Genomic DNA, 57,671 nt, shown 5'->3' with positions numbered 1-57,671 from the left:
GTGGGCCTGCCCGTTGATGCGGGTATAATAAGTCAGTTCGCGGAAGGGGACCAGTTCGTGGTCATACCGGTTGAGGATCAGGGTATCCTTAAAGTCTTCGGTGGGTAAAGCGTGTTTAACGGGCACCACCGCAATTTTATTCTCCACAAAGTAGCCCCCCTGCCAGCTGTTATGGGCCTGAATGTAAGCTTCAAAATCCCGTTTCTCGACCAGCAACCGGCTCTCGACTTCGTCGTAAATGACCAGCTTGATGATGGCATAGAACGCCAGCGCCGTCAGCAGGTAAATGCCCGTCGAAAAAGAGAGGTAAACGCGGTTGGTTTTGGTCAGCAGCTTCACGAAAGTCCGAATTTATACCCGATGCCGTAGATGGATCTGACGTAGTCGGCAGCTCCTTTCTCAATGAGCTTCCGGCGCAGGTTTTTAATATGCGAATACACCATGTCGAGCGAGTCGGCCGAGTCGATGTCGTCGCCCCAAAGGTGCTCAGCGATCGAAACTTTGGTCAGGGCTACGTCAATGTTCGACAGGAAATAGAGCAGCAGGTCGTATTCCTTGCGCGACAACGGGGTTTCGCGGTCATGAATATACACCTTCCTTGAATTAGGTAAGACCTGAATTTCCTGAAAGCGGATTTCATTGTGCCCGCCGAAATTCCGGCGACGGATCAGCGATTTGACCCGCGCATTCAGCTCCGACAGGTGGAAAGGCTTGGTCAGGTAGTCGTCGGACCCGATTTCGAGGCCTTTGATTTTGTCTTCGAGCGCGTCGCGGGCCGAAATGATAATAATGCCGGTGGTTGCCGAAAGGGACTTCAGGCTCTTGATCAGTGAAAAGCCATCGCCGCCCGGCAAGGTCAGATCCACCACTACGCAGTCGTAGCGGTAGAGGAAAATTTTCTCATCAGCCTCGGCGTAGGTCGACGCAATTTCGCAGATAAACCCTTCTTTTGTTAAATAAGCGGAAACGCTTTCGGCCAGCCCCCGTTCATCTTCAACAACCAGCATTTTCATAACATTGTAACGGCGAATTTGGGAGGAGACGCAAGATATTGCGTCTCTACGGGATAACGAAAGTAGGCATCAATTCTGGAAACAATCTGGAATATTCCCCAAATTCCCCGCCCCGCCCCCGTACGGGCGACCCCACGTGGTCGCCCTTTTAATAGCCACGTGGTCGCCCTTTCCGATTAATAGCCACGCGGTCGCCCTTTTAATAGCCACGTGGTCGCCCTTTTCCTGAATCTTCTGCCAGCATTACGGGATTGACGGGATTTCCGGAACTTTATAGGGAAAAGGCAATAAATACGGTCTGATTTACCGATTCAGGCTCCGGATTCCCAAATGTTTCCAGAATTGAGCTATTTTTTTGCGGCTACAACCTGAATGTACTTGTTGCCTGTTATGCTCTGTTTTGAAAAACTATTGATGAATACGCATGCCGGCGGCTGCCGGCTACGGCCCTGGATTGGCTGGCTGGCTGCGGTCTACATGGCACCGCTACTGCCCGTGGCGGGTCAATCGCTCTCCTTATCCCAGGTACTTGATCAGGCCACGCAGCAATATCCGTTTCTGAAAGCCAAACAGGCCGAAGTCAGCAGTGCCAAAGGCCGGTTGCAGGCCAGCAAAACGGACCTGCTGCCGGTGGTCATTGTGCAGGACCAGTACACCTATTCTACCAACAATAGCCTGACCGGCTCGTTTTTTCCGAATGAAGGGACGAACATTTCGACCTCGGGGGGCATACGACCGGAGAACATCCACCAGGGCGTTTTCGGCAGCTTTACCTCCGCCGTTATTGAGTGGCGCGCTGTCACGTTTGGCCGGGTAAAAGCCAGTATCAATGCTGCGCAGGCCGATGTGAACCGCTCGCAGGCCGATCTGGACAATGAACTCTTTCAGCATCAGATCCGTACGGTCGATGCGTATCTGGTCCTGTTGATTCAGCAAAAACTCGTAGACATTCAGCGGGCCAACCTCGAACGGGCGCGCACGTTCAAACGGACGGTTGATGCGGGTGTACGCTCCGGGATGCGGGCGGGTGTCGACAGTGCGCTGGCTACTGCCGAACTGGCCCGTGCTCAACTGCTGCTGCTCGACAGCCGCCAGCGCGCCCGCGTGCAGCGTCTGCGCCTGTCGGAGCTGACGGGCAGGGTTCAGGACAGCGTGCAGGTCGACAGCATGCGGTTTTATACGGCGCTGCCGGTGCTCCCGGCCAACGCAGCCAATGCCTTTCTGAAAAATCCGTCGCTCCGCTTTTTCCAGTCGCAGGTGGATGCCGCCCGGGCCCGTAGCCTGGCCGTGCAGCGGTCGGGGATGCCGGTGATTTCGCTGGTCGGGGCGGGCTGGGCACGCGGGTCGGGCGTAGCCAATAACGGTGATGCTTACCGGACCGATCTGGTCAGCGGAATTTCGTATCAGGTATCCAACTACCTGCTGGGCGTAGTGGCCCGCTGGAACCTGACGGGCATGTTACGGGCTAGGCAGGATTTTAAAAGCGAACAGTTTCAGGTCGAACGTTTCCGGCAGCTCTACCATGACCAGCAACTGCGGCTGAACCGCCAGAGCCGTGAGGCCGACACGCAGTATGAGGTGGCCCTCGAACAAGCCCGGCTGGCACCCGTCCAGCTGGTGGCCGCCCGTAAGGCCTACGAACAGGCCCGCGCCCGCTACGGAAACGGACTGACCGACCTGCCCACCCTGGTGCAGAGTTTCGTAACGCTGAACCGTGCAGAAGTAGACTGGTATGTGGCCAACAGCAACGTCTGGCGTGCTCTGTTGCTCAAAGCGGCCGCTGAAGGCGATCTGCCGCTATTCATGAATCAGGTAAACTAAGGCCGGTCCGGCCCAAAACCAACATCACGCAAGACTATGTATCAACTCATTCGCTCGGCGCTCCGAAAGCCGATTTCGGTGCTGGTGGCTGTTATCGGTATCCTGTTTTTCTCCGTTATGTCGCTCCGGACCATTCCGGTCGATATTTTTCCGGCACTGAACCTGCCCACCATTTATGTGGTGCAGCCTTACGGCGGCATGGCTCCCGACCAGATGGACGGCTTCATTGCGACGCGATATCAGGACCACTTTCTTTACGTGTCGGGTATCCGCGATGTAGAGGTGAAAACCATTCAGGGCCTGTCGCTGATCCGGCTTCAGTTTTATCCGGGTACCGACATGGCCCAGGCAGCGGCCGAGGTAGCCAACAATGTATCGCGGGCCAAGGCGTATATGCCCGAAGGCACGGTGCCGCCGCAGGTAGTCCGGTTCGATGCCAGTTCGGTACCGGTCGGACAGCTGGTGTTTGAAAGCCAGACCCGTTCGCTCAATGAAATTCAGGACTTTGCGTCGTCGCGGGTGCGGCCGATGTTCTCACGCATTGAAGGCGTATCCAGCCCGCCGCCGTTCGGAGGTAATCAGCGTACGGTCGTGATCAAGGTCGATCCGCAACTGGTCCGGAGCTATAAACTGACGCCCGAAGAGGTTATTAAGGCCATTGTGTCTAACAACCAGCCCTCGCCGGCCGGCAATATCCGGATTGGTGACCGGGCGCTGATGACGCCGGTGAACTCGCTCGTGCGGCGTCCCGAAGATTTTCTGAACATTCCGATCCGGACCGGAACGGGCCCGACCGTGTTTGTCCGCGACATTGGTACGGTCGAAGACGGAGCCGATATCACGGTAAGCTACGCGCTCGTCAACGGGCGCCGGGCGGTGTACATTCCGGTGGTGAAAAAGGCTGATGCCTCGACGCTGGATGTGGTCAACAACATCCGTAAGGCCATGCCGGCGTTACAGAATGCCGTCCCCGAAGATGTGAAAATCGCCTATGAATTCGACCAGTCGGTTTATGTGACCAACGCGCTGAAAAGTCTCGTGACGGAGGGTATTCTCGGGGCTGTGCTGACGGGGCTGATGGTGCTGCTGTTTCTGCGCGACTGGCGGAGTGTGATCATTGTGGTGCTGACCATTCCGGTTTCGGTGCTGTCGGCAGTGCTGCTGCTCAACCTCTTCGGGCAGACCATCAACATCATGACCCTGTCGGGGCTGGCACTGGCCATCGGTATTCTGGTCGATGAATCGACGGTAACGATTGAAAACATTCACCAGCACATGAGTATGCAACGGGGCGCGTTAGCCAAACCTAAGGCGGTGGCTATCTGGGATGCCTGTAAGGAAATTGCGTTTCCGAAGGTGCTGATTCTGTTGTGTATTCTGGCCGTGTTTGCCCCGGCGATGGTCATGACGGGCGTGCCGCGATCCATGTTTCTGCCGCTGTCGCTATCGGTTGGTTTTGCCATGATCGCGTCGTTCCTGCTGTCGCAGACTATTGTTCCGGTATTGTCGAACTGGCTGCTGAAAACCCATCACAACCATGAGCCGGCCACGCTGGCACTCGATCTGGAGGAGGAAGCAATGATGATTGACGACGACCTGCATCCGTCCCGAAACGCCACAGGATTCGAACGATTTAAGCAACGGTATACCACGACCCTGCGCCGCCTGCTGAAACACCGCACGCTGGCCGTGACAGGCTATTTTGTGATCAGCCTGGTGGTGATTGTCGTGTGTTTTCAGTTGATCGGAACCGATATTCTGCCGCATGCCAACAGCCATCAGTTTCAGATGCGGTTACGGGTGCCGGACGGAACGCGGGTAGAACGAACCGAAAAGGCCACGCTGAAAGTCCTCGACATCATCAAGGCAGAAGCCGGGGCGGATAATGTAGACATTTCATCGGCCTTTGTCGGGAATGTACCGTCGAGTTATGGCACATCGAACATTTTCGTCTTCAACAGCGGCCCGCACGAAGCGGTTTTGCAGGTGTCGCTCAACGAAGACCATGCCGTAAACATGGATGCGTTCAAAGAAGCGCTGCGGACACGAATCGCTAAAGACATGCCGGATACACGGGTGTCGTTTGAGCCGATTGAACTGGTGGATAAGATCATGAGCCAGGGCGCGTCGACACCGATTGAAATCACCGTGGCGTCGAAAGACCTGAAGGAAGCCGGCCGGTTTGCGCGTCAGATTGAGGCGCGGATGAAGGCAATTACTTTTTTGCGGGATGTGCAGATTGCCCAGCCGTTGTCGTACCCCGTGTTGCGGATCAATATGGACCGTGAACGGGCCGGTCAGCTGGGCGTAACTTCGACCCAGGTGGCCCGGTCGATGGTAGCGGCTACCTCATCGAGCCGGTTTACCGACAAAAACCTGTGGCTCGACGATGCAAAAGGATTGGCCTATCAGGTGCAGGTGCAGATTCCGGAGTACGAAATGACGTCGGTTGACGACATCGGCAACATTCCGCTGCGGTCGGGTACCATGCGGCCGGTCTTGTCAGATGTGGCGACCTTCTCGGAAGAAACCACGCCGGGGCAATACGACCGCTCAGGCCCGAACCGGCTGGTAACGATTACGGCCAACCTCCACGACATTGATCTGGGTACGGCTACCAAAGCGGTGCAGCAGGTAATCCGCGAGGCCGGCGATCCGCCGCGAGGTGTGCTTGTCGAGATGCGGGGGCAGACCAAACTCCTGACCGATACGCTGAGCAGCCTGCAAATGGGCCTGCTGGTCGCTATTGTGATCATCTTCCTGTTGCTCAGTGCCAATTACCAGTCGTTTAAGCTGGCGCTGGTCATTCTGTCGGCCATTCCGGCGGTAGTGGCCGGGGCGTTGCTGATGTTGCTGGCCTGCGGAGCCTCGCTGAACCTGCAATCGTACATGGGGCTGATTATGTCGGTCGGGGTGTCGGTGGCCAACGCCATTCTGATGGTCACCAACGCCGAAAACCTGCGGGTTACCCTGGGCGACGGCCGGCGGGCGGTGCTGATGGCGGCCAACAGCCGGATCCGGCCGATTCTGATGACGAGTATCGCTATGATTGCCGGTATGCTGCCGATGGCGTCGGGCCTCGGCGAAGGCGGCGACCAGATTGCCCCGCTCGGGCAGGCCGTGATTGGCGGGCTTGTGGCATCGACGATTGCCGCGCTGCTGATTTTGCCCTGTGTATTCACGCAGTTCCAGTCCAGCGCATCGGTGCAGTCGGTCTCCCTTGATCCGGAAGACCCTGACAGTAAATACTATGACGAACAAACCGTCTTAACGGCATAATCATGACCCGCTTAACAACTTATCAATCGACAAAGGCCCGTAGCGGCCGTATCTGTTCCGGTATGAAACGATTCAGTGGCTTATTGGGAATTATGCCGGTAATGGCCGGTGTCGTCTCCTGTACATCAGCCGTCAGTGAGAAAAAAGAAGCGGCCAGAGAGCCGGTAATACAGGCGGTTGAGGTCGCCGAAGTTCGTGAACTACAGCCGCGTAAGCAGGTAGTGTTGCCCGGCGAACTGAAGCCCTGGAACCGTGTAAACCTTTATGCCAAAGTAAAAGGCTATGTCAGCGTCATCCGCGTTGACCGGGGCACGTGGGTACGCAAAGGTCAGGTACTGGCGCGGCTGGAAGCGCCCGAAGTGCTGGCCGAAATCAGTCAGGCAAAGGCCGAAATCGAGGCAAGGGAGGCGTCACTGGTGGAGCAGCTGTCGCGGTACCGGGCCAGCAAGGCTACGTATCACCGGCTTCAGCTGACGAGCAAAACAGAAGGGGCCGTGTCGCTCAACGAACTGGATCAGGCAGAAGCCCGGATGCAGGCCGACAGTGCGATGGTGGTAGCCGTCCGTGGAAACATCCAGTCGGCGCGCTCCAACTGGCAGGCTAAATCGCAGCTGGCCGGTTACCTGACCATCATGGCGCCGTTCGACGGGGTGATCATTGAACGGAACATCAGCCCCGGTGCACTGGTCGGTGCGGGCGAAGCCGGAAAGCCGTTGTTTATTCTCGAAGACAGCCGGACGCTGCGGCTGACCGTGGCCATTCCCGAGTCGTATGCCAATCAGTTGCCGGCCAACAGCACCGTGTCGTTTGGCGTCAATGCCATGCCGGAGCGGGTGTTTACCGCAAAACTGTCCCGCAGCGCCCGCAGTCTGGTCGAAGAAAACAGGGCGATGATGGCCGAGTTTGATGTCAGCAACCAGGCGCAGGAGCTAAAAGCCGGGATGTATGCCGAAGTACGGATGCCGGTCGAACGGTCGATGAAAACCATGTTTGTGCCGAAAACCGCCGTGGTGAGTTCGAGCGAAAAGGTATTTGTCATCCGCGTGCAGGACGACAAAGCCATCTGGGTGCCGGTCGAAAAAGGGAGTGTGGTGGATAGCCTGGTGGAGGTATTCGGTGATCTGCATACGGGTGAACCCATTGTGAAGGTGGCCTCGGAAGAGCTGCGCGACGGGCAGGCCATAACCCGTAAGAAAAAGTGAAACAACAAAACCAATGGACGCTGGCGGTGCTGGTGTGGGCGGCGGGACTCCTGATGGGTCAGGGGTGTCGCCCCGCTGCCCCGGCGCTGACCATCATCACCCGCCACAAAACCGGTGTCGTCAGCGAGGGCGGTCCGGTGCGGTCGGTAGTGTATCGGGAGCGTACCGGCCTTGTCCGTGTTGTGGATACAAGCGGGCGGTCGGCCTTGGTTTCACCCTTGCAGGTCTGGGGGTACCGCCATGCGGGCGGGAAAACGTACCGGCTGTATCAGGGATCATTTTATGAAGTACTGGAACAGGCTGATGTCTGCGTGTACACCATGCAGGAGTTCGGCGAGGCAGCGAAGGATTACTACTTTTTCAGCCGTACGCCCCACGGCGATATCCTGACTTTGACCCGCAAAAACCTGCTGGCCGCCTTTCACGACGAGCCGTGTATGCTGGCCTTTATCGCCCGTTCCCGCCCGTCGGAGTGGTTGGCGGTGCAGGGAGCGAAGGGCAGCGGGCAGCGTGCGGGGAGCGAAGGGCCGGGGGCAGCGGGAAAGGGGCATCTGGGGATTGTGACTGCCATGATGGGTTGTACGGTCGCGCAGACAAATCTGTAAAACGGAATGCTATTCCGTTCAGTACGGAAAAGGAGCGTGCAAAACAGAGCGGGCCGCTGGTCCGCTTTTTTTATGGGTTCATACCAATTGGTTTGTGGATTGGACCGCTTGTCTGCATCTTATCTGCTCAACCATTAAACACACTAATGATGAGCTTCCTGTCCAAACCACTTCTCCTGCTTCTTTGCTTTAGTCCCTTATTCAGCTGCGAACAGAAACCCAAAACAATCTCGGTAAAAGGGAAAATACCCGGATTGCCGGACGGAAAAGTGCTGCTGCATGAGCCGTTCAAAAATAACATTTATGACTCTACCACTTCCCGCAACGGTGAGTTTGCCTTTCTGCTGTCCGCCGAAACGTATCCGGAACCCATTCCCGTTTCGCTTCGCCATGTTGCTGCCGATGGCAATATCAGGGATTTTACTTATAACGTTAAAATGAATAATGGCAGTGCCAACTGGGTATACGGTGATTTTATGCTCGAAGACGGGACCGTATTCAGTAAAAAACCAGTCAGCGAAATGAAAGTCCCCGACGGCAGAATCCTGTACATGTTTGATTCTACAACACAGTTTGGCCGCCAGACTCAATTGATGCATAAAGACCAGCAAACGTTTTATAAAACCGGCAGCATTGCGCGACTAAAGCAAAAAATTGAGGCAGATCCGTATGCGTTTCACTACCTGTACACCCTGAAAGAACGGATATGGGGCTTTTCCGACGCGCAGTTCAAGACGCTCTTTGCGGCCTTCGACAAGGAGGTGCAGGACAGCAAAACCGGTAAGGAACTGCTGAGTTTTGTGGAGACCCGTTCGTCAAAAAAGCTCAATCATACCACCGAACTGTTCGGGCTGGACGGCAGGAAAACACCGGTGCTCGAAAAAGATGCCAAATACACGATGGTGATTCTCTGGGCTTACTGGTGCGGGCCATGCCGCGCCGAGATACCGACGCTCAAAACCATTTATACGCGCTTTGCCGGAAAACCACAGGTCGATATGGTGTCGGTCACGGTTGATGCCGATGAGGCGAAGTGGAAACAGGCGCTCGCTGCTGAAAAGATGCCCTGGAAGCAGCTCCGCATAACGCCTGATGCCGAACTGTATATGCATGAGCTCTTTAGTTATACCAATGCCATCCCGGTCGTGATTCTGGTGGATCAGCAGGGTAAACTACTGAAGCGGATCGAGGGCTCCGACAAGAAGGCACTGCTCGATATGGCGGATTATATTGCGCAGCAGGATGTGTAGCCTGCCTGAACGCAACGCATAAAAAAGCGGCTGCACCCGGATCGGGGCAGCCGCTTTTGCTGTCTGACGGAATTACTCAATAATGGCTTTAATCACCACCGGCTGGTGGTCGGATGGATAGCGCTGTTCGTTGGCGTCGGTCAGGACACCGTATTTCAGAACCTTTACATTTTTGCTTACAAAAACATAGTCGATGCGGTTTTTCATCGGCGCGTCGAACTTAAAGCTGTTGAAGGTACCCTCCGGTCCGTATGGCGGCATTACCGACACCAGTTTGGAGTCGCTCAGCAGTGTCTGGATCGTTTTGATCTGCTCGGTTTCCGGGGTCGAGTTAAAGTCGCCGGCCAGAATCGTAGTGGCGTTTCCGGCGATTTCTTTCATCTTTTTCACCATCAGATGGCCCGACTGGCGGCGCGCTTCCACGCCCTGGTGGTCGAAATGCACGCTGAAAAAGAAGAACTCTTTTTTCGTGATCAGGTCCTGAAACTTACCCCACGAGCAAATCCGGTTACAGCAGGTCGCATCCCAGCCTTTGCCTGGTTTGTCGGGTGTTTCGCTCAGCCAGAAGTTGCCTGATTTCAGGAGTTTAAACCGGTCTTTGCGGTAGAAAATGGCCGAGTGTTCACCAGCCTCTTTCCCGTCGTCGCGGCCGGCCCCGAAAAAGGTGTATTCCGGCATTTCGGCCAGATCATTCAGCTGCCCGCGCAGGCCCTCCTGCGTGCCGAAAATATCCCATTCGTGGTACCGGACCAGTGCCTTAACGTTTTCCTTCCGGTTCGGCCAGGCATTCGGTCCGTCGTTCGGTGTATTATACCGCAGGTTATAGCTGGCGATATTGATCGGGGTATTTTTCTGCGCAAATGCCACCTGAGTCAGCATGAGGCAAAGCGCTAAAAAGAATTTTTTCATAGAGTACTGAAAAACAAAAGGAAAGGTAAAGCGCCACGTCGGACATGGCGCCGGTTTACCAGGAAAAGACAAAACAACCCTAAATCAACTCATTTGAATTAATGGATAATGAAAAATGTAAAATGATCTTTCAATCTTTTTTTTAATTATCCATTATCCATTATCCATTATCCATTATCCATTATCCATTAATCACTCCCATCCCGGATTCTGGCCGAGTTTCGGGTTCATGAGGCGGTCGGTTTCGGGGATCGGGTAGAGGTAGTGTTTTTCCTCCCATTTCCGCGGAATGTTGGTCAGCCACGTCAGTTCGCCGTAGGTATCGTTTTTGAGGCGCTGCGGGTTGGGTACTCCGTTGATCGTTTCGGCGACGTTGACGTACGTCACACCAGCCAGCTGGGTGGCGGGTTTTACCTTGTAGAACACCACGTCATTCTTGCCGTCTTCGTTCAGGTCGAGCGGTTTGTCGAGGGCAGGTACATAGAAACCGTTCCAGGTCTGTTCCATCAGCTGGCCACGGTTCCAGCGAACGATGTCGTAGAACCGGAAGCCTTCCAGTACCAGCTCAATGCCCCGTTCGCGCCGGATTTCCATCAGCGACGCATCGCTGATCTCCGGGAAATAGTTGGCTTTCATGTACGGATCAACCACGGTTGGCTTTGCCGTCAGCCCCGATGTAATGCCCGCCCGCTTCCGCAGCGCCCCGACCGTTTTGGCCCAGTCGTCGTTGGTCAGCGTCCCCAGTTCGGCTTTGGCTTCGGCGTAGTTCAGCAGGATTTCGGCGTAGCGCATCATGGCAATCGAGTTGTCGTTCCGCGAGCCACCGTCGTAGTACGTATCGTCGAGGGACCACTTGATCGGCATGTAGCCGGTATAAGTGTAGGAAAACACCGGCGGTCCCGGTTCGGTGGCGCCCCCGTTGATCCGGGTATAGTTGCCCATCCGGATCGTCTGCTGCAGGCGCTTGTCGCGGTTCTTCACTTCGTCCATGAATGTCATGGTTTCGTAACCCTGCCGGTTCGTAAACGGCGTGCCGTCGATGTTCAGGTAGGTGTTAATGAAGGTACGGATAAAGCTGACACGGGCCCCGTAGGTTGCGCTGGTCCACCACCAGTTGGCATCGTTGTAGACGCTCAGCGCCGGATCTACCACCGCCGACAGCATGACCTCGTTGGTCACCGGCGTTTTGTTGATAAACAGCTGCCGGTACGACTTATCGGTACCGCCCGTTTCGTTCAGGCTGAAACCGCCTTCGGTCATGACGGTCGTGGCCGACGAAACCGCTTCGTTCAGCCATTTTTCGGCCGTACTGCCCAGATTATAGCTTTTGTGGTAGCGGCGGAAGGTACCTTCGAACAGACAAACCCGCGATTTAAAGCCCAGCGCTACATATTTCGTAATCAGACTGCGGCTGTTGTCGGTCGTTGTCCGGATGTTCTGCGAGGCATAGTTCAGGTCGGCCAGCACCGAGTCCATCACCACCGTGCGCGGGTCGCGGCCGTTGAAGAGCGCGGGATCCGTTACGTCCATCGGGGTGTTGATCCAGGGCACATCGCCGAAGCGTTTTACCTTATCGACGTAAAAATAGGCCCGGAAAAAGCGCGCCAATCCGTTGTAATGGCGGCGGATCTCAACCGGCACGGCCGGATTGGTATTGTTGGCGATAAAGTAGTTGATGTTCCGCAGGGCCGTCCATGACCAGCCCGAGCTCTGACGCGGGCCGAATGCGCCTTCCCGCAGGAAATCAGGCACCTGGGTTCGGGCGGCATAATCGGCCATGGCGTCGCTCTGGTGAATGTCGCTGGCTCCCGGCAGGTTATCGTAAAATGAGTTGGCGTATAACTCTAAGCCCTTCTCGCTGCCGAAGACCGCGTCGCGGGAGGCCGTCGCTTCAGGCACCTGGTTTAAGTCGTTACACCCTGCCAGCAACAGGCCGGCAAATGATAGGGCGAAAGCGTATTTTTTCATGAGTAATGACAAGTTGAGTACTGGTTAAAAGGTGGCTGACAGACCCATCGTGAAGCTCTTCAGGATCGGGTAGTTGTGGCCGTTGCCGCTGGTGCCCGAGGTCAGGACCGCATCCGAACCGCCGAGGTTTTCAACGTCGAGGTCGCGGGTGAGGCGATACAGCGGTGACCATGACCACAGGTTTTCGCCCGACACAAACACCCGTGCATTGCTCATCCCGATCCGGCCGACCACCGCGCGGGGCAGGTTATAACCGATCTGGATGTTTTTCAGCCGGATGTAAGCCGCGTTCTGCAGGTATTTAGTCTGCGTCTGCGTCAGCTCACCGGAACCGTTCTGGGCTGTGTAGCCGCGCAGACGGGGCAGGTAGGCATCCGGATTGCTTTCTGACCACATGTTGTCCAGCTGCCAGGTAGGGACGCGGTTATACGGGCGGTTATACGGTCCCCAGAACGTACCGGCTTCGGCACCCGGCCACCAATCCTGCTTGCCGACTCCCTGGAAAAAGGCCGAGAAGAAGAAATTGTTCCAGTCGGCACCGGCCATGATGCCGTAGGTGTAGCGCGGCGTAGCGTTCCCGATGATCTTACGGTCGCCCGGATTACCGACGGTATTATCGCCGTTGTTGATCACGCCATCGCCGTTCAGGTCGCGGAACTTAATATCGCCGGGTAGCAACTGACCGGTGTTCGAGGCTTTGTACAGCGTCTGTTTCGGGGAATTTTTGATATCATCGGCCGAGGTAAAGAAACCGGCTGTTTCGAAGCCCCAGATTTCGCCTACTTTCTGCCCTACGTAGTAATCGCTGAGCTTTTTATCGGGGTTGTTGTAGCGGTCGATGGTTGCCTGGTAGTCGGCCATCGTCAGGCGCAGTTCATAGTTCAGCGGCTTCGACGATACCGTGAACTTGTCGCGCCAGCTCAGAACCGCTTCCCAGCCCTTGGTCGTCATGTCGGCGTAGTTTCCTTTCGGTACGCCAGTGCCAAATACGGCCGGCAGCGTCATCCCCACCGTAAACATATCCGTAGTTTTGCGGATGTAGGCGTCGGCGGTCAGCTGGAGGCGGTTGTTAAACATGCCCAGGTCGATGCCCAGGTCCTGCGTCGTTGAGGTTTCCCACGTCAGCCCATCCGGCAAAACGCTTGGCTGACTGGTTCGCTGAGGCCGGACACCATTCAGGATACGGCCCGATTGGCTAATGGAGAACTGTTCCTGGAACGCATACGAGCCGATGCTGCCGTTGCCCAGGGAGCCGTAAGACGCCCGCAGTTTCAGATCGGTGATCAAACCCGGCGAGACTTTCCAGAACGGCTCGTTCGAAACGCGCCAGCCGGCCGATACCGACGGGAAGAACGCATACCGCTCACCCGACGGGAATTTCGATGATCCGTCGTAGCGGCCGTTCAGTTCGAGCAGGTAACGGTCTCTGAAGCCATAGTTTAACCGGTAGAACCCACCGACAACCGCCCATTTTTCCCAGCCGCCACTGGTCGTAATCGACTGACCGAGGGCAAGGTTAATGTCCTGTGCACCTTCGTAAATCAACCCGTTCCGGACCGCTTCCAGCCGCTTGTAGGTCGACTGCTCATAGTTATAACCCGCCAGTACTTTCAGGTAGTGATTCGGGTGGATGGTTGGCTCATACTCCGCGTAGAGGTTTGAGGCTGTATACAGCGTTTCGCGGTAAATGTTCTGGAGGTCGTTGGTGTTGGTACCAACGTACTCAATGACCCCCGGTTTGCGGCTGTACGGCACCGGCACCCGTGTCCGGAACTCGTTATCATCTGTGTTCTGAAACGTAAAGTTGCCTTTTACCCGGAACTTGTCGTTGAAAAACTGCGAGGCAAAATCGACGGTATTCCGGAAAACACGCTTGTCCATGTCGATCCCGTTTTTGCCGTACCAGAAATCGCCCACGGTATAAGCGGCCGAGTAGGAAAGTGTACCGTCGGGGTTGAACATCGGCGACATGTTGTGGCCTTCGTCCGAGATGTTCCGCCAGATACTGCCACCCTCACCGACGTTCAGCGGGTTGTGGTATTTCATTGAGGAGAAGTCGGCGTTGTTGGTGATTTTCAGCCACGGATACAGCTGGATCGAGCCTTTTGCCCGCACGCTCAGAATCCGGTAATCGTCTGAATTATAGCGGAACAGTCCTTCCTGACCATAATAGCGGCCCGTCACGTAGAAGTCTGACTTGCCGCTGCTGCCCGAGAACGACAGGTTATGTTCTGTGGCGCTCAGGTTCTTTTTGTACAGTTCTTTATACCAGTCCGTGCTGGCATAATAAACGTATTCGCCGTTGGCACCCACTTCGACCTGCGGCAAGCTTGGGTCTTTTGACCGGCGCTCTAATTCAGCCAGATAGGCAGGGGAGAAGCGTACTGTTTTGTTGACGTTCTGCGGCGTCTGCGAATAGTCGTTCCAGGCTGTCCAGGCTTCGTTGAAGACCTTGGCGAAGGTGTAGCCGTCAGTCACGAAATCGGGTACGGTTGTCGGGCTTTTAATCGAACGGTTGAGCGAATACGTTACGCTGGTACGGTCTTTGGCCGGGCTTTTAGTCGTAATCAGAACTACGCCGAATGCCCCCCGCGCTCCGTAGATCGCGGCTGAAGCAGCGTCTTTCAGGACCGAAATCGAAGCAATGTCGTTCGGGTTCAACCGGCTCGGATCACCTTCTACACCGTCAATCAGCACAAGCGCATTGCCGCCCTGACCGATTGAGGTATTACCGCGGATGTTATACCGCGGCGACTGCGTGGGCTTGCCGTCGCCCATTGTCAGGTTGAGGTTGGGAATCACCCCTTGCAGGCCCTGCGAGAGGTTGGGCAAAGACCGGTTTTCGAGGACTTCGCTCGTGACCTGATCGACTGCGCCGGTCAGATTCACCTTTTTCTGGGTGCCATAGCCGACAACCACGACCTCATTCAGTGCCTTGGCATCGGTTTTCAGGCTGATGGTGAGGCTGGTCTGATTGCCTACCGTCACCTCGCGGGATTCATACCCCACAAAGCTGAAAACTAAAACCGCATTAGCCCCCGGAACCACGAGTTTGAAATTACCGTCGGCATCGGTGGTGGTGCCTTTGGTGGTACCTTTCAGGACAACACTGACACCGGGAAGCCCGCTGTTCTTTTCGCCGTCGGTGACTTTGCCCTGGACAGTGATATCGGCTGTCGCTGTCACGCCCGAAGCTGTCACGCGCCGGGATGGTTTTGCTTTTTCGTAAGCCAGCTGAAGCTGCTGACCCGATGCCCTGGATGCTGGAGAATACGCCAGCATCCAGGCTACTCCGCTAAGCAAGAGTATTGTTTTTTTCATAAGCGATGATGAATTACAAGGTAAGATTAATAGCCACCGGCAGAACTATTACATATTGACTTATTTATGTGTTTTTTGGAATTAGTGCAATAAAAACACAGTATAGTTATATGTAAAGTGTGCTGATAAGTTGAATAAGTTAAATTGTTGTTTATTTTACTTGAATTTTAGATACATATATGGACGGATGCTGTATCCGTAACGGCCCGTTTAGCTTTCGGGAAATCATAGGATACCCGGGGTAGGCGCCTGACAGTACCGGTTACAAGTCCGGAAGTACAGCCAGCGGGTTAACGTGGGTTCAGGAATAGCCGAAACCGCTACGTGTACGGTTTCCGGCTGCAAAACTCGGTGAAACGGCCCGATTTCGTTTCTGATTATTGGTTATTAAAATGTGAAATTAAGCTACTAAAAAGTAAATAAAATGTAATAATTTGGTAAACTTAATGGGGCGCTCAGGTACAGGAATACCATAGGTCTGGCCCAAAGCTTGTCGCACATGTTTACTACAGAGAGAGCCCTGTTTTGAGTCTATCCCGCTCATGCCGTATGATAAATTATCGGCGAAAAAAATAAATCAGCAGTAAGAAGATATGCCTGATAGTAAGCTGATAAGTAATAAAAATGGAAAATAATTTAATTTATAGTTAACGGAATAACTCTGACGAAAGTAATAGGTCTACAAAATATTTACTTTGAATATAAATAAAAATAACCGCTAATGCTGTGCTGATTTTTTTATGGGTAGTGCTACGGAATTATTTGGAAATATTACTGTTAGATACAAAAAATGAACGGTCTCTGTTTTAAGGCCGGATTGATAAAGCAAAGAGCTGATAAAAAACGATGGAAAAGAAAACAGCACGGATTGAAGCGTTTAGTGATGGAATTTTTGGTGTAGCAATTACACTGCTGGCAATTGAAATTGGCATCGATGAATACCAGCAGCCAACTAACCTTTCTTTGTGGAATAAAATAGTTGAAAAATGGGCCGAATATTTTACCTATTTTAATTCATTTGCTACTGTTCTGCTCATTTGGATGGGGCATCATAAAATTCTGAATAAAATATGGCGGGCAAATCATTGGGTGATATTATTGAATGGCCTGGTATTATTGTTTGTTGTTCTCTTCCCGTATCCGACAAAACTGGTTGGTAATTTTATTGATACAGAGGCTATAAATACTGCCGTTGGTTTTTATACAGGCTTCACCGGACTTATTGTATTAACTATGCTTTTGCTGAACCTGGGCATAATAGGGGACCGCGGGAAAATTATTAATCCTGAAAAAAACCTGGAATGGTTTTTTAGTCAGATTAAGCAGCAGATGGTAGCTGTTCTGGTGTATGGCATAGCAACGATAATCGCTTTTTACGCCCCGTATATAGCGCTATCAATTACGTTTATGATGTGGATTTTCTGGGCTATTGTAACAAAAGATACTGACGATGAAGAATAATATATACTGTCTTTTTTTATTGATAATTAGTGTAGGTACGGTGTCCGGACAGAATTTAAAAAATGAATCAGTTCTTAAGCACTACATGCCGTTATACCTGGACATCCCTGCGGAAATGAATGTCAGAAAGGGATACAAAGAGATAAACGTGGCAGGAGGCTACGCCAGCTTCAGGGATTTTAAAGGGCAACGGGCGCTGGTGGAATATGATTTTGCCCCGACTAACCGGCTCGGTTTTGAAATTGAAATGCCGTTTGTTTTTGTACAGGAAAAACACATGATTACCGAAAAAGGTCTCGACGATGTGATTGTACCGGAAGAGGGCGGTACTCCCGAAAGTGCCAACGCACTACGGTTAGGGGTTAATTATGCGCTGTATTCGTCGCCGGAATATAAGACAAGTGTCAGCGTCGGGTTCTTTAATGAACTGGAGTTTACCCCGTTTAAGCATTTCGGACATCCGCTTTTTGAAGGGAATGTATATAATCCGTTTGTCGCGGTGGCCAAAGTTTTCGGTACCCGCCTGCATACGATGATCTATACCGGCACGGCAACGAAACATTCATTTGAGCACCAAAAGCTGGCAACCGCTGTCCGGTTTAATACCATACTTGCCTATCGGTACGGAAAAGGAACGAGGGAAAGTTTTTTAGGTATTGAGTCGAATCAGACCTGGTCCGGGCATGAAGCCGGGCAGATGGTTTTGCGACCTCAGATTCAGGCATGGATAACGGAAAAATGGAAGCTGGGTTTTGTGTATAGTGTTCCGGTAGCAACCGCAAATCAGTTACAGGCAAGCGGGTTCTGCCGGGTTATTTACTCGGTAAACTAACCGCGCGTGCTGACCGGCGGATCGTTAACCCAATGGTTCCGGGCTAACGATCCGTCAGTGAGTGTGCTGGTAATCACGCGGTCAACGCTGTCAGGATCCGAAACGTCGCAAACGATGGGCAGGTCACCGGCTGCCTTAAGCAGTCCGGCTTCGTCACGGTCGATCATGGCAACCTGCCGGCAGTCCGGCTTCGTCACGGTCGATCATGGCAACCTGCCGGCAGTCCGGCTTCGTCACGGTCGATCATGGCAACCTGCCGGCAGTCCGGCTTCGTCACGGTCGATCATGGCAACCTGCCGGCAGTCCGGCTTCGTCACGGTCGATCATGGCAACCTGCCGGCAGTCCGGCTTCGTCACGGTCGATCATGGCAACCTGCCGGCAGTCCGGCTTCGTCACGGTCGATCATGGCAACCTGCCGGCAGTCCGGCTTCGTCACGGTCGATCATGGCAACCTGCCGGCAGTCCGGCTTCGTCACGGTCGATCATGGCAACCTGCCGGCAGTCCGGCTTCGTCACGGTCGATCATGGCAACCTGCCGGCAGTCCGGCTTCGTCACGGTCGATCATGGCAACCTGCCGGCAGTCCGGCTTCGTCACGGTCGATCATGGCAACCTGCCGGCAGTTCGGAATCTGCCGGCAGGTTGGGCGCCTTGAGGCGGGTAATGTCAGAACGTAATGGTATTCACCGTAGCCGACGACGAGGTAGTCGGGCTTGATTTCAGGGTTGCGCCGGTACTTGAGTAGGTTCCGCCGGTATACAGACCCCAGCCGGATGAGTTGCCCGTGAAGCTGCCGCCTGAATAGGTGCCGCCGTAGTAAATTTTGTACTGGGCGTTTTTTACCAGATCAGGGGTTGAGCAATGGAAATAATAAACCGCATTTTTAGGTTTAAACGTAACCAGATCCTTACCACTTGCATCTTCGATATGCAGCACTGATGTGGCCGCCAGCTGTGCACTCGAAGTAATGTAAAAACCTACCTGCGAAGACCCCGTGCTCATTGCTTTTGTCATGCGGGAATTTGAGCCGCCTGCAATCAGCACTCCGCCGTTTACCAGGAAATTACCGTTGAAATCCAGCCCTTCTTCCGGTTGGCTGGTCGGCCCGCAGATGATGGCAGTGCCGCCTTTCATGGTGATGTTTCCGTTACTGTCAATGGCATCGCTGCCGGCAACAATCAGGATACCACCGTTAATATTGATACTGCTGCCATCATTCGATTCTGTGCCACCGGTAACCGTACCCATAGACGCATTAATGCCATCATTAGAGGCTGTGACATTCACTATCCCGCCATTAAACGTAATGATCTTTGACTCAATACCTTCCGTTGCCTTTGTGATATTGACGGTTCCGTCGTTGATGGTAATGGACGTTTCTGATTTAATGCCGTCGTCGGTTGCCGAGATAGTCAGCTCGCCGGTTGTCATCGTAAAGGCGCCATCACTTTTAAAGCCTTTGGCTTCGCTGGTAAGGGCGCTGCTGTAGGTATATTTTGCGCCCGACGCCGTAATGGTGGTTTTGCCTCCGCTAATGGTTGCTGTTCCGTCGACGTTGATACCTTTACCACCCGCTCCACTGCTGACGATGGTTAACGTACCACCTTTAACAGACAGGTTTTTATCACAGTTAATGCCTGCCGGTGAAGCGATATCGGCGTCAGCCGTGACGTAGTAGGCGGCCCCTGAGGTGGTAATGTTCACGGTCCCTGCGGTCAGGGTGAAATCCCCTGCGGTTTTAATCCCCTTGGCCCCTTTACCGCTGACTGACAGGGTAACCGGGTCGGCGGTATTGATGGTTGTATAGCCCTCGCTCTTCAGGGCATTTCCCTTGTCGCCGGTGGTGGTTACCTTAATGACACCGCCTTTGATGGCAATATAGGGCGTAATGGCCGTGTCGGTACCGTCGTAAGGAGCGGTGATTCCATCATCCACGCTGTTTACGGTAACGTTGCCGCCGTTGATGGTTACGTATCCTTCTTCGGCCACGATGCCGTCACCCGAAGCCGTTACAGTAACCGAACCGTTATCCATCGAGAAGTAATCATTGGCATGGATGCCGTCTTTTACCGCCGACTTCACCACAATCGTCGCCTGGCTGACCGAAATATAATCGTCGGCCACAATAGCGTGTTTGTTGTTGCCGGTCACATTCAGCGTACCCGTACCAACAAAACTCAGCTGGCCTTCACTGAAGAACGTTCCTTTCTGATCTTCACTGCTGCTGGCATATGTTGCTCCGTCGACAAGGGTGTTGGTGGTACCGGCCACTACGTTGATGGTTGCTTTCTTACCCGACTGGCTGTTGATGGCCGGACCGTTACTGTTGGTCAGACTGACACCTTTCAGGGCAATAGTGTATTTGTACTCGCTGTAAATCTTGAAGCTGCCTTTCGAGGCTGTACCCGATAACAGATATACGATTTCCTTCGCCGTGTTGGTCAACGTGACCGTTACATCGGCGCCGCTTACCGCCACTTTAACTCCGTCGCTCTGATAGGGATTGCTGACCGAGGCTGTTGTACCGGCGTAGGCAATAACCACCGTATCTTTGGCCGTGGTGATGGCCGTATTTTCGGCAATCGTAATGGTGATGGTGCAGCTCTGGCCGCCAATGCTCAGCACAAACGAGGCCGTTCCGGCAGATGCCGGTGTACCTGAAATTTTATAAACGAGCGTTCCGGAGCCGTTAGCCAGTGTACCCGCGACGAGGGTTGCGGTCAGGCCCTCGACACCCGTTGAGGCTGCCATCGACACATCATACGAGCCGCCGTTGCCGCCGGTATAGGCCATTGTTGCAGAACCGGAATAGGCAAGGCCGTTTGTTCCTGCCGTCGGGGCGGCAATGCAGGTCAGCGATGAAATACTGGCTTTTGAGGCAACAACCGGCAATGATAAGGTGCAGGTCTGGCCACCTAGTGCAATGGCAAACGTAGCGGTGCCGGCCGCTGACGGCGTTCCCGAAATTTTAAAACCGGCGGTGCCGCTGCCGTCGGCTAATGTGCCGGCCGATAAGGTGGCTGTCAGACCCGTTACGCCGGTAGAGGCCACGCCGCTTCCTTCGGTATACGTGGCTCCGTTGCCTCCCTCATACGGCACACTGGCCGTTGCGGCAAAGGATGTTCCGCTTGTGGCCGTAGCCGAAAAGGTAGCAGAAGAACAGTTCAGGGCTGTGATGGCGGCTGTCTTAGCGGTAACGTCATCGATCTTACACGACTGAACAACAAAGACAAAAAGTAGTAACAGGCTAACTACAAGGGTGCTTCCTTTAAACATATTGGTCGTTTTAACTTTTCAAGGGGGTATTACCTCTCTTTACGACAATATGAAGAAAAGTGTGGCAGGCAGGGTGAAAAAAGGTTATCGCCCCGGGTGCTCCCGCAGCCATTTGTACCAGTCATCGCCTACTTTATCCCAGTTATACACACTGTAATCAATGCTGCCGTCGGGCCTGACCGGAAAGAAATTATGCTCGGTACCTGGGTATGACCGGAAGGTAAAGTTTCTGCGTTTCCGGCGGATTACTTCGGTGTGCAGGTAATCATTAAAGGGTGCACTGTCGTCTTTGGTACCAAAGGTGACCAGCACCGGAACAGAGAGGCTGAGCAGGTAGCCGAGCGGCGGGATAGAGAAGCTGAACGTGGCCTTGTGGGAGTCGCCTTCGGGATGAACCGTTTCGGGGTGTAACACAACCTGCTCCCAATAGCTGAACTGCTCATTGGTAAGGTGGCTGGTTGAGTCGGTTTCGTGCCGGCGACTCTGCTGGATAATCGAGTTAATGCGTCCCAGCGGATTGCCGCCGGAATAGATAAGATGCGTTACGGCCGGGCTGACCGACGCCATTTTGGCGCATATCGTACTGCCCTCTGAGTGACCGGCCAGGACCAGCGCTTTCCGGCTGACCCACGGCTGCTTTTGCAGGAAGCGGATAATGTGCAGATTGCGGTTGACGTAATAGTCCAGATTGTTCCGTTCATTGTAGGTTGTCGGTACAAGGCCTTTCGCATCGCGCCATGTGTAGTTGCGGCCCAGTGTTTTAACGTCGGCCACGACCGGAATGTACGGTTTGCTGACGATGACAAGGTGATAGGTTTTGGCCAGGCTGTCGGTCGGAAAGGTAAACACGCCATACATGCCTTTTTCGTCGTACTTAATGAGGGGTTGCGGCAAACTGCCCTGTACGTAGAAAAATAACGGCTTTGGTTGCTGCTCATCACCGTTGCGGCTTTTGATGAGTATGTCGACCGGATCGCCGTTGAAGGTGGTGGTCAGGTGGCGGAAACCGAAGGATTCAGGGGTTTTGGGTTGAGCAATCGCTCCGGTAAACAGGAATGAGAGGGCGAAAATGGCTGAAAAAAGACGCATGCGTTTGGGATAACTTACCAGTCCGGACTAAGACCGGCAAGTTATCGAAACGCCGTGGCAGTGCTGTCTGCCAGTGTGTTAATAAAGCTTAAATCACTTATCCTGCCGCTGGTAGTTTCCCCGTTGCCGCTTGTCCGATTACCTGTGCGGCGGCGCGGACGGCGATGGTAAAGCCGAAAAACGGGCCAAAGTCATTTCCGGCCGGAAAACTGCTGAAATACAGGCCCGGTACACTACTCTCGAAGACTGTATTAAGTTGCGGAAAGCCATTCGTTTGGTCGATCTGAGCCAGCAGTCCGGGCGCCAGGTAAGGCAACCGGTTGATATTGACCTGATAACCGGTCGCCAGAATTATGTCGTCAATTAAGAAGGTTTCGCCGGATGACAGGGTGATTGTCAGAGAATGATCCGGATTTTCTTTGGCGGACTGTAATTGCGTTTGCGGGTGCAGAAAAACTTTGTCAGCAGGTAACCGGCCGGCCAGCCAGGGCTCCACTTTCAGGCGTCCTTCGGCCCATAACCGGTAGCGGTGGGTTTCCTGTTCATCGGTAGCGGCATTGCGGAACCAGGCCGGTTCATCCACAATCCGGTCAACAAGGGGAGACACCCACGACCAGTCGGCTTCGGCGAAGGCCGGGGTGTGATGCCGGTAGGTCAGGTGAATGGCTTCGGCACCGGCTTCTGCCAGCAGGGCCGCCCACTCGAAGGCACTTTGCCGGCCTCCGATCAGCAGCACGCGTTTGTCCCGGTAAGCCGCCATATCGACCGCATCGACGGCATGCCGGTAACGACCGGTGGGTAGCAGGGCTTTCACCGGTTCCGGTTCATGCGGGAAGTAGCCGAAGCCGGTTGCCAGTACGACCTGATCGGCCTGTATGACTGTTCCGTTGGTTAGTAAGGCCGTAAACCGGTCTTCGTCTTTCGACAGTTGCTGCACGTACGTTTCCCTGATGTTGGGTTTAATCTGATCCATAAACCAGCAGGTGTAGCCCAGGTACCACTCCAGCGAGACCGGCATGACCGAATCCGGGGATTCGCCCCGGCTTGCGGCATAGCGTTCGATGGTAAAGACATTGTCGGGGTCAAGATGCCAGTCGGTGCCTGACCGGAGATACATACCGGCCGGCATGTGTTTCTGCCAGAACTCCATGGGCTTTCCAACGACGAGATAGCCGGCCTGCTGGTGTTGCAGGTATGCTGCCAGAGCCAACCCGAACGGACCGGCTCCAACAATAAGCAAAGGCGTATGTTGCATGATGATTAAGGGCGAACGGTCTGTTTGGGAAACCGGTAGTAAAAGCAGGTAGCGGCCGTTTTTTTACTTTAGACGCGTACCGGTTTCCGGAGGCAGATCCATTGCTCGACACAATCCGGTTCATTGTCGCACCATCAGCGCCCGGCTGCATCGATTGGCAGATACGTTGCGTCCTGTAAAGAAATGCTGATGTGGCGGGGCAGGCAGTTCCGGTAAACGGGCTGTGGGTGCCATTGGCTTTACAACGAAAATAATGCGGTTAAGATAGATAGATTACCTGCCGGTGCGGTTACTGACCTGATACCGGCAGGATGAACTGTTTTCTGTCGCTACCCCTGTCTGAATTTAAGGGGTGTCGTAGCGGTATGCTTTTTAAAAAAGTTGTTAAAATGCGTCACTTCCGTAAAGCCCAGAGAAAAGGCAATTTCGCCTATATTCCAGCTACTATGTTTAAGTAATTGCTTTGCTTCCTGCAGGATTCGCTCTGCAATGAGCTGTGAGGTAGTTTTCTGCGTTGTTTCTTTGACCGCCCGGTTAAGGTGATTGACATGCACATTCAACTTATCAGCAAATCCCGACGGCGACCGCAGCTGAATAGCAGGATGATTTTCGTCAATCGGAAACTGACGCTCCAGCAATTCCATAAATAAGGTTGAAATACGCTGGCTGGCATTTACCTGCTGCTGATGAACGAGCGTGGTCGGCTGCATTTTCATGGCAAAGTGCAGCAACTCAAAGACCAGATTCCGTAATACGTCGTACTTGTGAATGTATTCGGAGCTGATCTCGTCAAACATACGCCTGAAAACACCGCTCACATAGCCGATTTGCTCATCCGTCAGTTCAAAGACATGATTAGTTGCCGGCTGAAAAACGGTATACTGATCCGGATTGCCGAAATGATGGAAAAACTGCTGGTTAAATATGCAGAAATAGCCGGTTTTTACCGTTTCGACATGCTCCCATTGGTAGGGAATCTGCGGATTAGAGAAGATGAGCGCCGGATTCGGAATGTCAATGGTTTTGTCGGCGTAGTGGATACGCCCCTTGTCGAGCAGCAGCGTAATTTTATAGTAGTCGCGTTTGCGGTAAGGCAAGGGTTTTCCGGCTACAAATTCGTGCGTAAAGACGTTGAAATGACCGATTTCCTTTTTGATAGTTTCGGGCATCCAGTCAAACTTCCGCCTGTATAAATCTTCAATGCTTTCAACCTTATCCATACAATAATGGCATTTTAAAACGTATGCGAATGACGTCGGGCCTGGTTAAACACGGGTATAAGTTCGCTGAAACGAATAAATTAAACTAACATTCCAGACAAATGGCTTACCGGCGGTGATATCCGACCGGATTTGCTGATTTACAATTGACTGAATAGAAACCGGAAACCCTTTTTTGGTCAATGTGAATGAGGAGGTAATGAAAACGCCTGCCTCCTGATCCAGTTTCAGGTAATACAACTGAGGGCTCATGCGCAGGGAAACGGCTTTCAGGATGGTAAGCCCGGAAAGGTTGGTGCGCAGCGCCAGAAAATGCGTATTCCGGGTTACGCCCGTATCATACCCGTGCGAATAAAGGTAATAAAGACCAACACTAACGTGCTGGTTAATTGTATAGTTTGGTGAAATCTCACCGGCCAGAAACCGCTTAGCGACCAGCGGTTGCGGCTCTGTTTCATTAACCGGTTTCCCGGTTTTGAAGGCGATGGCAGGGTGGGCACCCAGGCCGATCTGCCACTTAGCCGTGCTGACCAGTCGGTAACGCCACCAGAACAGAAAAGACCACGGCTTGCCTTCAAGCGAAAAACGGAACTGTGGTTCAAAACTCAATCGCTTACCACCCATCGACAAATCAAAAATAGCCGCCGGTTTACCCAGGGCAAAGGTAGGCAACAGCGAAATGCCGTTGTTGGTCACACTGACCCCGCCTGCAACCGAGCGGACAGTGTGTAGACTATCGGGGCTTTGGGCATTTCCGGCAATGGTAAAAATCAGCATGAAAAAGATAAGATAACTTGTACGGTACATCAGCGTCGTTTATGCAGCTTGTTAAGTATGCGAAACTACTTGATGTACAGAGGTGTGGGCTAATGAAAATCAAAGAGAAAGTTACGAAAATCAAACAACGCCGGATAGGCAGGTATAAAAAAAGGGCAACCCCGAGGGATTGCCCTGTACATGATGTTGCTTAGTGCAGAGGCCGGCTCTTGACCATACCTCCTTTGGCATCGTCGATGCTGTGATTGACGATAAAGGCTTTGGCATCGATTTCGCTGATGCGCTCCCGCAGCCGGTGTAGCTCCAGCCGGGTGACCACCGCGTAGATGATGTTAATATCGTTTTCGCGGAATCCCCGTTTGCCGTACCCTTTTTCCCCCTTGAACACAGTGACGCCCCGGCCCAGGGTTTCCGTAATCATTTGCCGGATCAGTTCATGATGATCGGAAATGATAATGACCCCTGTGTATTCTTCAATCCCGTGGATCAGAAAATCGACGGTTTTGGAGGCTGAGAGGTAGGTCAGCATGGCGTATAAGGCCGTTTCTATGTTGGTCAGCCAGGCGGCCGAGCCAAACACCAGGATATTGATAACCATGATGACATCGCCTACCGACAAGGCCGAGCGGCGGCTGACATAAATCGCCAGCACTTCGGTTCCGTCGAGAACACCGCCCCCCCGGATAGCCAGCCCGATGCCGGCTCCGAGGAAAAAGCCGCCGAACACCGAAATCAACAGCTTATCGCTTGTCACAATCGGGTAGGGCACGACCACCAGGCAAACCGCCAGCATGCTGATGGCGATAATGGTGCGGATGGCAAAACCCGGCGAAACCTGCCGGTAGCCAATCCAGATAAACGGAATGTTTACCAGAATGACCAGAATCGCCAGCTCGGCACCGGTAACCATTTCCAGCAGCAGCGAGATACCCATGGCCCCGCCGTCGAGGAAATCATTCGGGAGCAGAAAACCTTTCAGGCCCATTCCTGCGCATAAAACTCCCAGCAGCAGCAGGACAACATCTTTGGCTATACCAGCCCGGTTGGTTTGAGAAATCGTTGGTGTTGTGGTACTCATTGATGAATTGGTGTTACACCCGATAGCGCTTCAGCGAAAGCAGAAGCGCCGGTAACAGCACCAGATTCGTTAAACAGGCCATCAGAACGGTTGTTGCCACTAAAATGCCAAGCGCAGCCGTGCCCCCGAAACTCGATGCGGCAAATACCACAAAACCACCCGCCAGCACCAGCGCTGTGTAAATCAGGCTGATACCGGTTTCATGAATGGCACCCGTTATGGCTGCCGGTGGTTCGAGTCCGAAAGTCAGTTGGCGGCGGTAACTGGTCAGGAAGTAGACGGTACCGTCAGAGGCCAGTCCGAATGCAATGCTGAAAATCAGGATGGTAGATGGCTTGAACGCAATATCCGTATAACCCATGATGCCGGCCGTAACGACGAGCGGAATCAGACATGGCAGTTTCGAGAGAATAATGATCGGAATCGACCGGAACAGAACCATGCCCACCAAGGCAATTAACAAAATAGCGATAACCAGACTTTCGTACAGGTTACCCAGCAGATAATCGTTGCTCTTCAGAAAAACCAGACTATGGCCGGTCAAACTCACTTTATACGGGGTACCGGCAAACAGCGAATCGATACGCGGACGCAGGCTGTTCATTGTCTTCTGTAACCGGATCGAGCCGATATCAGCCATCTGGTAGCTCACCCGGATGGTCTGCTGTGTGCTGTCCATCAGGGATTTTGCCAGCGACGACTGGTTATTGCCCGTACCCAGCGGGCTGTCTTCGGCCAGCTTTTTCAGTTCCATCGCCGGTGGCAGTACAAAATACTTCGGATCACCGCCACGATATGCCTGGTAGCCGAACCGGATCACATCGACCAGCGAACTTGGCTTCGAAAACTCCGGATAGTCGTCCATTAACCGTTCCAGTGCCCGAACCTTGTACAGCACCCGTCCGGCGTCGGCAAAGACCCCTTTAGGCTTACCGGTGTCGATCATGATTTCCAGCGGCAGCGCGCCTTTGAACTGCTGTTCGACAAACCGGAGGTCTTCGTATACCGGATCGTTTTTCGGCAGATCATCAACGACATAACCTTCTACCCGGACCATTAACAAACCCAGTGAGCTGATGATGGTAATGACGGTAATGGTCACGTAAATGAGCTTACGACGGTTATGTACCAGAAAATCAACCCGGTTGAGCAGTCCGCGCCACCGGCTTTCGCTGAGGGTATGCCCGCCTGAGTCCGACGGTACCGGCAGATAGCTCAGGATAATCGGCACCATGATCATGCAGATGACGTAAACGGCCAGCACGCAGATCGCTGCCACCACGCCAAACTCCATCAGCAGCCGGCTGTTGGTAAAGTAAAAGACACCGAACCCGATGGCAGTGGTCACATTGGCCAGTAAAGCCGACAACCCGATTTGCCGGATCATCACTTCCAGGGCCCGCTGCTTGTCTCCGTGCGCCGCCAGTTCTTCATGGTATTTGTTTACCAGAAAAATACAGTTCGGCACGCCGATGACGATCAGCAAGGGCGGCAGCATACCGGTTAAGAGCGTGATTTCATACCCGAACGCAGCCAGTGTACCGATGCAGACCGAAACGCCCATGATCACTACGGTCAGCGAAATCCAGACTATCCGGAATGACCGGAACATCAGCCACACCATCAGACCGGTGACGAGAGCTGCCAGCGCCATGAACAGTTTCATTTCGCCCGACACCTTTTTCATGACCTCCGTCCGGATCGATGGCAGGCCCGAGTAGTGAATCCGGATATTATGTTTCTCCGAAAACTCCTTACCATACTGCCGGATGGTTTCCACAATGGCAATCCGGTCGCGGGAATTCAGCTTCTTTTCGTCAAACGAAATGGCCATCAGCGTGGCATGGCTTTTCGGATTGTACAGCAACCCTTCATAAAACGGCAGCGACAATACCTGATTCTTCAGGCTATCGACTTCGGCCTGTGTGTCGGGACGTTTGCCGGTCAGTGGCCGGATGGCCCAGCTTGTGTCCTGCTTTTCGATCGTATACAGGCGGGTAATCGACATGGCTTCCTTGACACCACTCAGTTTGCGTACCTTTTCGTTCATGTCATACCAGCTCTGGTAAACCGGTAAGTCAAACCAGCGGTTATCCTGCCAGCCAACGACCATCAGGGTACCGTCGGCGCCAAAGCGTTGCTTGAAGCGTTCGTACTGGTACTGGGTTGAATCCGATAAAGGTAATACACGGGCAATCTGATACGACAACTGAATCCGTGTACCGAGATAGGCCATAACGGCCGTTAAAAGAACCATAGCGCCTACCCAGAAAAGCCGGTAGGCAAGAAGTGTACGGGTTATTTTAGACCACATGAGGTGAGTAATTAATGAACAGTAGCCTGATTAACAGATAAGATAGAAAGGCTACCCTGCCGACAGCCTGGCAGATGAAGAGAACGATTGGATGACACCCGGTTAGGGGGCGTTGATCGCAATCTGATGTTCAAAAACCGAACGTAGAAAACAAAATAAAAAGTAAGACCGATGGGGTTGTTGTATACGGCTAAACGCCGGAGTGCCAAAAAACGGCACAATAAGATGGGGCGCAAGATCGGGTGAGGACAGGGGCGGCAGACTGATCCGGACAGTTGCCAGGGCATCGGCCGGATGCTTATGGAGTGTCGGATAGTTGCCTGGTTCAGACGTGACAGGCTCCGCTTTAACATACGAGATAAACGCCTGTTTCTGAACCAGTGGTCTGGAGCCGGCAGAGCGGGTTGGCAACAGAAGACAACACAGCGCCACTGCCAGATGACTGATCAGTTTAATCCACTGTTGTATGTGACGTTGCGCGCTCTGCATAATTAATCTGCAAAATACGGCCTATTTTTTCAGAGGTGCAACCTAAATCAGGAAGCGGGGCCGGGGAAAGAACGTCGGCTTTTACCGGATTTAAGAAACTTTAGGAATTTGGTGGAATGTGCCGTTCAGGATACAAAACAGGTTGTCCGGAGCAAAAGCAGGCTCCGGAAAAAGCCGGACGGATTGAAGAGCCGCCGGCTTTTCCGGATAAGGCCTTGTTGTTGCTGCCTGCTAAACCGATTGTGACTGACTGGCCGGCATAAAATCAGACACATCAACGCCAAGACCGGCCGCTACACCTAGACCAAGCTGGATGTCGGCGCGGAAAAAATGACAGAGCTGCCGGTTGATAATCATGTCTTTTTTCGGACCTTCGATCCCTTTCATGGCACCGGCAATGTTGTTGATCAGATTTTTCCGGTCCTGCTCGTTCAGGGCCTTGCGATAAAACCAGCCCGGCTGGGTGTAGTGATCATTTTCGCCCGGCGCATTCCGGTCATACCAATCCGCCAGTGTCGATTCAAGCGACCATGCCGGTTCTTTATAGGACTGATCCACAACGATATCGTCAACGCTGTTGGGGAAGTAGTTTGGTGAACTGCCTCCGTTATCATCTACGCGCATGTGGCCGTCGCGCTGGTAATTCCGGCCCATGTACGGACAACGGTTCACCGGAATTTGTTCGTAATTGACGCCCAGCCGGTAGCGGTGCGCATCCGGGTACGATAACAGCCGGCCTTGCAGCATCTTGTCCGGCGAATAACCGATCCCGTCGACAATGTGGGCCGGGGCAAAGGCTGCCTGTTCAACCTGGGCAAAATAGTTGGCCGGTACTTCATTTAATTCCATCGTGCCGACATCAATCAGCGGATAATCGGCATGGGGCCATATTTTCGACAGATCAAACGGATTGAACGGAAACGCTTTGGCCTGTACTTCGGTCATCACCTGAATTTTCAGGTTCCAGCGAGGAAACTCGCCACGATCAATTGCCTGTACCAGATCACGCTGGGCATGATCCAGGTCCTGCGATTTCATGGTTGCCGCCTCATCGTTTGTGAAATTTTTTATGCCCTGTGCCGTCTTAAAGTGGAATTTCACCCAGACCCGTTCGTTTGCGGCATTAATCATACTGAAGGTGTGGCTGCTGTAACCGTTCATGTGCCGGTAGGAAAACGGGGTTCCCCGGTCGCTCATCAGAATCAGGACCTGATGCAGGGATTCCGGATTGAGCGACCAGAAATCCCACATCATCGTCGGCGATTTGCAGTTGGTGCGCGGATCGCGTTTCTGCGTATGGATAAAGTCTCCGAATTTTTTGGGGTCCTTCACAAAAAATACCGGTGTATTGTTGCCGACCAGATCCCAGTTGCCGTCTTCGGTATAAAACTTTACGGCAAATCCGCGCGGGTCGCGTTCGGTATCGGCCGATCCCTTTTCGCCGCCTACCGTTGAGAAGCGGGCCAGCATGCGGCACTGGTTGCCAATTTTGCTGAACAGCTTCGCCTTGGTATACTGCGAAATATCGTGAGTTACCGTAAACGTGCCGAACGCGCCTGAGCCTTTGGCATGCACGACGCGTTCCGGAATCCGTTCGCGGTTGAAATGGGCCATTTTCTCATGCAGAATATAGTCCTGTAGCAGCAGCGGGCCACGTGGACCAACACTCTGTGTATTTTCATTCTCCGCATAAGGCCGCCCTGAAGCTGTTGTTAATTTCTGATTCTGTTCGCTCATGTTCAAGAAAAGTTTTTACAACTATCGGCAAGGTAGGGGCTTTCGATGCATGATGAAAATCAACTTATCTGGTGGGCCTGTGCCATGATTATACGGTAACGGTCAATCCATTACTCCAGAGCCTGATACACCGTCGACCGGAATTTACGGACAAAGTCGCCGTAATAGGCATACGGGTGTACATTGGTGAAAATCAGCATAATCAGGTTTTCTTTCGGATCAATGGTAAATTCAGAACAGTACATACCACCCCACGTGAAAGAGCCGGGTGTGGCCTGGTCTCCGTAGTGGCTGTTTTCGGTAATCAGCTGAAAGCCAAGCCCGTATTTATCCTGCCGGTCCCAGACAGATGCTTCGCCGATCTGGTTACGAAGCATCTGTTCAACGGTCTTGCGACCCAGGATCCGTTTGCCGTTAAAGGTGCCCTGGTTGAGCATCATCTGGCAGAATTTTGCATAATCTTCGATGGTACTCACCAGCCCCGCGCCGCCCGAAAAGTAGGTTTTGGCACCGGTTACCGGATAGGTGCGGTAGGTGTTGTTTTCGTGAACGGTCAGGGGGGCGCCGGTACTTCCTTTCGTATAAAGCTCTACCAAACGGCCCGCCTTCGCCTCTGGCAGGTAAAAATAGGTGTCGTTCATGCCCAAGGGCTCCAGTACCCGTTTCCGAAGGGCTGCATCCAGCGACTCTCCTGATAAAATCTCAACCAGCCGGCCGACGATGTCGGTGTTGAGCCCATACGTAAACCCATCGCCGGGGTCTTTAATAAGCGGACGCTTCGCCAGTTTGTTGATTACATCTTCGAGTTTATCCGGATCGGTAGAATTGAAAAACGGAATCCTGAACTGCGGCAACTGATCGAGCGGGTGCTCATACGGAATCCCTGCGTTGTGGGAGAGGAGTTGCCGGATGGTAATTTCGCTTTTGGCCGGCCGGGTTTCGTAGGTGCCGGCCGCCTTGTCAAAACTGACCAGTACCCGCGGGTTTTTAAAGGCCGGTATGTATTTGGCGATTGGCTCATCCAGCATAAACCGGCCTTCCTCAAACAAGGTCATCAGCGCGGTGGTCACGAGCGCTTTGGACTGAGAGGCAATCCGGAAAATAGCATCGCGTTTAAGCGGGATTTTCTTGTCAAGGTTGCTGTAGCCAAAGGCTTTATAATGGACGATTTTGCCGTTGTGGGCCACAAACGTAACGGCGTTAGGGGCAATACCGGTATCGACCCAACCTTGCAGCAAAGTATCCAGCCGTTGCAGCCGTTCGGCCCGGAAACCGGTTTCGGCGGCGGTGCCGGCAGGCGTGAACTTCTGGGCTACAGGTTGGGCAAGGGCCACATGGCAAGCGACAAGCAGGGCAGGGAGCAGGGATCTGTGCATAAAAAGTTTCAGGTTTATATACAAAGAAAAAACGGCATGGCTCATAACCGAACCATGCCGTTAACCTATATAAAATTTACACCTAAAGCTTATGCCTGCTTAGCCATCTGGATGTTCAGAACCAGTTTAACGTCGTCAGAAACAACAACGCCGCCAGCTTCGGTTACAGCATCCCATGACAAGCCAAACTCTTTCCGTTTGATTTTGCCGCTGATTTCAAAACCAGCCTTGGTGTTGCCGTAGAAATCAACCATCTGTCCGCCGTATTCGACGTCAAGCGTAACCGGTTTGGTGGTGCCACGGATGGTCAGGTCACCGGTCAGGGTATACTCGTCATCACCTTTTTTGGTAAAGCCGGTTGAAACAAATGTCAGTTGAGGAAAGTTAGCTGCATCAAAAAAGTCGCCTGATTTCAGGTGGCCGTCGCGCTGCTCGTTGCCGGTTGAGATGCTGTCGATATCAGCTGAGAATGAGATTTGTGCGCCTTCGAGCGAATCACCTGTCGTTTCCATCGTAGCGTTGTAGCTGCCGAATGAACCGGTAACGGTTGACACCATCAGGTGTTTTACTTTGAAATGAACTTCTGAATGATACGGATCGACGGTCCAGGTTGCGGTTGAAGGAGTTTCAGTTGCCATGATTTTATGTGTTTTTGATCTTAATGTTAATACATTCAATGTATATACATGTAAATATCTGAAAAGGTTCTGAATTCTCAAAAAAATCTCAGGATATTTTTAGAAGGATAGTCAGACAAACAAACAAGGCCACCCCGAATGAGTGGCCTTGTTTGTTTGTCTGACTGTATGTCAGTCGATTATCCTTCCTCCTGCATTTCTGCGTGCATAGGCTGGCTAGCCGTCGCTTCGTTCCGGTTTTCGCAGTTTTCGCGGGTACAGCTTCCATAAAAAATCAGCGAGTGGTGCATCACGTTAAATTTTAGCATCTCACCAACCATATTCTGAATGGTTTGCACACGCGGGTCACAGAACTCCATCACTTTATGGCAGTCCGTACAGATCAGGTGATCATGTTGCTTATAGCCATAGGATTTTTCGTACTGAGCCAGGTTACGGCCAAACTGGTGTTTCGTAACGAGGTCACAGTCTACCAGCACGTCGAGCGTATTATAGACCGTAGCCCGACTGACACGGTATTTTTTATTCTTCATGGAGATATACAACTCATCGACATCAAAGTGGTCTTCACGGTTGTAGATTTCTTCCAGTATGGCGAAACGCTCCGGCGTTTTCCGGAGGCCTTTATTCTCCAGATACGCAGTAAATATCGTTTTTGCAGCTTCGAGGTTTGATGGTTTCGGCGCAGGCATAATAATGCAAAGTTAGTGAACGCGGGGAGTAACCGGAATCCTGTGGCTAATTTATCAAAGAATTCCGGTTATCCGGCGGAGTTAGTCAAAGCGGACGACCTCAAAGACACCATTCACGCGTTCGAGTTTGTGCACGAGTGTTTCAAGGTGGCCGGTATCATGTACATACAACTTAATGATTCCCTCAAAAATTCCGTCCTTCGAATCGATCGTTACCGAGCGCATATTAATGTGCAGTTCGTTACTGATGATCCGCGTGACGTCGTTGACCAGGCCAACGCGGTCGGTACCCGTAATGCGGAGACCGGCCAGAAACGCCAGGTCACGTTGTGATGTCCATTTAGCCTTAATAATCCGGTTGCCGTGATTCGACATCAGTTCGACGGCATTCGGGCAGGAAACGCGGTGGATCTTGATCCCTTCATTGATTGTCACGAAACCAAACACATCGTCTCCCGAAATCGGGTTACAGCATTTGGCCAGCGTGTAATCAATTTTATCCATGTCCTCGCCAATGAGGAGCATGTCGGCATCTGCGCGGTCTCCGTGGATTTTTTTGAGTTCTTTCTCAAACGTTTTACCGTCCTGGATCTTATCGGTATTGAGTTTGTTCTGCCGGTTTTCCTTAGCATCCTTATCAATCTTAAACCGCTTAAGTTCATTGGGTTCAATGTGTCCTTTGCCGACGCGGTAATAAAAGTCATTTACCGTTTTGGAACCGAAAAACGCCCGGAGCTGATTGAGGGTTTCGTTGTTTACCTCGACCCGCAGAATCTTCATCTTTTTAGCCACAATATCGCGGCCATCCGTGATGTAGCGTTTCTTTTCCTCCTTCAGCAGATCCTTGATTTTGGTCTTGGCCTTCGAGGTGACCACAAACCGCAGCCAGTCTTCACTGGGTTTCTGCTTATTAGACGTAATGACTTCGACCTGATCGCCGTTGTGGAGCACGTGGCTCAGCGGCACCAGAATGTTATTGACTTTGGCGGCCATGCAGCGCGCACCCACCTGCGTATGAATCTCAAAGGCAAAGTCAAGCGCAGTGGCACCGCGTTGCAGTACTTTCAGATCACCTTTCGGGGTAAAAACGAACACCTCTTCGCTGTAAAGGTTGCTCCGGAAATCGTCGAGAAACTCAATGGCTCCCGTTTTTTCACCCTGAGTCGTGGTTTCGAGCATATCCCGGACCTGACTGATCCAGACGTCGATCCCGGCGGCGGTGCCGGTTTCGCTGCCTTTGTATTTCCAGTGAGCGGCATAGCCTTTTTCGGCAATTTCGTTCATCCGCTCCGTCCGGATCTGCACTTCTACCCATTGGCCGGTCTTGCTCATTACCGTTGTATGCAACGATTCGTAACCGTTGGTGCGCGGGGTACTGATCCAGTCTTTGAGCCGGTCCGGATTTGGTTTGTAGTGATCCGTCACGATGGAATACGCCCGCCAGCAGGCCGACTTTTCCTCTTCCTGGGGAACGTCCAGCACAATCCGGACGGCAAACAGATCATAAATTTCCTCAAACGGCTTTTTCTGTTTGTTCAGCTTGTTCCAGATCGAATAAATGGATTTAGGACGGCCTTTGATGACAAACTTTATGTTTGTTGAGCGCAGGTCTTCTTCCAGTGGCTCGATAAAGCGGGCAATAAACCGGTCGCGGGCTGCTTTCGTTTCGCGGAGTTTGCGGGCAATGTCTTTATAGGCCTCCGGTTCAACGTATTTCAGATAGAGGTCTTCCAGTTCCGACTTAATGGCATACAGCCCGAGCCGGTGCGCCAGCGGAGCATATATATATATGGTCTCGGAGGCGATTTTCAGTTGCTTGTCACGCGGCATCGAATCGAGCGTCCGCATGTTATGCAGCCGGTCGGCGAGCTTGATCAGGATCACCCGAACATCATCGGAAAGCGTCAGCAGCATTTTCCGGAAGTTTTCGGCCTGCTGTGAGGTGCCATACTCGAAATAACCGGAGATTTTGGTCAGACCGTCGATGATTTTAGCGACTTTAGGGCCAAACAACCGGTCAATGTCCGGTATGGTCATATCGGTATCCTCCACCACATCATGCAGCAGGGCAGCAACGATAGATGTTGTACCAAGCCCGACTTCTTCGACGGCAATCTGGGCAACGGCAAGGGGATGGTATATGTAAGGTTCACCAGACCGGCGGCGCATGTTTTTATGCGCTTCAGCAGACGTATTAAACGCTTTTTTTATCAGTTTGGCGTCATTATCCTGCAATAGTGGCTTTGCTGCCCTCAGCAGACGGCGATACCGTTTAAGGATTTCGCGGCGTTCCTGCTCCAGATCAATATAGGGCTCTGCAGTTACGTTCATATCGGTAAGTTCGGCTCTGGAAGATGTAGATTTTAGTAACCTATCCCTTCTGTTTGGTTGTACTCTTAGTTCCAAGTTACGGACTAATCAGTATGAAGTCAATGTGAAGAAATCAAAAAAAAAAAGTTTGAGTAAAAATTTGCATTCAGAAAAAACATACCTACTTTTGCAGGCCGATTCAGTTAAACGGTTGTTGCAGGACAAGTCAAACAGTTTCTGCAATCCATTCTGAATCAACATACCGAAATGCGGGCGTGGCGAAATTGGTAGACGTACTTGACTTAGGATCAAGCGCCGTGAGGCATGGGGGTTCGAGTCCCTCCGCCCGTACCAACTCTTTGAATGAGCGATTTGTGAATTAGTGAATGAGTGAATTTTTAAATTCATTTTCTGTTCGCTCATTCACTCAATCGCTCATTCGCAATTTATAACGAGCATAAACGTGGATATAGCCTTAGACAAAGCAAGCGAAACGCAAGCCTCTCTGAAGATCACTCTGAAGCCGGAAGACTACAAGCCGGAGGTTGATAAAAAATTAAAGCAGTATGGTAAGACAGTGGCCATGAAAGGCTTCCGCCCCGGTCACGTGCCTGCGTCTTTGATTCAGAAAATGTATGGCAAAAGCATTCTGGTTGACGAGATCAACAACTTGCTGGGTCGTACGGTCAGCAATTATATCCGCGAAAACAAATTGCAGGTAGTTGGTGACCCGATTCCTGACCGGACTCAGGCTGAGTCAATCGACTGGGATAACCAGACTGAGTTTGTTTTCAGCTACACACTGGGTATGGCTTCTGAGTTCGACGTTCATTTCGATCAGATGCCGTCGGTTACGGAATATGCCATCTCAGCCGGTGAAAAGGATGTTAACGAAACGATTGACAACCTCCGCCAGCAGTTCCACAAGCATGAGCACGCTGACGAAGCCGCTGAAGGGGATACCATCTTCGGGGAACTGAAGCAGCTGACCGGCGCAACAGAAGGCGAAGCGGAGCCGTTCTCGGCCAAAACCGCCCTGCCGCTGAAGCAGGTAGCCGCCGATTACCTGCCAACCTTCATTGGCAAGAAAAAAGACGAAACCTTTACATTCGACATCGTCGCTGCGTTCCCTGATGACAAGTCACGGGCACACGCTACAGGTCTGAAGCCGGAAGAAGCCGCACAATTGAGCGGTGATTTCGAATTCACAATTGAAGACGTAACCCGCCATACCCCGGCTGATATCGATCAGGATCTGTTCGACAAAGCACTGGGCGCTGGTCAGGTTGATTCGGAAGAAGCGTTCCGCGAAAAAGTAACCGAGATTATCAACGGTAACTTCAACCGCGAAGCCAAGAGCCTGCTGCGTTACGACATCGAGCGTATCCTGTTAGAAAACATCCCGATTCTGCTGCCGGAAGAATTCCTGAAAGACTGGCTGGTTGAAAACAACGAAGGCAAAGTATCGCGGGAGCAGGTTGACGAGCAGTTTGAGGATTTCGCTAAATCGGTGAAACTCCAGCTGATCAAAAACAAAATTGCCGAGCAAACCGATATCAAGGTAGAATTCGCTGAAGTACTGGCCGCTACGGAGCAGATGGTGCGCGAGCAGTTTGGTTTTGCCAATTCGGACGACGACGAAATCAACAAAACCGTTGAGCGTATTGCCCGTAACTACCTGGCCGATGAGAAAAACAACGGTCAGAACTACACAACGCTGTATAACCGGATTTACGACGACAAAGTACTCGACTACGCGAAAACACAGCTGAACGTGGAAACGAAAGATGTTTCGTTTGACGAGTTCAAAGAGATCGCGCAGAACCGTTAATGATAGCCCGTCTGGGGGAAGGCTAGTGGACATTCCACTAGCCTTTTTTTATGGCTAAAAACCGATGCGTTCGCGGGCAGGGGCCGGCTGGGGTGTCAGCGCGTTAATCAGCTCGCGGGTTAACTGCTCCTGGGTAACGGCGCGTTCATACCGGCGTTTCCAGTTTTCAACTTCCAGCGTAAGTTTCTCAATTTCCAGCTGCTGTTTTTCGAGCAGCAGCTGAATGTGATTCATGTCGGGTGTTGGCGGAGCCTGATGCGTAACCGGCACCGCTTCAAATGCCTGCTGACTTACGGCGGGGAGCGAAGGCGGTGAGAGCAGTAAGGCACTGTCTACGCCTAAAACCTGCGCAATCTGCTCAAGCCGGCTGATGGTAATGTCGGTTTTGCCACGTTCGATATCGCCATAGGCCGTTGTCGATAAATGGAGCAGATCGGCCATATTTTCCTGCGAGTACCCCCGTTGCAGGCGTAGTAAACGGATATTTTCGTTAATTTTTGTCTTCATCTTAAGTATCAACGATAAATTCTCAACCTAAACTGGCAGTACTTTTCAATTGCATAACGCATTTTTGCAACAGAAGAATTCAAAACGGGGTTTAGGATTATGGAATCAGGGTTTACCCTTGTGGTATTAACAAGAATCTGTTCGTAATCTTTTACTGATATACCCTAAAACCACAAACTAAGTAAAGCAAAGCATGAATTTCGGACAAGAATTTCGCAAGTACGCCGTTCACCACATGGGCATGAATGGGTTGACAGTAGACGGATACATAAACCATACTGTCGAAAATATGACACGATCGGTTATTGAAGAGCGCCCGATGAACTTCCGTGAGGTCGACGTGTTTTCACGCCTGATGGCCGACCGGATTATCTTTATGGGTATGGGTGTCGACGACAACATTGCCAACATTATTGTGGCGCAGCTGTTGTTTCTGGAGTCTGCCGATCCGCGTAAAGACATCCTGATGTACATCAACAGCCCTGGCGGCTCCGTGTATGCCGGTCTGGGTATTTATGATACAATGCAGTACGTTCGTCCGGACGTAGCCACGGTTTGTACGAGCCTGGCCGCATCAATGGGTGCCGTATTGCTGGCCGGTGGTGCTGCCGGGAAGCGGTCGGCCCTGCCACATGCCCGTGTGATGATTCACCAGCCATCGGGTGGCGCACAGGGTCAGTCGGTTGATATCGAAATCACGGCGCGTGAGATTGTCAAACTGCGCGACGAATTATACAGCATTCTGGCCCTGCACAGCGGACAGACCAAAGAGCAGATTGAAATCGACTCAGACCGCGACAAGTGGTTCCGCGCCGAAGAAGCCAAAGCCTATGGCCTGATCGACGAGGTACTGCGCCGCGAAAAATAAGCCGGTTTCCGGTTAGTAAGCATCCCCGCTTCTTCGCAGGAAGGAGCGGGGATTTTTTATGCCTGAATGGTTTCGGTTTGCTGTTGCCAGAAATGGCGGTAAACCTGCCCGTGAGCCAGCAACTCGTTGTGAACACCTTCTTCCACAAGCTGTCCGTTGTCAAGGACCACGATTTTATCGGCATTACGGACGGTGCTAAGCCGATGGGCAATGATAATGATAGTCTTACCGGCTTCCCGCAGTTGTTGTATGGTTTGTTGAACAAACTGTTCGGAGCCGGAGTCCAGCGCTGACGTAGCCTCGTCAAGAATCAGGATTTCGGGTTGGCGATACAAGGCGCGGGCAATGGCAAGGCGTTGTTTCTGACCACCGGACAGCATGGCACCGTTTTCGCCCAGGTAGGTATGAAAACCGTTCGGCAGCTTTTCAATAAAGGGAAGTATGCCTAACTGACGGCATAAATCAATAATCCGCTGCATGTCCGGGAGGGGATCCCCAATCGCAATGTTGTCAACGACATTGCCGGCAAACAAATCAATTTTTTGCGGAACAACGCCTGTTATGCTGCGCAGACTGTCGGGGTTGAGGTATTTTATGTCGTAGGAACCAATCTGTATGCTGCCTTTTTGTAAGGGATATAGTCCCTGAATGAGAGAAAGGAGCGTTGACTTGCCCGAACCGCTTTCGCCCACAACCGCGGTGATTTGTCTGGCCGGAATGGTTAACGACAGGTTGTCAAAAACAGTGGTACGGGTGCCGTAACGAAAGGAGACATTCGTAAATGTGATATCGCCGGTCATTTCGGGTTTCAGCTCAATGTTGTTGTCAGACGATTCCTGGGCCAGATCCATGATCTCAAAAAGCCGGTCAGCGGCAATCAATGCTTCCTGGATATTGCGATTAGCTCCGATTAGGCCCGAAGCTGGGCCCGTAAAGTAACCGATCAGAGCATAAAAAGATAGCAGTTCGCCGGGTGTAATTTCCCGTTCCAGTACATAATATCCACCAACCCATAGCAGGATGATGGTAAACAAACGGGTGACCAGTTCGGATGTTGAACCCAGATAGATACTGCGCTTGCCCGAAGCAAAAACCGTCATTAGTAACTGTACAAACCGATCCTCTGTTTTTTCGCCGGCATGGTTCTCTAATCCGAAACGCTTGATGGTGCTGATTGCGTTGAGCGATTCAACAAGTTGGGTTTCCAGATCGGCGGCATTCTCCATTAACTGACGCTGAAAACGCCGGTTGATCCGGTTGGCGAGCCAATAAAGACCAACGTAGAACGGAACAACCAGCAGCATTACGACGGCGAGTTTCCAATAGTAGGTAAACATCAGGCCAAACGAAAACAGAACAATCAGCAGATTAACGATCAGGCCAAGAGCTGTATCATTGATGAATGCACGGATTTTGACGGCATCGTTAATGCGCGAAATGATTTCACCGGCCCGCATGGTATCAAAAAACGATTGCGGTAGCCGTAGCAGGTGTTTATAATAGCCCAGAATCAGGGCGGCATCCATCCGTTGGCCGGTTTTCAGGTTAAACAGGCTTTTAACGGCCCCGATGAACAATTGAAGCAGCAAGGCCGCAATCATGACCACACTGAGCAGATTCAGTAGGTTCTGATTCGCATCAGGAAGTACGTTATCTATGATTTTCTGGACATAAACCGATGTCGTTAAGCCAAGCAGGGTATAGACGACGGCACCGACCATGGCTTGTATCAGCACGATCTTATGCGGTTTAATGAGAAGCCAGAACCGTGTGGCAACAGACGTGGTCTGATTTATTTGCTGAAATCCGTCGTCCGGTAGCAGTAATACCAGAACACCCGTCCATTCTTTTTTAAACTCACCAACTTCTTTGCGGTGCATCCGGCCATCGCCGGGGTCCATGTAGGTGATGTGTTTGCGGGTAACCCGGTAAATGACCACGTAATGATGCAATGTTCCCCGAACGACTACATGAGCAATGGCGGGCAGGGGAATTTTGGTCAGGCTCTCCAGCGGATCAGCACTGCCGTTTGCTTTTACGCCTTTGGCCTGAAAACCCATCTGCGTAGCGGCCTCAATCAGGCCCAGCACATTGGTGCCTTTCTGATCGGTACTGGCAAGCTGACGGATGCGGGCGACGGGCATGAGCAACCGGTAATGCGCCGCAACCGACGCCAGACAGGCTGCGCCACAGTCGGTAATGTCGCGTTGTTTGATCTGAATGCGTTTCATGAACGTGCCGGGTTTAGCCAGTTATCGGCTTTATCGTAAAGCAATTGAAACAGCGACCGGCGGGTTACGGTGGAACGTGTCTGAACAGTCATGCCTTTTTTGAGATACCCGCGGTAGCCGTTTTTTAACTGTAAATAGGGTTGATCGATCCGGCAGCGCACTTTAAACGCCGGTTGCTCTTTATCGACCAGGGTGAAATCATTGGCAACCTCCATGACACGACCCACGACCATGCCCCATTGATTATAGTCGAAAGCCTCCACCTGAAAACGAGCCGTTTGGCCGGTTCTGACCAGGCCAATATCCTTCGGAGGAACATAGCATTCGACCACTAGTGTAGAGTCCGGAGACACGAGGCCGACCACTTCGCCGGCCTGAATAACACTACCGGCATACCGGCCGCTTAATTGGCTGATGGTACCGCCAACGGGAGCTTTGATGGTATAAAGAGCCTGTTCCTGCCGGAGTTGCCGCGTTTCGCCCTGTAACCGGGTGAGTTCGAGCTGATGTTGGGCAAGTGCCTGCTGCCATTCAGCCCGCTGCCGTTCGACCAGAGTTTGGTGCTGCGCTACCGCCGATTGCAGGGCAAATTCCTTGTCTTCGTGTTCGGTGCTGGCAATCACTTTGTCGGTCAATAATTTCTGGCTTGTCTCCAGCTCCCGTCTGCGTTTGGCCTGTGTCTGCAGGTTTTCGCGGTTCAGAAACCGGAACTGCTCAAACTGTTGCCGATAAAGAGGGGAATGCAGCCGTAACGCAGGAACCAAATCAGGAGTTGTTGTAAAAGACTCATTAGAAAGTGATGTTAAGAGTTGTAAATCGTGAATGAAGGTTCGTTTTTCTGCTTGTTGCAGTGCGAGCAGGTGTAGTTTAGTGTCAAGCATTTCAGTTTGCAGGCGCAGCAGCGGTTGTCCGGCCCTGACGGGTTGCCCTTCCCGGACATACAGACTGGCAACGATACCGTTTACCTGAGCCTTTACCTCAGAGCGCTCAGCGACCGGCCGTATCAGGCCACCGGCCCGCACCGACACATCGACATATACAAACGGCAAGGCCGCTGCCGTTGCCAGTACTGTAAAGAGAATCGTTGTATAGATGAGCTGTGAACGCGTCGAGACGGTGGGGAGGTAGGAAAAAGTATCCATCGTTCATTAGCTTAATTATATGACTCTTTTATTGCCTGATTTTATGAAGATAATTGCTGACATGGTTTATGATTAAAAAAGTGCCATGACATATTAGACGTTGTTATGTGATTCTAAATTAGGGACATATTGGCGTAATTAATTAACTGACATGTGGTTGTTATTGGAAAATGATAATTAAAAGATAAACTATTTTATTGTAAATTATACTTAAATTTAATTATTCTTTACATTGCAATAAGCCTATTAAGAGCTACAAAAAAGTGAGACTCTCTTACTAGTTGAAAAAATGATTTAAGATTAAAGATTTAAGATTTAAAGTGAAGTGTATGAAAATCACTGAAATGTTTGCGCCTAGTATGTTGAATTTACTACGGAATGTTAAGTACGTATAAGACAGGAAGATACCTATTGAAAAGCTAAATAATATATAATTGATACTATAAAAATGCCAAAGTCCAAAAAGAAGACTGGAACCAATGATAGAAAAAGAAATACTTTTGCTCTTACTATAAATAAACTCAATGACCAGATACTGGAAAAGTAAACTTTCAAGAACAGGTGCCCATATAAGCACTTCATACAGCTCTTCAGATATTGAATTGAAATTGTGGAAACTTTGTACAGACTTATTTGGGATAAATATGAAGAAAAATTTGGAAAATATATGATGGAGACAAATTGATATTAAAGTGTATTTGTATATTTTATTTAAAAAAAAATTATTAGAAATTAATTTATATAGCGTGAAGTATAATTGTTTAAGTATATTTTGATGTCGCATAAACTATTAAATAAAATTGCTTTATAAATTTATTTAATGGCGCACAGATTCATAAATCTGCGCGCCATTAAATATTATTTGCCAAATCCAGTTTCTCTACGGTAATCATCATAATGGCTAGCGCCATTCCCCCAACCTGTAACAATTGCTCTTACAAATTGTCCAACTAAATACCCAAACTCACAACCCTGACACTTTACATCTTGGCCACCATTAATGAATATTATATCTTCACCCAGGTCTTCAAAGCCAGCTGCTAATGATAATGAGCATATATTTTCCATAGATTTTGTGGAATTTACTGGTTGAAGAATATCTATTTTTTACAACAATCATTTGGCCGGTTAAAAAAACCGTTTATAAAGCCTCCGACAAACCCATATGTGAAGTCTTTAAGGTATTCTTCCACACCTTTTTTTATCCCTTCAAGAATAGGATTATTGGGTTGATCACCTCCTCCATTAATCTGACTTATTTCACTAAACATCATTTCGTCAAAGCCAGTCGTACTGAGCTGTAAGGTATTCATTTTTTAAATGGTTAAGTCTCCCAATCGCCCGACCTTGCGTCACCTCCCGGGCCTGTGCGCCTTGCCGTGATTGGTTGGATCAAAATTGTACTAAAGTAGAGGCGTAACCAACTCAGATTTGCATAAGCTGATGCAGATATGAATGATTTTATGCAAATATGGATTGGAAATGTTATAAAAGATAGTAAGGGAAATGATTTTTTATTGAAAACATGAAAACGTGTGACAATATTGTTTCGATTTCGTCATTATCTTACTATAACTATTACTAACACCATCGTTTGTATGCCTTTTTGCCCAACCAAACTACGCCGTCTACGTGAGTTGTTCGGCTACTCACATGCCGCGGTTGCTTACTCGCTGTCCATCGCCCAATCAACCTATTGCCGCCTCGAAACAGGCAAATCAAAACCGGACCCCGATCAGTTAGAGGCTGTTGCGCGGTTCTACGGCTTATCGGTCGGCGAGTTTCTGGAACATGACTCAAACCAGCTTGTAGAGTTAGTTGTCTCAAGGCCAATATTTGTTAAGTTACGTAAAGCGGGGGGGGGAGTTACTTTAAGTGATTTTCACGAAGCCGTACTATGATTGATTTCCCTGCCGTTGCCTAAACCCTGCCTTCCGGAATGTAGATTAGCTGTTCTGCTTCTTGACAAGTCCGGTATTTTTCCCCACGTTCGTGCTTCTATCTCAAGGTCGATCACGAAACTACCGTGCCTATGTCATACCGTTTCCATTGGATACTTATCGGTTGTCTTACTGCGGCTTCAGTGGTCGCCCAACCCCAACCGGCTGAAAATAGGGTCAACTATGCGGCAGAAGCGGGATGGTATGCGGCCGGTGATGACCTGATGCCGTTCTGGCTGCGAACCAATCAGCAGGGGACCGTACCACTAAAAGGCTCGCTGATCACGACGCGGCTAAACGTCTCGCAGGCGTACCGGCAACGTACCGACTCGTCCTCCCGCTTCGACTGGGGCTTCGGATTCAATGGTGTGGTCAATGTTCAGCTAAAGCCTGCCAACGAGCCGTTGCGTTATTATCTGCCAAACGCTTTTCTGAAAGCCCGTTATGGCAAGGTCGAGTTGTTTGCCGGTAACCGCGCCGATGTTGTCGGGATGGTCGATACCTTGCTTTCGTCGGGGAGTGTGGCGTGGTCGGGCAATACACTGCCCATTCCGAAAATACAACTGCATACACCAGACTATATCTCCCTTGGTTTTCTGAAAAACATTCTGGCATTCCGGGTAGGGTATGCCCACGGCTGGTTTATCAATTCCTACGTGAAGAGCAGTTATCTGCACCAGAAATATGCCTATTTCCGGCTTGGAAAGCCCCATTGGCGGGTGCGGGCCTATGCCGGGCTGAACCATCAGGTGCAGTGGGGCGGGCGGGCCGATTATCTGAAAGATACTCCGTTAGCCGTTAACGGACAACTGCCGGCTACCTTCCGCGACTATCTGTCGGTGGTGACGGGGCGGTATCCGGAAGCGCTCCAAACGGACCGGTTTACCGATTTTGACGGCACTAACCGGATCGGTAACCATATCGGCAGTATCGACCTGGCGCTCGAATGGCGCGGCAACCGCATGAACTGGCAACTCTATCACCAACACCTGTATGAAGACGCCTCCGGACTGGCATTGCGGAACGTGCCGGATGGGCTGACCGGCCTGCGTCTGCTGAATCAGACGAAAGAACCAACGTCCTGGCTCCAGATCAGGCGGCTGGTACTCGAATGGCTGACAACCCTGAATCAGAGCGGACCCACCTTCGATCCGGCCGCACAGTACCAGGGCGGGGATAATTATTATAACCACAGCCAGTACCGCGAAGGGTGGACCTATCAGGGACTGAGCCTTGGCACACCGTTTATTTTTCCCTATACGGACCTCAGCGCATATGCGGCCGGTTTAGGCGGACCTTATTTTCCGAATAACCGGGTGTCGGCCTGGTATATAGCGCTCGATGGCGTTGTGCTGGGCGGTCCTTCGCTGGTATTCAAAGCGTCGGTCTCCCGCAATCGGGGAACCTTCAACCGCCCGTATCCAGAACCGTTGCAACAGCTATCGGCTTTGGCGGTTATCCGGTGGCCGTTAAACCGCCGCCAAACAACGCAGTTAATCCTCTCGTTTGCCATTGACCAGGGCGATTTATTGCCGGTTACTGCCGGCAGTAACTTTGGATTACGGTACACATGGTGACCAATAAAGAGTTTCTACTATTCTATTTAGATAACAATTTTGTAGGCCTTATTTGAAAAAAGACCATTAAATCATTGGTTCTTTGTTTGAAATTCTATAAGCCGTTACTTTACTCAACTCTCCATTAGTCCACTTTAATTTTAAAAAAAAGCCTGTTCTAACCATTCTTCGTATGAAATTTAACTACTCCATGCGCCAGTCAAGCTGGCTGATTCTGTTACTTGGTGTTTTATTGGCTGGTGTTTACGGTTGCGTGCTACAGGACCACCGGATTCCTAACCCTGCTACGCTGGCGGCTGTGCCGGGACCTCCCGTAGCCTCAGGCCTCAAAGCGCCCATCGGCATTTCTGACGATAACAAAGGAAACATCTGGGTAACCGAAGCCGGTAGCGGAACCGTAAACGATGGCCGGGTAGCGGTTGTCACGCCGTCAGGGGCCGTTTTTCCGGTCATTACCGGATTTGTTTCAGCGATCAGTCCGGAAGGCTCGCCGGAAGGTCTGAATCACCTGTTGTATCGCGATGGTAAGCTGTACATCCTGCATAGCATTGACGATAAGATGTTTGTAGCCGATGTATCGAACTTTGTGCCGGGCGTCACTGCGCCGATTCCGGCAAGTTCCCTGAGCTTTGTTGACATTGGTACGTTTGTGAAAAATGCCCGTCCGAATGCGCCGGATCCGGCTGATTCAAACCCGTATAACCTTACGTTCGGGCCGAACGGAGATATTTTTATTGCAGATGCAGGGGCTAATGCCATTGTCCGCGTGGCAAAGGGCACGAATGCGCTGAGTATCTATGCCGTTTTCCCGGATGTACCTAACCCGACGTATCCGGGTGCACCGGTCGGTCCGCCAACCATTGATGCCGTGCCGACCAGCATCGTTTTCGACGGTACTAACTTTCTGGTGACGACGCTCGTGGGCTTCCCGTTCCCAACCGGTAAATCAACGATTTATCAGGTAAGCGGAAGCGGCGCGGCACCGGTTACCCCAACTGTTTACAAAACAGGTTTCTCCGGTATCACGGATATTACCTTTACGCCGGGCGGTAAAACGCTCATTACAGAATTCGGCTTTTCGACACCCGGTCGGGTAGCCAGCGGTGATAACTCCGCAACGACCTTATTTTCACCGGCCATTACACCGGTTGATATACATCTGAGTACCGTAAATGCAGATACCTATTACCTGCTTTATTATGGCCCGGGCATTATTGTTAAGCTGAATGCGACCAACTAACGGGAGTGCCGGTATCTGATGAGCGGGAGAGCATCAGGTAAACGCCGGCAGCCATCTGATTGTCATCAGTGTTCGTAATTCTGAAGGGGAAAATCCAACGATTTTCCCCTTTTTTGTATCTTTAAGTGAATAATAACGCATGACAAACAGGCATGAAGGGACGTATGTGGAAAATGATACTGTTGGGAATAACCGGCCTCTGGCTGGCAGGGTGCAGTAAGGGAAATGAACCTGTAGTGGAGGACCGCGTACGGCTTAAAAGCGTGACAGACCGGTCGGATGTGACGTTTATTCAGGTTTATACATACGATGCAAATAACAGAGTGACGCTGATTCAGAGCTATTTTGATAAATCAGGTCCGTTTCCGCCGTTCAGCCCCGATCAGGCAAACCGGATGGTGTATCAGTATGATGGGCAGGGGCGGCTTACCCAGGTTGACTATCTGGATTATCAGAGCAAGCAGAAGGTCGGGGAGTCGCGAATCCGGTATCGCTATGACGGAACCGGAAAAGTAGTAACTGCTACGTATGTGTCGATGGGCGTTGATGGTACATTGACGGATACCCGGCAGTTGGTGTATGAGCTCGATGCGCAAAACCGGCCGGTAAAAAAAACAGAATATAAGCTGCCCGTGGCCGGACAAACCGGACTGGTGACGACCTACACCTATACGGATGGCAACCTGAGTGTCATTGATGCGCCTGTGTACACAGCTTCTGACTGGGTAGAAACCGGGCGCTTTCGTACCACCTATACCTACGGAACGCAGCGGAGCCCATATTATGGCTTGCCGGCCGCAACCATCTGGGGCGATCAGATGGCATTCCGGTATAGCCAGAATACTGTGACGCAGCAAACAACGCGCAACTATGATAAGGCCGGCGTGCCGGTGACTGCGGCGGTGACGAAAACGTATGCTGTAACCGCACGTGCCGATGGCCGGGTTAGCCAGTGGACCGAAGGCACAGGCAGTAGTGCGTTCGGCCTTTTTTATGACTACGAAACTTATTAGGTAACGGTGGATGCAAACTTGTCTGTTCAGCATGCAACACGTACCTTTGCTTACCTACTACGGCCTGGGTATCCTCAGGTCGTTTTTTATGGATGATAAAAGGATGACAACAAAACGGTTTGTTGTCAGTTTTACGAACATAAACATCAAAACACTCTGATCACCAATATGCCAGCGGTTAGTTGCTCGTTCTGCGGCCGTCGAAAAAATGAAGTAATGCTCCTGTTGTCGGGCATGGACTCCCACATCTGTAACTATTGCATTGAGGAAGGCCATCGGGTGGTGCTGGAGGAGATGCGGCCCCGCCGCTCCGAACCGGCAGACATTAAACTGAACCTGATTAAACCGCAGGAGATGAAACGCCATCTTGACCAGTATGTCATTGGTCAGGACGAAGCGAAGAAAACGCTTTCGGTCGCCGTTTATAATCACTACAAGCGGCTGATGCAGCCCAAAACAGAAGATGATGTGACGATCGAAAAATCGAATATCATCATGGTGGGAGAGACCGGCACCGGTAAAACCTATCTGGCCAGAACCATTGCCCGAAAGCTGGAAGTGCCGTTTTGTATTGCCGATGCCACGGTGATCACAGAGGCCGGTTATGTCGGTGAAGACGTTGAAACCATTCTGACACGTCTGCTGCAGGCCGCCGATTATAACGTTGACGCTGCCGAGCGGGGAATTGTCTACATCGACGAAATTGACAAAATCGCCCGTAAGGCCGATAATCCGTCGATAACCCGCGACGTGTCGGGAGAGGGTGTGCAGCAGGCCTTGCTGAAACTGCTGGAAGGATCGATGGTGAATGTCCCGCCGCAAGGTGGCCGCAAACACCCTGATCAGCGGATGATTTCGATTAATACCGAAAATATTCTCTTTATCTGCGGAGGCGCATTCGACGGGATTGAGCGTCATATTGCCAAGCGCATCAACACGCGCCCGATTGGGTTTTCCGGCGACCGCCGTTTGCATGAGTCGTTTGACCGGGAACATCTGATGCGCTTTGTATCGGCGCAGGATCTTAAATCGTTCGGCTTGATTCCGGAACTGATCGGCCGCTTGCCTGTACTGACTCACCTCGAACCGCTGAACCGGCAGGCACTGCGTACAATCCTGACCGAGCCTAAAAATGCCATTACCCGGCAATACGAAAAACTGTTTGCGATGGAAGGCATAGCCATTGAGTGGGAGTCAGATGTGCTTGATTTTATCGTTGAGCAGGCGCTGCATTTCAACCTGGGGGCTCGCGGATTACGGGCTATTTGCGAATCAATCATCACCGATGCCATGTTCGAACTACCATCCCGGACTGATCTGACTACCTTTACGGTGTCGATGGACTATGTACAGGAGCAGTTTGGCAAATCCACCTGGCAGGTACTGAGGTCGGCAGCGTAATTCATACGGAATGACCCTGTTTGACAGACTATGTTATACAGATAACGTCCAGAAAGCCCGGCTTTGTACCGGGCTTTTTTATTTCCGGAAAGCGCCTCTTTTTGTTGCAGATAAGGGCATGACCGTCTTAAGATTGATTGGGACAGAACCGATAGATAGAATTTATGCCAGTTAGATGTTTATATGTTGTTATAATTTTTAATATTACGACTGTAACTTCTATGTATAACCAACAGTATAAACTTAGACAAACATGTACAAGACAACTCGCAATGGACTGTTATTTTTAGCCTCAGGGGTTATGCTGACGGCCTGTAGCCAACCATATGCCACCCTTCAGCGTACACAAGCTGAACGTTTTTATTCGGAAACGAAAACGGCATCGGCTGAAGAAACAAAAGTAAAAGAATTCGTTTTGGCAACACCCGTTGAGATACCGGCAACTGCCGAAGTTTCTGTCGCTGCTCAGGCGGAAGTAACGAAACAGGTAGTTAATCAGGTTGAAGCCTATGCTGCTAACCATAAAGAACTAGCTTCAAACAAAAAGCTGGAAAAACGCATGGTCCGTGTGAAGCAACTGCTGAACGAAGCCACAACAGCTAAGTCGCTCAACACGCTGCAGACAACGAAAAAAATGACGTTGATGGAGCGCATGATGACTAGAAAAATTGATAAACAAATCAAAAAACACATGGCTTCCGATCAGGCTCAGCAAAGCAATAAACGGGCCGTACTGATTGGCGGTATTGCTGCTGTTGCCGGACTGGTTTTATTATTACTTGGCGCAGGAGGTGTGCTAGGCGTAATCGGCATTGTCGGACTGGTTGGAGGAATTGTTTTATTAATTCTAGGGTTACTAGGCGTAATTTAAGGCCTGTTTTTTTTGAATACATGGTAAAGCCCGGCCCATAAGCCGGGCTTTACCTTTTTATCGGTTTCCGAAACAATCATATGAGTGGTTGGTTAGTCGAGTGAACACTAAATTATGTTTCACTCAACGTCCTTCTTTTATGAAGCGCATAACTACCAATGCATTCTATGCTCTGGCCATTGGAATGCTTATGACGGCGTGTAATCACCGCCCTTACGCTACCCTCCAGCGTACCCCTGCTGCTGTTGCCCATTCGCGTGCACCGCAGCCGCAACCGGTTGCGGCTGCACCGGTGACCATACAGACGGAAAGTATGTCTGTAGAAACGATGCCGGCACCGGCTGCTGAGATGACCCCTCAAACCGTAGAGGCGGCACTGGCGCGGTATGAAGCCGTTGCTTCGGCAGATAACAACCTGTCGGTTTCCGAAAAACAGAAACTCGACAAACGCATGGGCCGGATTAAGCAGTTGCTGGCAACTACATCGTTTACGGAAACATCAGCTAAGGCGTCGACGCACAAGACAACGGCGATGGAACGGATGATGGTGAAAAAGATCAACAAGAAAATCCAGCAGAAGATGTACCCCGAAAAAGCACAGAAAGCTCAGCTCAACACGGGTGTGTTGACGGGCGGCGCCGTGCTCGTAATTCTCGGGTTGTTGCTTCTGTTACTAACCAGCGGTACGGCAGCTACCTTAGGGTTGGTATCGTTAATTGTCGGGGCTGTCTTGTTACTGATCGGTCTGTTATAGGGGCCAGTGGCTCAAAAACAGCGTTTGAAACACGCATTCAATCACTTTTCTTTACACACAGGTTTTTCGTTTCCAACATTTAATTACGTTTGGGCGTTCAAACCGTAAATTCACTAAAACAACACAATTTATGAAAACGTTGACTCGCAACGCCTTTTTTGCCTTCGCTGCTGCTGCCATGATGACTGCTTGTAGCCGTCCATATGCCACTGTTCAGCGTACACAGACAGAACGCTTTTATTCGGCAGCGAAACCGGCACCGGCAGCAGAAGCCAAAGCTGTAGACGTCGCTGTAGCAACACCGGTAGAAGCACCGGCAACGACCGAAGCACCAACCGCGGCGCAGGTTGAAGCGACTAAGCAGGTAGTTGACCAGATTGAGGCATATGCCGCAAACAATAAGGAACTGGCGTCGAGCAAAAAGCTGGAAAAGCGGATGGCCCGTGTGAAGCAACTGCTGAACGAAGCCACAACGGCTAAATCGCTGAACACGCTGCAGACAACGAAGAAAGCGACGCTGATGGAGCGCATGATGACGAAAAAGATCGATAAGCAGATCAAAAAACACATGGCCCCTGACGAAGCGAAAGTAATGGACCGCGCTACGCGCGCCGGTATCATCATCGGTATCGTTGGTTTGTTATTGTCGCTGCTGTTTGGTGGTGTATTGGGTCTGTTAGGTCTGCTGATGCTGATCGGTGGTATCGTACTGATTCTGGTTGGGGTACTGCGTACGGTATAGGTACCGGTACCGGATCACGTTAACGCGCTTTGGCACGTGCGAGATAACTCCCGCGGGAGACGTCCCGCCCGTGCCATTCTTATTTTTAACCAACAATTTACTTTTACCGCAGCCTTTTGGTTGCCAGCTATATGACAGATCAACCCACACTTTGCCTGATTCACGGTCATGGCGTAGATCCCTCGATCTGGGATGCGGTGTACGACGAATTATCAGCCGACGTTCAGATCATAAAGCCCAATTTTTCAACCTCCTCAAGTCATGAAACGGTTGAGGCCTATGCCGAAGAACTGTATAGTCTGCTGCAAACGGCCGGCATACAGAAGGTTGTGCTGATCGGCCATTCGATGGGCGGCTACATAGCGCTGGCATTTGCCGCGAAGTATCCGGAGATGATGGCCGGTCTGGGGCTTTTTCATTCAACCGCCTTTCCGGATGACGAAGCGCGTAAGCCAAAGCGTGAACAGGCGATTGCCCGGTTAACCAGCGAAGGGACATCCGCCTTTATCGATTCGGCGGTTCCGAACATGTTTTCGGATGAGCATAAAACATCTATGCCGGCACTGGTTGACGCAGTGGTTACGAAAGGAAAACAACTTCCGGCGGAAGCGTTGATTGCCGGGATAAAAGCCATTCAGGCACGCCCTGACCGGACTCTTGTGCTCAAAAATGCAGCTTATCCTGTGTTGATTATCGCCGGAAAAGACGATAAACTGGTGCCGTTTGAGAAAAGTAAGGAGCTGTTTGATATGCCCTCAAACGTACAGACAACGGTACTCGAACATTCCGGACATCTGGGCATGCTGGAAGAACCGGCTGAATCGGTCAATGCGATCCGGCGTTTTCTGATCAAAGTGTTGGCGGTTTAATGGCCGGGCAGCCCGAATGAGCATGGTGAATACCGAATTGGAAGGGGCTCAGGCCCCTTTTTTCGTTTTTTTCAATGATTTAGGGTACATAATTTGTAAACTTGCAATCTTTTCTAATTATCCTGTTGAATTATTCATTCAGGGCTACTATTTGTTCAGACAATGTCACAACTCTTTAATGTTTATCCGCTGTATGATATCGAGCCTGTGCGGGCACAGGGGAGTTATCTGTGGGATTCAAAAGGCGAACGGTACCTCGACCTGTATGGGGGCCACGCTGTCATCTCTGTAGGGCATACCCACCCACGATATGTCAGGGCAATTACTGAACAATTAAACCGGATTTCGTTCTACTCAAACTCTGTCAGGATACCGTTACAGGAAGAACTGGCCGAAAAACTGGGCGCGTTGTCGGGTTACCCTGAATATGCGTTATTTCTCTGTAATTCAGGTGCTGAAGCCAATGAAAATGCCCTTAAACTGGCGTCTTTTCATAACAAGCGCACGAAGGTAGCAGCGTTCCGGAAGTCATTCCACGGCCGGACCGCCGGTGCGGTTGCGGCTACCGACAACCCGTCGATTGTGGCTCCGGTAAACTACAGCGAGCACGTAACATTTTTGCCTTATAATGATGTAGAGGCAGCCGTTGCCGGAATTACCGATGAGGTAACAGCGGTTATAATCGAAGGCATTCAGGGCGTAGGCGGTATCCATGTGGCAACGGATGAGTTTCTGCAAACGCTGCGCCGCCGGTGTGATGAAACCGGCGCGGTCCTGATCCTGGATGGTGTGCAGTGTGGATATGGCCGTTCCGGAAAGTTCTTCTCGCACCAGTTCAGCGGCATCGAGCCGGACATTATTTCGATGGCCAAAGGCATGGGCAATGGCTTTCCGATTGGTGGTATCCTGATTTCGCCGAAGTTCAAGGCAAGCTATGGTTTGCTGGGCACTACCTTTGGCGGCAACCATCTGGCCTGTACGGCCGCGATTGCCGTACTCGACATCATGAAAGACGAAAACCTGATGGATAACGCGGCGAAAATGGGTGATTATCTGATGGATGGTCTGCGGCAGGTTGGCGGCTACAAAGAGCTGCGCGGCCGGGGCCTGATGATCGGAATTGAGTACGATTTCCCGGTCGAGACGCTGCGGAATACCCTGCTTTTCGAGCACCATATGTTTACCGGAGTTGCCGGTAAAAATACCATCCGGTTGCTGCCGTCGCTGGCGTTGGGAACCGACGAAATCGATCAGTTTCTGGACGCTTTAGCGAAAGAGGTTAAAGCAACGGTTTGATTAGCAAAAAATGACCAATTTCATTTCCATTCACGACGTAACAGACCTTCAGGCACTGATCAAATCAGGCCTGGAGGCTAAAGAAAATCCCTTTGCCGACCAGCATCTGGGAAAAAATAAAACCATCGGCCTGATTTTCTTCAACTCCAGCCTGCGGACCCGCCTCAGTACTCAGAAGGCCGCGCAGAATCTGGGGATGAATGTAATGGTGCTGAACGTAGGACAGGATAGCTGGGGCCTTGAACTGGAAGACAGCGAGCTGGGTAACCCCGTGATTATGAACGGCGATAAGGCCGAGCACGTTAAGGAGGCCGCTGCGGTTATGGGCCGTTATTGCGATATCATTGCCGTACGGGCTTTTGCCGGACTCCAGGACCGCGATAAGGATTACCGTGAGCAAGTCATGACGCAGTTTGTGAAGTATGCCGGTGTTCCGATTGTAAATCTTGAATCTGCAACGCGCCATCCGCTGCAATCGCTGGCAGACTGCATCACGATTGAAGAGTTTAAGACGAAAGCCCGCCCGAAAGTGGTGCTGACGTGGTTGCCTCATTTCAAGCCGTTGCCACAGGCGGTTGCCAATTCATTCGCCGAATGGATGAATCACAACGATGTCGAACTGGTGATAACGCACCCGGAAGGATACGACCTTGCGCCTGAGTTTGTGGGGAATGCGCAGGTAACGCATAACCAGAACGAAGCCTTTGAGGGGGCCGACTTTATCTACGGCAAGAACTGGTCATCGTATACGCACTATGGTCAGGTGTTGGTGCAGGATCCGTCATGGGCGGTTACGATGGACAAAATGCGGTTGACCGATAACGGTAAATTTATGCATTGCCTGCCGGTACGCCGGAATGTAAAGGTAACGGATGAGGTGCTGGATAGTCCGCAGTCGATTGTGATTGATCAGGCCGCCAACCGTGAATGGTCGGCGCAGGCGGTGTTAAAAGAGATTCTGCAGAATGGGTAAGGTAACGGTCATCAAAATCGGCGGGAACGTCATTGATAATCCGGAGGCGCTGAAACGGTTTCTGGGGTCCTTTGCCCAACTGCCCGACGACAACGTGCTCATTCACGGGGGCGGGAAAGTGGCGACGCAGGTAGCCGAAAAACTTGGCGTTCAGACAACAATGGTTGACGGTCGCCGCATTACTGACAGACCCATGCTTGATGTGGTCACGATGGTGTACGGTGGGTTGGTTAACAAACAGATTGTAGCGCAGCTGCAGGCGCTGGGAACCAATGCCATTGGCCTCACCGGTGCCGACGGTGGAACGGTTCTTGCCCATAAACGGCCGGTGAAAGAGATCGATTATGGTTTCGTTGGTGATATTGAGGAAGTAAATTCCGGTCAGTTACAGGCTTTTATCCGTCAGGACCTGACGCCGGTATATGCGCCGCTGACCTACGACAGGGAAGGTAATATCCTGAATACCAATGCCGATACCATGGCTTCAGCCATTGCCGTTGACCTGGCAGCACATAATGAGGTGACGCTGGTGTATTGCTTTGAGAAAAAAGGCGTACTGAGTAATCCTGACGATGACCAGAGCGTCATTGCTGAGCTGACACCATCGGTCTATGCTGAATATAAAGCGTCTGGTGCCATCAATAAGGGCATGATTCCAAAACTGGATAACGCGTTCAGGGCGCTGGATAAAGGCGTTTCAAAAGTCATTATCTGCCACGCCGACGAACTGGCTCTGGCGGTGGCTTCGGGGGCGGGGACAACGTTGACCCAATCAGTCTGAAGTGACATAAATAAAAATAAAAAAGGCGGGTTTACCCGCCTTTTTTATTTTTCTGCCAGCAAGGAAACGACTCTGCGAACACCGACAAACCGGCGTTTGTAGTAATCGGCATGCAGCCAGTCATATCGTACGCCGCCATTCCAGGCGGAGTGAATAAATTTAATCCGGTCTCCTTCTACTTCAACAATCATGCCGACATGGCCGATGCGGCTGCTGCCGGCACTATGGCCTTTAAACAGGATCAGATCGCCGGGCTGGGCACTCTCTTTCTCTACTGAGATCCCGACACTACCCTGTGCCGCGCTGGAATGAGGGAGCATGATGCCGAATTTATTGAAACAATACCGTGTAAAGCCGGAGCAATCAAACCCGCGGGGCGATGTGCCCCCCGAACGGTACCGGTAGGAGAGGTGTTTTTTTGCAAAGGAAATGATGTCGCTTACAATCGGAATCTGTTCGTAAAGCGCCGGTTCGGCTGCTTTCGTGTCAACTGCATTGGGCAACGTCTGGGCCTGAACAATGCCAAACGAGACTGCAAGTAAGGCAGTCAGGAGCATTTTTCTCATCTTCTGTTCAAAGGTTAAGTTCAAGTTGGGATTATCCCCGCAAGTCCTCAAAAATAGACCTGAAGCCCTTTAATGCCAAATAATTCTGTGGAAAATATTCTACATGCCAAATAATTTAATTTTATCCTGTTGCTATGCTGTACATTATCAGTGACTTATAAATCTGTTGACTGTGGAATTAAAGCAACAGTTAATGTGCCCAAAACGAATAAAAAAGGTATTTTTTAATTTTTTTAAAAATTATGATCTGATTCTGTAAATAAAATAATAATATTGTACTTCAAATTGTTAAAAGAATGAAAGACCAACAAGCTTTATGAGATAGAACCTTGGTCCACAGGGTTCTATCTCAATAAACTTTGTTATTGAGTTGGTTAAGTAGACACATAACTTTTTGGAAAACTTTTTTTTTCGACGCAATATATAGGTTACTCAATGTTATGAGCCAGCCTGAACGTTGCCGGTTCCGGCAACGTTCGACTGGCTGTTTATTTACGAATGCCGCTCACAAATTCCATCATCCATTCCACTAAAAAGTCCGGTTTGTAAAGGGTGACTGCCCGTGTAGGCTGGCAATGATATCATCAGAAATTATGGAAGAAAGCATTGCTTTATCAGTCGTTGATGCCAAAAAAAATAAGTTAAAGCGGCGAATCATTGACTGTCTGTATCGCGAAGGAAAAGCTACCGTATCCCAGCTCGCCAGGCTTCTTCACACGAGTGTTCCGTCGGTTGCGACGTTATTAGACGAACTAACGGCTGAGCAGTGGCTGCACATGGTCGGTACGGCTGATGCCCAATACGGCCGTAAACCAACGCTTTATTCGCTGAATGCGGCGTACTATGCGATTGTTGTCATTGACATACGGCTCAATGACACGAAGCTGGCCCTTTTTTCGCTCACCAACGAATTACTCTATAAAACAACCTTTACCTTTTCGCTAGGACCCGATTACAGCCGTTCGGATGAGCTGGCGGATGCACTGGCCGATATTGCCCGCGAAATCGAGGTACGGCAGATGCGGGCCATTGGTGTGGGCGTTGCCGTACCAGGACTGGTCGACGGGCAACGCGGGGTTAATTATACCTATCAGCACCTTGATCGGCCCGAACTACCGTTCCGTGAGCTGATCCGGCAGTATATTCTGGCACCAACC

The 57,671-nt window shown here is 51.3% G+C and carries 49 protein-coding genes and 1 tRNA gene (2 of these 50 running past the window's edge); 24 read left to right on the top strand and 26 right to left on the bottom strand.

Annotated elements, in window-relative coordinates; translation table 11 throughout:
- Both BLX24_RS09775 and BLX24_RS09770 read right to left on the bottom strand, forming a co-directional pair.
- Positions 1-339 carry the 5' end (the start) of a sensor histidine kinase gene (locus tag BLX24_RS09775; RefSeq protein WP_071502946.1) on the bottom strand. The gene continues 996 nt to the left of window position 1, outside the view, so 339 of the gene's 1,335 nt are visible here — the first part of the coding sequence; it begins with the start codon at positions 337-339; the stop codon falls past the left edge of the window.
- Positions 336-1,013 (bottom strand): response regulator transcription factor, encoded by a 678-nt coding sequence (locus BLX24_RS09770; RefSeq protein WP_071502945.1) that lies wholly within the window; start codon positions 1,011-1,013, stop codon positions 336-338. The genes BLX24_RS09775 and BLX24_RS09770 overlap by 4 nt, the downstream gene beginning before the upstream one ends.
- A 414-nt stretch (positions 1,014-1,427) precedes the next feature.
- Between BLX24_RS09770 and BLX24_RS09765 the strand changes: the two genes are divergently transcribed.
- The 5 genes from BLX24_RS09765 (at position 1,428) to BLX24_RS09745 (ending at position 9,170) form a co-directional block, all read left to right on the top strand.
- A complete protein-coding gene (locus BLX24_RS09765) occupies positions 1,428-2,834 on the top strand; it encodes a TolC family protein (RefSeq protein WP_071503202.1) in 1,407 nt (468 codons plus the stop codon).
- 36 nt (positions 2,835-2,870) lie between these two features.
- Positions 2,871-6,113, top strand: a complete 3,243-nt coding sequence (locus tag BLX24_RS09760; protein WP_071502944.1) for an efflux RND transporter permease subunit — start codon at positions 2,871-2,873, stop codon at positions 6,111-6,113.
- 2 nt (positions 6,114-6,115) lie between these two features.
- Positions 6,116-7,315 (top strand): efflux RND transporter periplasmic adaptor subunit, encoded by a 1,200-nt coding sequence (locus BLX24_RS09755; protein WP_229201747.1) that lies wholly within the window; start codon positions 6,116-6,118, stop codon positions 7,313-7,315.
- Positions 7,312-7,920, top strand: a complete 609-nt coding sequence (locus tag BLX24_RS09750) for a hypothetical protein (RefSeq protein WP_071502943.1) — start codon at positions 7,312-7,314, stop codon at positions 7,918-7,920. The genes BLX24_RS09755 and BLX24_RS09750 overlap by 4 nt, the downstream gene beginning before the upstream one ends.
- A 146-nt stretch (positions 7,921-8,066) precedes the next feature.
- On the top strand, positions 8,067-9,170 hold the full coding sequence (locus tag BLX24_RS09745) for a TlpA disulfide reductase family protein (RefSeq protein ID WP_083421896.1): 1,104 nt from the start codon (positions 8,067-8,069) through the stop codon (positions 9,168-9,170).
- 72 nt (positions 9,171-9,242) lie between these two features.
- Here the strand turns inward: BLX24_RS09745 and BLX24_RS09740 are convergent, their stop codons facing one another.
- The 3 genes from BLX24_RS09740 to BLX24_RS09730 form a co-directional block, all read right to left on the bottom strand.
- A complete protein-coding gene (locus tag BLX24_RS09740) occupies positions 9,243-10,079 on the bottom strand; it encodes an endonuclease/exonuclease/phosphatase family protein (protein WP_071502941.1) in 837 nt (278 codons plus the stop codon).
- Between the two features lie 192 nt (positions 10,080-10,271).
- Positions 10,272-12,047: a RagB/SusD family nutrient uptake outer membrane protein gene (locus BLX24_RS09735; protein ID WP_071502940.1), complete on the bottom strand. Its 1,776-nt coding sequence runs from the start codon at positions 12,045-12,047 to the stop codon at positions 10,272-10,274.
- Positions 12,048-12,071: 24 nt separating this feature from the next.
- Complete coding sequence (locus BLX24_RS09730) at positions 12,072-15,368, bottom strand: SusC/RagA family TonB-linked outer membrane protein (protein WP_071502939.1); 3,297 nt, start codon at positions 15,366-15,368, stop codon at positions 12,072-12,074.
- 846 nt (positions 15,369-16,214) lie between these two features.
- Here BLX24_RS09730 and BLX24_RS09725 point away from each other — a divergent pair.
- A complete protein-coding gene (locus BLX24_RS09725) occupies positions 16,215-16,829 on the top strand; it encodes a TMEM175 family protein (protein ID WP_071502938.1) in 615 nt (204 codons plus the stop codon).
- Positions 16,819-17,661: an HAEPLYID family protein gene (locus tag BLX24_RS09720; RefSeq protein ID WP_310590777.1), complete on the top strand. Its 843-nt coding sequence runs from the start codon at positions 16,819-16,821 to the stop codon at positions 17,659-17,661. Before BLX24_RS09725 ends, BLX24_RS09720 begins: the two co-directional genes overlap by 11 nt.
- On the opposite strand, the gene BLX24_RS09715 is transcribed toward BLX24_RS09720, so the two are convergent.
- The gene (locus BLX24_RS09715; RefSeq protein WP_071502936.1) at positions 17,658-17,858 is read right to left on the bottom strand and encodes a hypothetical protein; all 201 of its coding nucleotides are present in this window, start codon (positions 17,856-17,858) and stop codon (positions 17,658-17,660) included. The genes BLX24_RS09720 and BLX24_RS09715 overlap by 4 nt on opposite strands.
- Before the next feature lie 8 nt (positions 17,859-17,866).
- Between BLX24_RS09715 and BLX24_RS09710 the strand changes: the two genes are divergently transcribed.
- The gene (locus BLX24_RS09710) at positions 17,867-18,316 is read left to right on the top strand and encodes a hypothetical protein (protein WP_071502935.1); all 450 of its coding nucleotides are present in this window, start codon (positions 17,867-17,869) and stop codon (positions 18,314-18,316) included.
- An 11-nt stretch (positions 18,317-18,327) separates the two neighbouring features.
- On the opposite strand, the gene BLX24_RS09705 is transcribed toward BLX24_RS09710, so the two are convergent.
- The 13 genes from BLX24_RS09705 to BLX24_RS09645 form a co-directional block, all read right to left on the bottom strand.
- Complete coding sequence (locus BLX24_RS09705; RefSeq protein ID WP_071502934.1) at positions 18,328-20,937, bottom strand: carbohydrate-binding domain-containing protein; 2,610 nt, start codon at positions 20,935-20,937, stop codon at positions 18,328-18,330.
- A gap of 84 nt (positions 20,938-21,021) precedes the next feature.
- Positions 21,022-22,026 carry an alpha/beta hydrolase family protein gene (locus BLX24_RS09700; protein ID WP_071502933.1) on the bottom strand — a complete coding sequence of 335 codons (1,005 nt, stop codon included), beginning with the start codon at positions 22,024-22,026 and terminating at the stop codon, positions 21,022-21,024.
- Positions 22,027-22,123: 97 nt separating this feature from the next.
- The gene (locus tag BLX24_RS09695) at positions 22,124-23,281 is read right to left on the bottom strand and encodes an NAD(P)-binding domain-containing protein (protein WP_071502932.1); all 1,158 of its coding nucleotides are present in this window, start codon (positions 23,279-23,281) and stop codon (positions 22,124-22,126) included.
- A gap of 329 nt (positions 23,282-23,610) precedes the next feature.
- A complete protein-coding gene (locus tag BLX24_RS09690) occupies positions 23,611-24,501 on the bottom strand; it encodes a helix-turn-helix domain-containing protein (protein WP_071502931.1) in 891 nt (296 codons plus the stop codon).
- A 45-nt stretch (positions 24,502-24,546) separates the two neighbouring features.
- Positions 24,547-25,278, bottom strand: coding sequence for a hypothetical protein (locus tag BLX24_RS09685; protein ID WP_143092636.1), 732 nt, complete (start codon positions 25,276-25,278; stop codon positions 24,547-24,549).
- A 190-nt stretch (positions 25,279-25,468) separates the two neighbouring features.
- Positions 25,469-26,356 (bottom strand): YitT family protein, encoded by an 888-nt coding sequence (locus BLX24_RS09680; RefSeq protein ID WP_071502929.1) that lies wholly within the window; start codon positions 26,354-26,356, stop codon positions 25,469-25,471.
- Between the two features lie 13 nt (positions 26,357-26,369).
- Positions 26,370-28,670: an efflux RND transporter permease subunit gene (locus tag BLX24_RS09675; RefSeq protein WP_071502928.1), complete on the bottom strand. Its 2,301-nt coding sequence runs from the start codon at positions 28,668-28,670 to the stop codon at positions 26,370-26,372.
- 102 nt (positions 28,671-28,772) lie between these two features.
- Positions 28,773-29,159: a hypothetical protein gene (locus tag BLX24_RS09670; protein ID WP_071502927.1), complete on the bottom strand. Its 387-nt coding sequence runs from the start codon at positions 29,157-29,159 to the stop codon at positions 28,773-28,775.
- Positions 29,160-29,390: 231 nt separating this feature from the next.
- A complete protein-coding gene (locus BLX24_RS09665) occupies positions 29,391-30,896 on the bottom strand; it encodes a catalase (protein ID WP_071502926.1) in 1,506 nt (501 codons plus the stop codon).
- 110 nt (positions 30,897-31,006) lie between these two features.
- A complete protein-coding gene (locus BLX24_RS09660) occupies positions 31,007-32,272 on the bottom strand; it encodes a serine hydrolase domain-containing protein (protein ID WP_071503200.1) in 1,266 nt (421 codons plus the stop codon).
- Between the two features lie 89 nt (positions 32,273-32,361).
- A complete protein-coding gene (locus BLX24_RS09655; protein ID WP_071502925.1) occupies positions 32,362-32,910 on the bottom strand; it encodes a YceI family protein in 549 nt (182 codons plus the stop codon).
- Between the two features lie 179 nt (positions 32,911-33,089).
- The gene (locus BLX24_RS09650; protein WP_071502924.1) at positions 33,090-33,602 is read right to left on the bottom strand and encodes a Fur family transcriptional regulator; all 513 of its coding nucleotides are present in this window, start codon (positions 33,600-33,602) and stop codon (positions 33,090-33,092) included.
- An 81-nt stretch (positions 33,603-33,683) separates the two neighbouring features.
- Positions 33,684-35,933 carry a RelA/SpoT family protein gene (locus BLX24_RS09645; RefSeq protein WP_071502923.1) on the bottom strand — a complete coding sequence of 750 codons (2,250 nt, stop codon included), beginning with the start codon at positions 35,931-35,933 and terminating at the stop codon, positions 33,684-33,686.
- 248 nt (positions 35,934-36,181) lie between these two features.
- Between BLX24_RS09645 and BLX24_RS09640 the strand changes: the two genes are divergently transcribed.
- Both BLX24_RS09640 and tig read left to right on the top strand, forming a co-directional pair.
- Positions 36,182-36,266, top strand: a tRNA-Leu gene (locus BLX24_RS09640).
- Positions 36,267-36,375: 109 nt separating this feature from the next.
- Positions 36,376-37,743 (top strand): trigger factor, encoded by a 1,368-nt coding sequence (tig, locus tag BLX24_RS09635; protein ID WP_071502922.1) that lies wholly within the window; start codon positions 36,376-36,378, stop codon positions 37,741-37,743.
- Positions 37,744-37,797: 54 nt separating this feature from the next.
- Here tig and BLX24_RS09630 read toward each other — a convergent pair whose 3' ends face one another.
- Positions 37,798-38,250, bottom strand: a complete 453-nt coding sequence (locus tag BLX24_RS09630; protein WP_071502921.1) for a helix-turn-helix transcriptional regulator — start codon at positions 38,248-38,250, stop codon at positions 37,798-37,800.
- 193 nt (positions 38,251-38,443) lie between these two features.
- Between BLX24_RS09630 and BLX24_RS09625 the strand changes: the two genes are divergently transcribed.
- Positions 38,444-39,118 carry a ClpP family protease gene (locus BLX24_RS09625; RefSeq protein WP_071502920.1) on the top strand — a complete coding sequence of 225 codons (675 nt, stop codon included), beginning with the start codon at positions 38,444-38,446 and terminating at the stop codon, positions 39,116-39,118.
- A 56-nt stretch (positions 39,119-39,174) separates the two neighbouring features.
- On the opposite strand, the gene BLX24_RS09620 is transcribed toward BLX24_RS09625, so the two are convergent.
- The 5 genes from BLX24_RS09620 to BLX24_RS09605 form a co-directional block, all read right to left on the bottom strand.
- Entirely contained in the window at positions 39,175-41,349 is a 2,175-nt protein-coding gene (locus BLX24_RS09620) for a peptidase domain-containing ABC transporter (protein WP_071502919.1), read from the bottom strand.
- Entirely contained in the window at positions 41,346-42,491 is a 1,146-nt protein-coding gene (locus BLX24_RS09615; protein WP_071502918.1) for a beta-barrel domain-containing protein, read from the bottom strand. The genes BLX24_RS09620 and BLX24_RS09615 overlap by 4 nt, the downstream gene beginning before the upstream one ends.
- A 277-nt stretch (positions 42,492-42,768) precedes the next feature.
- Complete coding sequence (locus tag BLX24_RS34040) at positions 42,769-43,275, bottom strand: CPBP family glutamic-type intramembrane protease (RefSeq protein WP_071502917.1); 507 nt, start codon at positions 43,273-43,275, stop codon at positions 42,769-42,771.
- 74 nt (positions 43,276-43,349) lie between these two features.
- Positions 43,350-43,559, bottom strand: coding sequence for a hypothetical protein (locus BLX24_RS32105; protein ID WP_143092635.1), 210 nt, complete (start codon positions 43,557-43,559; stop codon positions 43,350-43,352).
- Between the two features lie 32 nt (positions 43,560-43,591).
- Entirely contained in the window at positions 43,592-43,804 is a 213-nt protein-coding gene (locus BLX24_RS09605) for a hypothetical protein (protein WP_071502916.1), read from the bottom strand.
- A 285-nt stretch (positions 43,805-44,089) separates the two neighbouring features.
- Between BLX24_RS09605 and BLX24_RS34035 the strand changes: the two genes are divergently transcribed.
- From BLX24_RS34035 to argB, 12 genes are all read left to right on the top strand, one after another.
- Entirely contained in the window at positions 44,090-44,392 is a 303-nt protein-coding gene (locus tag BLX24_RS34035) for a helix-turn-helix domain-containing protein (protein WP_071502915.1), read from the top strand.
- A 131-nt stretch (positions 44,393-44,523) separates the two neighbouring features.
- Positions 44,524-46,008 (top strand): capsule assembly Wzi family protein, encoded by a 1,485-nt coding sequence (locus BLX24_RS09595; RefSeq protein WP_071502914.1) that lies wholly within the window; start codon positions 44,524-44,526, stop codon positions 46,006-46,008.
- Positions 46,009-46,180: 172 nt separating this feature from the next.
- Positions 46,181-47,248 (top strand): ScyD/ScyE family protein, encoded by a 1,068-nt coding sequence (locus tag BLX24_RS09590; RefSeq protein ID WP_071502913.1) that lies wholly within the window; start codon positions 46,181-46,183, stop codon positions 47,246-47,248.
- Positions 47,249-47,400: 152 nt separating this feature from the next.
- Positions 47,401-48,261 carry a hypothetical protein gene (locus BLX24_RS09585; protein ID WP_143092634.1) on the top strand — a complete coding sequence of 287 codons (861 nt, stop codon included), beginning with the start codon at positions 47,401-47,403 and terminating at the stop codon, positions 48,259-48,261.
- Positions 48,262-48,429: 168 nt separating this feature from the next.
- Positions 48,430-49,662 carry an ATP-dependent Clp protease ATP-binding subunit ClpX gene (clpX, locus tag BLX24_RS09580; RefSeq protein ID WP_071502911.1) on the top strand — a complete coding sequence of 411 codons (1,233 nt, stop codon included), beginning with the start codon at positions 48,430-48,432 and terminating at the stop codon, positions 49,660-49,662.
- Positions 49,663-49,915: 253 nt separating this feature from the next.
- Positions 49,916-50,533, top strand: a complete 618-nt coding sequence (locus tag BLX24_RS09575) for a hypothetical protein (RefSeq protein WP_071502910.1) — start codon at positions 49,916-49,918, stop codon at positions 50,531-50,533.
- A gap of 139 nt (positions 50,534-50,672) precedes the next feature.
- Complete coding sequence (locus BLX24_RS09570; protein WP_083421893.1) at positions 50,673-51,287, top strand: hypothetical protein; 615 nt, start codon at positions 50,673-50,675, stop codon at positions 51,285-51,287.
- Between the two features lie 130 nt (positions 51,288-51,417).
- On the top strand, positions 51,418-52,029 hold the full coding sequence (locus tag BLX24_RS09565) for a hypothetical protein (protein WP_071502909.1): 612 nt from the start codon (positions 51,418-51,420) through the stop codon (positions 52,027-52,029).
- A 131-nt stretch (positions 52,030-52,160) separates the two neighbouring features.
- Positions 52,161-52,898 carry an alpha/beta fold hydrolase gene (locus tag BLX24_RS09560; protein ID WP_071503198.1) on the top strand — a complete coding sequence of 246 codons (738 nt, stop codon included), beginning with the start codon at positions 52,161-52,163 and terminating at the stop codon, positions 52,896-52,898.
- A 162-nt stretch (positions 52,899-53,060) separates the two neighbouring features.
- Positions 53,061-54,194, top strand: a complete 1,134-nt coding sequence (locus BLX24_RS09555) for an aspartate aminotransferase family protein (RefSeq protein ID WP_071502908.1) — start codon at positions 53,061-53,063, stop codon at positions 54,192-54,194.
- A gap of 10 nt (positions 54,195-54,204) precedes the next feature.
- Positions 54,205-55,167, top strand: coding sequence for an N-acetylornithine carbamoyltransferase (locus BLX24_RS09550; RefSeq protein WP_071502907.1), 963 nt, complete (start codon positions 54,205-54,207; stop codon positions 55,165-55,167).
- Positions 55,160-55,948: an acetylglutamate kinase gene (gene argB, locus BLX24_RS09545; RefSeq protein ID WP_071502906.1), complete on the top strand. Its 789-nt coding sequence runs from the start codon at positions 55,160-55,162 to the stop codon at positions 55,946-55,948. The genes BLX24_RS09550 and argB overlap by 8 nt, the downstream gene beginning before the upstream one ends.
- Positions 55,949-55,992: 44 nt before the next feature.
- On the opposite strand, the gene BLX24_RS09540 is transcribed toward argB, so the two are convergent.
- Entirely contained in the window at positions 55,993-56,514 is a 522-nt protein-coding gene (locus tag BLX24_RS09540; protein ID WP_071502905.1) for a C40 family peptidase, read from the bottom strand.
- A gap of 593 nt (positions 56,515-57,107) precedes the next feature.
- Here BLX24_RS09540 and BLX24_RS09535 point away from each other — a divergent pair.
- Positions 57,108-57,671: the 5' end (the start) of an ROK family transcriptional regulator gene (locus BLX24_RS09535; RefSeq protein WP_083421892.1), read on the top strand. Its footprint extends 648 nt past the window's final position; only the first 564 of its 1,212 coding nucleotides appear in the window; it begins with the start codon at positions 57,108-57,110; its stop codon lies off the right edge, out of view.

This window comes from Arsenicibacter rosenii, assembly GCF_001870735.1.
Lineage (GTDB): Bacteria > Bacteroidota > Bacteroidia > Cytophagales > Spirosomataceae > Arsenicibacter > Arsenicibacter rosenii.
The sequence above is the reverse complement of the archived record's forward strand: the minus strand, read 5'-3'. Positions and strand labels throughout refer to the sequence as shown.

Excerpts from the sequence above, each read along its gene's own strand:
- BLX24_RS09770 (WP_071502945.1), bottom strand. The coding sequence starts at position 1,013 with ATGAAAATGCTGGTTGTTGAAGATGAACGGGGGCTGGCCGAAAGCGTT.
- BLX24_RS09765 (WP_071503202.1), top strand. The coding sequence starts at position 1,428 with ATGAATACGCATGCCGGCGGCTGCCGGCTACGGCCCTGGATTGGCTGG.
- BLX24_RS09760 (WP_071502944.1), top strand. The coding sequence starts at position 2,871 with ATGTATCAACTCATTCGCTCGGCGCTCCGAAAGCCGATTTCGGTGCTG.
- BLX24_RS09755 (WP_229201747.1), top strand. The coding sequence starts at position 6,116 with ATGACCCGCTTAACAACTTATCAATCGACAAAGGCCCGTAGCGGCCGT.
- BLX24_RS09745 (WP_083421896.1), top strand. The coding sequence starts at position 8,067 with ATGATGAGCTTCCTGTCCAAACCACTTCTCCTGCTTCTTTGCTTTAGT.
- BLX24_RS09740 (WP_071502941.1), bottom strand. The coding sequence starts at position 10,079 with ATGAAAAAATTCTTTTTAGCGCTTTGCCTCATGCTGACTCAGGTGGCA.
- BLX24_RS09735 (WP_071502940.1), bottom strand. The coding sequence starts at position 12,047 with ATGAAAAAATACGCTTTCGCCCTATCATTTGCCGGCCTGTTGCTGGCA.
- BLX24_RS09730 (WP_071502939.1), bottom strand. The coding sequence starts at position 15,368 with ATGAAAAAAACAATACTCTTGCTTAGCGGAGTAGCCTGGATGCTGGCG.
- BLX24_RS09725 (WP_071502938.1), top strand. The coding sequence starts at position 16,215 with ATGGAAAAGAAAACAGCACGGATTGAAGCGTTTAGTGATGGAATTTTT.
- BLX24_RS09720 (WP_310590777.1), top strand. The coding sequence starts at position 16,819 with ATGAAGAATAATATATACTGTCTTTTTTTATTGATAATTAGTGTAGGT.
- BLX24_RS09710 (WP_071502935.1), top strand. The coding sequence starts at position 17,867 with ATGGCAACCTGCCGGCAGTCCGGCTTCGTCACGGTCGATCATGGCAAC.
- BLX24_RS09705 (WP_071502934.1), bottom strand. The coding sequence starts at position 20,937 with ATGTTTAAAGGAAGCACCCTTGTAGTTAGCCTGTTACTACTTTTTGTC.
- BLX24_RS09700 (WP_071502933.1), bottom strand. The coding sequence starts at position 22,026 with ATGCGTCTTTTTTCAGCCATTTTCGCCCTCTCATTCCTGTTTACCGGA.
- BLX24_RS09695 (WP_071502932.1), bottom strand. The coding sequence starts at position 23,281 with ATGCAACATACGCCTTTGCTTATTGTTGGAGCCGGTCCGTTCGGGTTG.
- BLX24_RS09690 (WP_071502931.1), bottom strand. The coding sequence starts at position 24,501 with ATGGATAAGGTTGAAAGCATTGAAGATTTATACAGGCGGAAGTTTGAC.
- BLX24_RS09685 (WP_143092636.1), bottom strand. The coding sequence starts at position 25,278 with ATGCTGATTTTTACCATTGCCGGAAATGCCCAAAGCCCCGATAGTCTA.
- BLX24_RS09680 (WP_071502929.1), bottom strand. The coding sequence starts at position 26,356 with ATGAGTACCACAACACCAACGATTTCTCAAACCAACCGGGCTGGTATA.
- BLX24_RS09675 (WP_071502928.1), bottom strand. The coding sequence starts at position 28,670 with ATGTGGTCTAAAATAACCCGTACACTTCTTGCCTACCGGCTTTTCTGG.
- BLX24_RS09670 (WP_071502927.1), bottom strand. The coding sequence starts at position 29,159 with ATGCAGAGCGCGCAACGTCACATACAACAGTGGATTAAACTGATCAGT.
- BLX24_RS09665 (WP_071502926.1), bottom strand. The coding sequence starts at position 30,896 with ATGAGCGAACAGAATCAGAAATTAACAACAGCTTCAGGGCGGCCTTAT.
- BLX24_RS09660 (WP_071503200.1), bottom strand. The coding sequence starts at position 32,272 with ATGCACAGATCCCTGCTCCCTGCCCTGCTTGTCGCTTGCCATGTGGCC.
- BLX24_RS09655 (WP_071502925.1), bottom strand. The coding sequence starts at position 32,910 with ATGGCAACTGAAACTCCTTCAACCGCAACCTGGACCGTCGATCCGTAT.
- BLX24_RS09650 (WP_071502924.1), bottom strand. The coding sequence starts at position 33,602 with ATGCCTGCGCCGAAACCATCAAACCTCGAAGCTGCAAAAACGATATTT.
- BLX24_RS09645 (WP_071502923.1), bottom strand. The coding sequence starts at position 35,933 with ATGAACGTAACTGCAGAGCCCTATATTGATCTGGAGCAGGAACGCCGC.
- BLX24_RS09630 (WP_071502921.1), bottom strand. The coding sequence starts at position 38,250 with ATGAAGACAAAAATTAACGAAAATATCCGTTTACTACGCCTGCAACGG.
- BLX24_RS09625 (WP_071502920.1), top strand. The coding sequence starts at position 38,444 with ATGAATTTCGGACAAGAATTTCGCAAGTACGCCGTTCACCACATGGGC.
- BLX24_RS09620 (WP_071502919.1), bottom strand. The coding sequence starts at position 41,349 with ATGAAACGCATTCAGATCAAACAACGCGACATTACCGACTGTGGCGCA.
- BLX24_RS09615 (WP_071502918.1), bottom strand. The coding sequence starts at position 42,491 with ATGGATACTTTTTCCTACCTCCCCACCGTCTCGACGCGTTCACAGCTC.
- BLX24_RS34040 (WP_071502917.1), bottom strand. The coding sequence starts at position 43,275 with ATGCGACATCAAAATATACTTAAACAATTATACTTCACGCTATATAAA.
- BLX24_RS32105 (WP_143092635.1), bottom strand. The coding sequence starts at position 43,559 with ATGGAAAATATATGCTCATTATCATTAGCAGCTGGCTTTGAAGACCTG.
- BLX24_RS09605 (WP_071502916.1), bottom strand. The coding sequence starts at position 43,804 with ATGAATACCTTACAGCTCAGTACGACTGGCTTTGACGAAATGATGTTT.
- BLX24_RS34035 (WP_071502915.1), top strand. The coding sequence starts at position 44,090 with ATGCCTTTTTGCCCAACCAAACTACGCCGTCTACGTGAGTTGTTCGGC.
- BLX24_RS09595 (WP_071502914.1), top strand. The coding sequence starts at position 44,524 with ATGTCATACCGTTTCCATTGGATACTTATCGGTTGTCTTACTGCGGCT.
- BLX24_RS09590 (WP_071502913.1), top strand. The coding sequence starts at position 46,181 with ATGAAATTTAACTACTCCATGCGCCAGTCAAGCTGGCTGATTCTGTTA.
- BLX24_RS09585 (WP_143092634.1), top strand. The coding sequence starts at position 47,401 with ATGAAGGGACGTATGTGGAAAATGATACTGTTGGGAATAACCGGCCTC.
- clpX (WP_071502911.1), top strand. The coding sequence starts at position 48,430 with ATGCCAGCGGTTAGTTGCTCGTTCTGCGGCCGTCGAAAAAATGAAGTA.
- BLX24_RS09575 (WP_071502910.1), top strand. The coding sequence starts at position 49,916 with ATGTACAAGACAACTCGCAATGGACTGTTATTTTTAGCCTCAGGGGTT.
- BLX24_RS09570 (WP_083421893.1), top strand. The coding sequence starts at position 50,673 with ATGAAGCGCATAACTACCAATGCATTCTATGCTCTGGCCATTGGAATG.
- BLX24_RS09565 (WP_071502909.1), top strand. The coding sequence starts at position 51,418 with ATGAAAACGTTGACTCGCAACGCCTTTTTTGCCTTCGCTGCTGCTGCC.
- BLX24_RS09560 (WP_071503198.1), top strand. The coding sequence starts at position 52,161 with ATGACAGATCAACCCACACTTTGCCTGATTCACGGTCATGGCGTAGAT.
- BLX24_RS09555 (WP_071502908.1), top strand. The coding sequence starts at position 53,061 with ATGTCACAACTCTTTAATGTTTATCCGCTGTATGATATCGAGCCTGTG.
- BLX24_RS09550 (WP_071502907.1), top strand. The coding sequence starts at position 54,205 with ATGACCAATTTCATTTCCATTCACGACGTAACAGACCTTCAGGCACTG.
- argB (WP_071502906.1), top strand. The coding sequence starts at position 55,160 with ATGGGTAAGGTAACGGTCATCAAAATCGGCGGGAACGTCATTGATAAT.
- BLX24_RS09540 (WP_071502905.1), bottom strand. The coding sequence starts at position 56,514 with ATGAGAAAAATGCTCCTGACTGCCTTACTTGCAGTCTCGTTTGGCATT.